A 57671-nucleotide genomic window follows, 5' to 3' on the forward strand; every position below is an offset into this window, starting at 1 on the left:
GCCCCCTAAAGGTCTGTGGTAGACTACCACGTTGATAGGCTGGAGGTGTAAGCGTAGTAATATGTTCAGCTGACCAGTACTAATTGACCGTGTGGCTTGACCCTTATTTCTCTTCCCTCCTGTTGTCAAAAAAACTTCTTGACAAACAACTGTTCTTTGATGTTATAATAGACTTTCTGGAAATTAAAGTTTCCGGTGGTATTGCCGGAGGGGTCACACCCGTTCCCATTCCGAACACGGAAGTTAAGCCCTCCATGGCCGATGATACTTGGATTGCAAGGTCCTGGGAAAGTAGGTAGCTGCCGGATTATTCATGAAAGGCCCCGAATTAAATTCGGGGCCTTTTTTTTTGCTCTGCGACATGGCTGCATGCTTATGGTGAAATGCCAGGGGAGGTTGACCGCATCAACCGTATGATCAGGGAGACCCGAAAGTTCTTTACCGGCTTCGGACAATTTCAAAACGCATCACCGTAAATCCGAAAAACAGATTGACGGATTATGCAGGATTTATCCGTCCTTACGTTGCTGATACAGCTGCGGTAATGATCTGCACTGCACAGACCTTCAGTTCCGGTATCTTTACCTGGGGATCGAGGGCATCGTTGGTGAGTACATTGGCAGCAGCCTCCCGGTAATGCATAGGGATGAAAACTGTTCCTTCCGACACCCTTGGGGTTGTCCGCGCCTTAATGGCAATCTCGCCTCTGCGTGACCGCACCTTGATAATATCTCCGTCGCTGATTCCAAGGTTCCTGCTGTCAAAGGGATTTATTTCCACATATGGTTCACCGGCATGAGACTCTATCGGCTCAACGCGCCGCGTCATGGAGCCGGAATGATACTGAAACAGATTGCGCCCTGTTGTCAGGACAAATGGATATTCTTTATCACAAACCTCTGCAGGCGGCTGATATGAAACAGGCACAAAGGGAACTTTGCCCTTAGGGAATCCCTCTTTATAAAGATAGGGTGTGCCTGGGTGGTCTGTTGCAGGGCAGGGCCAGCAGAGACCGCGCTTTTCAAGTCGTGCATAGGATATGCCGGCGATTGCAGGCCATAGCTTACGGTATTCGTCAAATATTTTTTCGGATGATTTTTCCATGTCAAGGCCGAGCCGTTTCGAAATCTCTGCAATGATCCATAAATCATCCTTTGCCTCGCCAGGCGGATTGACTGCCTTGCGTATCCTCTGGACTCTCCGTTCAGTATTGGTGAAGGTGCCATTTTTTTCGAACGAACAGCCCGCCGGCAGCACTACCTCTGCAAGCTTTGCCGTATCAGTCAAAAAAATGTCCTGGACTACCAGAAAATCGAGGCGTTCCAGCGCGTTGATCGTGTGATGCATGTTCGGGTCCGTGATGATCGGGTTTTCCCCCATGATGTACAGGGCCTTGAGGTTGCCTGCCGCAGCTTCATTCATCATCACGGTCGCCATCATGCCGACGTTGGGAGAAAGAGGAACTCCCCAGGCCTGTTCGAATTTTGTCCTGATCTCAGGATCATCGACTTTCTGATATCCCGGATAGACATTTGGCATGCAGGCTGCATCGGAGGAGCCCTGAACATTATTCTGGCCCCGCAGCGGATTGATGCCGGTGAATTCCCTGCCGATATTGCCGGTAAGGGAAACAAGATTGGCAAGGGCTGTTACATTGTCAGTGCCACAGGTATGCTGCGTGATCCCCATGGTGTAGAAGACCCCTGCTTTGCGCGATGCCCCATACACCCGGGCTGCCCTGATGATGTCATCCTTTGGGACGCCGGTGATCTTTTCGGCATAGTCAGGGGTAAAGGTCTCGATAGACTTTTTCCACGCAGCGAATCCTTCGGTTTTATCTTTTATAAATTCTTCGTTCTGAAGTCCTTCGCTCACGATAACATTTGCCATGCTGTTGAGGAGTGCAATATCAGAGCCCGGCCGTATCTGAAGGTGAATATCAGCGAACTTCACCATCGGGATTTTTCTCGGGTCTGCAACAATAATCTTTGCGCCGTTTCGATAGGCCTTGATCATGCGGTTTGCGATGACAGGGTGCGTTTCCTTGGTATTGGAGCCGATGATAAAGATCACCTCCATGCCTTCGATCTCCAGGATAGAGTTCGTCATTGCCCCTGAACCGAATATTTTGGCCAGACCGGCCACCGTGGGGGAGTGTCAAAGTCGGGCGCAGTGATCTACGTTATTGGTGCCGATGCCTGCCCTGATGAGTTTCTGGAATGCATAGTTCTCCTCATTGGTGCAGCGTGCAGAGGAAAGGCCTGCAATGGCATCAGCGCCGTGCTCTGCCTTTATTTCTGAGAGCCGCTTTGCAACGTGATCAAGGGCCTCGGGCCATGAGGCCTCTTCGAAGACGCCGTGCCTCTTTATCAGCGGCTGGGTCAGACGCTCCGGGCTGTTCACAAACCGGTATCCGAACCTCCCCTTGACGCAGAGCCAGCCTTCGTTCCATGTCGCCGCTTTTGCGGTAATTTTAAGGATCTCGTTATCTTTGACATGTGCCGTGATATTGCAGCCGGTGCCGCAATACGGGCAGACTGTATCCACTTCTGCCTGATGGTCTTTCCTGCCTTTATTCTTCCAGAGCCTGCCGGTGAGCGCCCCGGTAGGGCAGACGCTGACGCACTGGCCGCAGAACTCGCAGTCGAGATCCTGCTCATAGCTCGTACATATCTTGGAATTAAAACCGCGGTACCCAAAGTCGATTGCCTCAACACCCTGAATTTCATCACAGACCTTTACGCACCGGCCGCAGAGGATGCATTTTTCGAGGTCCCTTTCTATGAACGGGTTGCCGTCGCGCTTGGCATACACTCTTCTCTCTCCCTGATAGCGGTTCTCTCTGATGCCGTACTCATAGGCAAGATTCTGAAGTGTGCAGTCGCCTGCTTTTTCGCAGATCATGCAGTCATTGGGGTGGTCAGAGAGGATAAGTTCCAGAACAGTCTTTCTCAATTCCTGCAGGTTTGGACTTGAGGTCGTAATCTCCATGCCATTGTTCACGACAGTGGTGCATGAGGTGACCGGTTTCGGCATGCCTTTTACTTCGACGATGCAGAGCCTGCAGCCGCCAAAGGGCGTAAGCTTGGGATGATGGCAGAGTGTCGGTATGGGAATGTTGAGGAGCTTTGCTGCCTGCAGTATCGTGGCAGAGTCAGCCACTTCAATCGTTTTGCCATCAATCGTGATCCTTGCCATATGCTTAATCCCTTCCTACAGACTTGAACTTGCACGCCTCGAAGCAGGCGCCGCATCTGACGCATTTTGCCGGGTCTATCCTGTGGGGCTGTTTCTTTTCTCCGGTGATCGCTCCTGCAGGGCATGCCCTGAGGCAGGCGCCGCACCCTTTGCATGCAGCTTCAATGACGCAATAGGTTATCAGGTCCTTGCAGTCCTTTGCAGGACATTTTTTATCCCGGATATGGGCTGCGAACTCATCCCTGAAATATTTCAGCGTGCTCAGCACGGGATTGGGGGCAGTCTGTCCGAGGCCGCAGAGCGCGGTGACCTTGATGCTGTTGCTCAGGGTCTCAAGCAGTTCAAGGTCGCTCTCCTTGCCTTGCCCTTTGGTTATCCGCTCCATGATCTCGAGAAGCCGCTTGGTGCCAATCCTGCATGGAACGCACTTGCCGCAGGATTCTTCCTGGGTGAACTGGATAAAGTACTTTGCCATATTCACCATGCAGTTGTCTTCGTCAAGGACTATCATTCCTCCTGAGCCGACGATTGACCCGACCCTGGCGAGCGATTCATAATCGACATTGATATCAAGCATATGAGCAGGAATGCAGCCGCCTGAGGGGCCGCCTGTCTGGACTGCCTTCAGCTTCTTGCCTCCTTCGATGCCTCCGCCGATATCCTCGATGATCTCCCGCAGCGTGATCCCCATCGGCACTTCGATCAGTCCCGGGTTTTTGATCTTGCCGGTCAGGGCAAAGACCTTTGTCCCTCTCGAGCGTTCTGTTCCATGTGACGCGTACCACCGATAGCCCCTTCTCATGATATAGGGAACATTGGCGAGGGTTTCGACGTTATTGATGACCGTAGGACGCTGCCACAATCCCTTGTTGACCGGGAACGGCGGCTTGGCTCTGGGCATGCCGCGCTGGCCTTCGATCGAGGCTATGAGCGCTGTCTCTTCGCCGCAGACAAATGCACCTGCACCGAGTTTGACCTGTATGTCAAAGTCAAAGGTTGTCCCAAAGATGTTCTTGCCGAGGAAGTGGCGTCGTCTTGCCCTGTCTATGGCGAGCCTCAGACGCTCGACTGCCAGGGGATATTCAGCCCGGATATAGACGTACCCGTGATGGGCGCCGATGGCATAGGCCGCAATGATCATCCCCTCAATGACCGCATGGGGATTTCCCTCAATGACCGCGCGGTCCATAAATGCACCGGGGTCGCCCTCATCAGCATTGCAGACGATATATTTAATATCGCCGCGGGCCTTGCGTCCCAGTTCCCACTTGAGCCCGGTAGGGAATCCTGCGCCGCCGCGGCCTCTCAGTCCCGATGCCTTGATCTCCTCGATAACTTCATCCGGCAGCCACTCAGTCAGCACGTCACGGGCAGTCCCGTATCCTCCGACTGCATGATAGTCATCAGGGTCCTCAGGATCAATCTTCCCGCAGTCAGATAGAACGATTTTGACCTGCTTGTGATGAAAGTTCTCGTAGTCTCTGCCGACCCGCCATTCGGCGACAGGGGTTTTGCCGATAAGATGCTCCTGGACAATTCTCGGAACCATGTCGGGCTTGATGAACTGGTAGGTGGTTATTGTGCCGTCTGTCAGAACATCGACAAGCACATCTTTGGCACAGAGCCCACGGCAGCCGACACGATGGGCCAAACAATGCTCTTTGACCACTGCCGGAAGCGCTGCGGCCTCAAGCTCAGTACGAAATGCCTGCAGGACTTCGGCACCCCCGGATGCCATACCGCCCGTACCCATGCAGACATTTATAACGGTCTTATTTTTCGTCATAGGAGGGGGCTTTCAGTGCACGGAGTTCCTTCAGGATCTTGTCTGTGACTGCTTTGCCGTGGACCTTTTTGTCCACAATGAGAACCGGTGCAATACTGCAGGCCCCAACGCAGTTTACCTGCTCGAGGGTGAACTCACTGTCTTGTGTGGTGTCTTCGCCCGGTTCAAGTTTCAGCTCGAGCCTGAGGCTGTTGAGGATGCGGTCTGACCCGCGGACATGACAGGCGGTTCCGCAACAGGCAGTTATCTTATGCCTGCCTGGCGGCCTCATGCGGAACTGGGCATAAAAGGTTACAACTCCGAAGAAGCGGCTTGGCGCAATGCCGAGGGTCTGGGAGAAGTAGTCTATTGCCTCTCTTGGTATGTACCCGAAGACTTCCTGCGTATCCTGCAGAAGAGAGACCACATTCCCCTCGTTCTGCCGGTATTGCTGCGCTATGGTTTTAAATGTTTCTATCATAAGGTTATTTTATAAGCCTATGATAAGTTATCATAAAGTCCCGCTTTTTTTCCATACGAATATATCAGTTGGCAGACCGTGCAGAAAAGATCAAATAAGGCGGCTGGAGTTTTCAACGGAAGAGTATTACAGGCAGGGCCGGGAAATGTTCCGGCCCTGCTCAGTATGACCAGAAGGCTTTTTAATATCCTGCGATATAATCCTTGAGATAGTGGATCTCGGTGGTCATTTTGTGGACCTGGGACAGAACGATATCCCTGATCGAGAGCATGCCGATCACTTTTCCTTTGTCAACAACAGGGAGATGGCGGATGTTCTTTTCGACCATGACAGCCATGACGCTGTTGAGGTCGTCGCTGAGTTCTGCGACCATGAGATTTTTTGTCATGTTTTCGCTTACCGGGATATCGTGGAACCTTCTGTCACGCTTGCCGATGTAGCAGCGGACGACATCGCGCTCCGTGAAGATCCCTGCAGTGCCGTCTTTTTCGGTAATGATGATCGCGCTGATCTTTTTGCTGTCCATAAACCGGATCGCATCCTCCACGCTGCTAGATGCGTCCATCGAAAAGACCTCTTTCCCCTTTGTCTCGAGCAGTTCCTTGACTTTCATTTTCCTATCCTCCTTGGGTTTAATACGGTCGCCCGGGACACCCCCAGGGACTGTGCAGATTTTCTGTCCTAATAATTCACCAGTGCCTTCAGGAATTTCTCATTCATGCGCCGTACATTGAGGGCCGAGACGATCGCAATATTTTTTATGATCTTAAGCATGATCTGAGGCTGTGTTTTTTCCAGTTCTTCATATGCCTCCTTGGGAAACAGGATAAGCTCTGCATGATCGAGAGCCCTCGCGTCCGTAGCGTGGTCTGATTTTTCAAGGGTGGCTATCTCACCGAGGAAGTTCCCGGGGCTCAGGATTACAAGCGGCTGCTTCCATCCGTCTGTTGTGGTCTTGGATATCTCTATCCTTCCGCTCCTGATCATATGTATGCCTTTGCATATGCCCTTCTCCCGGAAGACATGCTCGTCCTTGAGAAGTCTAATCATGGATACCATAGGCCGGAGTATTTCAAGCTCCGAATTATCGAGACCTTCCAGCAATACCTGAGGCATTAACTCCTGCACTGACATCATCTTATTCTCCTTCCCTGACAGGTTCTACCCTGACCGCGGTGATCTTGAATCCGGGTGTTTTTGAAATCGAGTCGATACGGGTATCGCTCGTCAGCATGTTTACGGCAGCCTCGGCATAATGCATGGGAATGAAGACAGTTCCCGGGCTTACCCGGTCCGTGATTCTGGCCTTTATCACAATACTCCCCTGTGAAGATGAGACTTTTGAGCGCCCGTTATCGCCGATCGAGAGCCGTACTGCATCATCGGGATGTATTTCAATATACGCCTCTCCTGCATGGTTTTCAAGAGGCTGAACCCTGCGCGTCATGGAGCCGAAGTGATACTGAAAAAGATTTCTTCCCGTATTGAGGATGAAGGGATACTCCGGGTCAATCCGTTCTTTCTGCGTTTCAAAGGCTGCAGGGGTGAAGATTGCCCTTCCCCGGGGAAATCCGCCTTTATAGAGATACTCGGTTCCCGGATGGTTCTTGGTAGGGCAGGGCCACTGTATGCCCCGCGATTCGATCCTTGTATAGCTAATGCCCTCAAGCGCCGGCCAGAGACTGCCGAGTTCCTCAAACACGCCCTCAGGAGAACTGCAATTCATTTCATATCCCATTCTTCGGGAAAGTTCTGCAATGACCCAGGAATCGTCCCTTGCCTGCCCCGGTGCTGCGAGTGCCTTTCTTACCCGCTGCACCCTTCTTTCCGTATTGATAAAGGTGCCGTATTTTTCAGCAAAACAGGAAGAGGGGAAGACCACGTCTGCGAGCCTGCCTGTCTCTGTCAGAAAGATGTCCTGAACAATAAGCAGTTCGAGCGCCTCAAACCCTTTCTTTGTATGGCTGACATTGGCATCGCCAAGCACAGGGTTTTCACCCATCACATACGCAGCCCTGATGCTGCCTTCGATGGCCCTGTGCGGGATTTCGGAAGCGGCAATACCAGGTGCGGCTGAAAGCGGCCTTCCCCATGTTTCCTCAAACTTCTCCTGAATTTCGGAGATGCCGACCCTCTGATACCCGGGAAATACATTCGGCAGACAGCCTGCATCGCAGGCGCCCTGCACGTTGTTCTGGCCGCGCAGTGCATTAATACCCGTGAACTCCCTGCCGATATTTCCTGTCAGAAGTGCAAGGTTTGCGATCGCGTTTACATTTGCTGTCCCGTTTACATGCTGTGTAATACCCATCCCGTAATAGATTGCAGCCTTCCTTGATCCGCCATAGAGCCGTGCTGCCTCTATGATCTTTTCTCTGGGCACTCCGGTGATCTTTTCTCCGGCCTCAGGCGTGAACTCCTCTACGCTCTTCTTCCAGACGTCAAATTGACGGGTCTGGGCCTCGATGAAGTCGCTGTTGTGCAGCCCCTCTGCAAGAATAACATGGCTGATACTGTTGAGGAGCGCGATGTCAGTTCCGGGCCTCTGCCTGAGCCATATCCCGGCAAAGCGGCACATGGCCAACTTCCGCGGGTCAGCGACAATGATCTTCGCTCCTCTTCTGTGCGCCCTGATCATGGCGTTTGCTATGACCGGGTGGGCTTCCTTGGTGTTTGACCCGATGATGAAGATCACTTCGTTGCCTTCGATTTCGCGGATCGAATTGGTCATTGCCCCAGAACCGAAGATGGTGGCCAGACTGGCCACCGTGGCGGCGTGTCAAAGCCGGGCGCAGTGGTCGACATTGTTCGTGCCGACTGCCGCGCGCATGAACTTCTGAAAAAGGTAATTCTCTTCAGTCGTGCAGCGCGCAGAAGAAAGCCCGGTAATGGCATCAGGACCATGCGCTTCTTTGATCTTTTTTAATCTATCTGCAGCATAATCCAGGGCCTCTTCCCATGACGCAGTCTGAAGCCTGCCGTCTTTTCTGATGAGCGGCTGCTTAAGTCTGTCAGGGCTTGATACAAAACTGTACCCGAACCTGCCTTTTACGCAGAGCAGCCCCTTGTTCACAACACTGTCCGGCCGTGAAGAGACCCTGATGATCTCATTGTTCTTCACGTGAAGCGTAATGCTGCAGCCGACGCCGCAGTACGAGCAGGTGGTGTCTACCTCCCGTATCTTCCAGTATCTTCCTTTGCCGATCCAGTCCCTGCCGACAAGGGCGCCGGTCGGACATGCCATAACGCACTGGCCGCAGAACTCGCAGTCGAGGTCCCGCTCAAACGGAGGGCATACCTTGGTGCCGAAGCCCTTGTATGCGAAATCGATCGCTCCTACGCCCTGGACCTCATCGCAGATCTTTACACACCGTCCGCAGAGGATGCACTTTTCCATGTCGCGCTCTATGAAACGGTTGCCGTCCTTCTTGTCATATATTCTTCGCTCCCCGCTGAAGAGGGGCTTCCTGATATTGTATGAATAGGCAAGCTCCTGCAGTTCACACTCGCCGGTCTTCTGACAGACCATGCAGTCGTAGGGGTGGTCGCTCAGGATCAGGTCAATGGTGTCCCTCCTGAGGTCTTCAATGTAGGGAGAATTCGTGATGACTTCCATATCCTTTTCGACCAGGGTGGTGCAGGACGTTACCGGGGTCCCATTCACCTCAACGATGCAGACCCTGCATGCGCCAGACTGGCTGATCATCGGGTGGTTGCAGAGCGCCGGGATATAGATGCCGATCTCCTTTGCTGCCTCGAGAATCGTTCTGCCTTTGGTGACATCAACGACCTGGCTGTTGATCCTGAGCCTGACGGTTTTCTCTATTTTTCTGTTCATACTCATTGTTTTCTGATCGCCTTGAACTTGCAGGCCTTATAACAGGCCCCGCACTTTATGCAGGCAGCCGCATCGATCCGGTGCGACTTCTTCACCTCTCCGGAGACAGCCCCTGCAGGGCAGACCTTTTTGCAGAGCGTGCAGCCCTTGCATTTGTCTTCAAGAATAGAAAACGTTATCAGCGCGGTGCAGACGCCGGCAGGACATCTCTTCTCTTTAATATGCGCCAGGTACTCGTCGCGGAAATGGTTCAGCCCGGTGATGAACGGGTTCGAAGCGCTCCTGCCGAGGCCGCAGAGAGATGAGGTCTTCATCAGGCCGCTTAACCGTTCCAGTGTTGCAAGATCGTTATATTCAGCCATGCCTTCGGTGATCTTTGTGAGCAGTTCAAGCATTCTTTTTGTGCCGATCCTGCAGGGTGGACATTTGCCACAGGATTCCCTTTGCAGAAATTCCATAAAGAACTTTGTGATCGAGACGATGCAGTCGTCTTCGTTGAAGACAACCATGCCGCCCGAGCCGACGATGCTTCCGATCTTCGAGAGATTTTCGTAGTCAAGTCCAATGTCGAGCATCGCGGCAGGGATAAGGCCGCCTGAAGGGCCGCCGACCTGTACTGCCTTCAGTGCCCGCTCACCTTCCATGCCGCCGCCGATGCCATACACAATATCCCGGAACGGCATGCCCATTGGGATCTCGACCAGTCCGACATTCTTCACCTTGCCCGACAGGGTAAAGACCTTCGTGCCGGTGCTCTCTTTTGTCCCGATGGACGAGAACCAGCGCGCACCTTTGCCGATGATAAGCGGAATGTTCGAAAAGGTCTCGGCATTATTGATAACCGTCGGTTTTCCCCAGAGCCCTTTCTGCACAGGGAAGGGCGGTCTGACCCTCGGCATGGCCCTCTTGCCCTCGATCGATTCCATCAGCGCGGTCTCCTCGCCGCAGATGAAGGCCTCTGTCCCGAAACTGAACTCAATATCAAAACTGAAATCCGTGCCGAAGATGTTCCTGCCGATGAACCCCTTATCCTTTGCCTGGGCAATCGCACGCCTGAGCCGTTCAACAGACAGATGGTACCGCTCCCGTATATAGATGAACCCTTTTTCCGACCCGATCGCGTAGCCGCCGATCAGGAGGCCTTCAATAATGGCGTGCGGGTTGCCTTCAGCCAGCGGCCTGTTCACCTCGCCCACATTGCAGATGATGTATTTCGTCTGATCAGGCTGGGCCTTGCAGATCTCCCATTTTGTGCCTGTCGAGAAGCCGCTTCCGCCTCTTCCCCTGAGCCCTGACTGGATGACCTTCTTTATCACTTCATCACGCCTCATCTTCGAGATCGCCTTTTGTGCGGCCCGGTAACCCTTCATGCCGAGGTAGTCATCAATGCTCTCCGGGTCTATCTCGCCGCACGGACCGAGTACAATCTTATGCTGTCTGCTCTGAAAGGATTCGTAATCTTCTTTGGTGAGCCATTCGGCAACAGGTGTCCCTTCAAGGATATGTTCGGTTACAATCCGCTCGACCATGGTCGGCTTGACAGACTGATAGGTAACCTTCTGGTTGTTCATGATGACGTCGACGAGCACGTCCTTGGAACAGAAGCCTCTGCAGCCGACTCCCGTATAGCTGCACTTCTTATTGATCTGCGCTTCAATGCCGTTCAGTTGAATAAGCTTCTGAAAAATACTCAGAACGTCTGCGCCCCCGGATGCTTTTCCTGAAGTGCCGAGACAGACCTTTATCGCAATTGTTTGTGGTTCAGTCATATTCAAAGCCTGTATATTCGCCTTCCTGTTCGAAGCCTTTCACCAGTTTCACCACCTGTTCCGCATCCATGTTGCCATATACCTGATTATTCAGGATAGCAACAGGAGCAATGCTGCAGGCCCCGATACAGGTGGCATTCTGGACGGTAAAGGAGAGGTCCCCGGTGGTGTCTTCTCCTTTGCCGAGACTGAGCGCTGATCTGACTTTTTCAAGGATTTTATCCGCGCCTTTTATGTGGCAGGCAGCACCGCAACATACGGTTATGGTGTTTTTGCCGGTCGGTTTAAGATGGAACTGGGAATAGAAGGTGGCTATGCCGAAGAATCTGCTTTCCGGGATATCGAGCTTTTTGGAAAACCAGCCGACTGCTTCCTCGGGAAGATAGCCGAATGCCGCCTCTGTCTGCTGAAGCAGCGTAATAAGGGTACCCTTCGACTTCATATGAGTGTCGAGAATGGCTTTGAGTTTATGTTCCATGATCATGATTAACTTGATATTTCGGCCTTCCGGCGTCAGAAGGTCCTGTAAGCGCACGAATTATTATACCTGCTGCAGTTCCCCGTCAGTTATTTAAAATTGCAATACGATTATTTGCATTGCAGGCAGAGGCCTGCGGTGCCGTTTATTCCAAAATGCTCCCGCAATATTTTATACTGGTACCCGGACATGAAAAAAATAGGCGGCGACATCAGTCTCATGCCCCTGCCGGACCTGCTGCAATGGGCAGAGACAAGCAAAAAATCAGGCACGCTCTCTGTCACATTCCAGGGTGCGAGCAAGGCCTTCTATCTTCAGGACGGGAAAATGATCTTCATTTCGTCCCAGAAAGAAGGGGAGCGCCTTGGGGAATTCTTTATGAAAAGCGGCCGTCTTGCGCCGGGACAGATTGAACAGGGTCTCCGGGAGAGCCAGCGTCTCGGGTGTCCGTTTACCGGGTATCTGATCGATCAGGGGATCATTGATAAGCAAACACTGGAACAGACTCTCCAGAACCTTGCTGAAACAGCTTTTTCGGATACCCTGACCTGGGAGGGCGGTTTGTTTGAGTTTTCGGATACCATTCCACCGCTTATTCTTGACGGTCCGATTAAGCTCAATACTTCATTTGTCGTCTTTCAGTCGGTCAAAATATTTGATGAGACTCGCAGGGATAAGGTCGGAGAAGGACCGACGGTTGGCGATATCATAAAGCAGATCGCAAATAATATCGCGCAGGGAAACATTGAGCTCCCCCCCGTGCCTGATATCATGACGAAGCTTAACGCTGCCATGACAAAGGACGATATCTCTGTCCATGACATTGTAAAAATTCTGATGGCCGACCAGATACTCACATCAAAAATCCTCCGGGTGGTAAATTCGGCCTTTTACAGCCCTTCACGCGAGATAACATCGCTTCAGCAGGCCATTATTTTTATGGGCCTTAAGTCGGTTCTGAGCATTGTGACGGTGCATACCCTCAGCAGCATCAGCCCCGCCGCTGCAGACGAGGTGAAGGAGATCCTGCGGCATAGTCTGCTCTGCGCATTTGTTGCCAAAAAGATAGCCATTGCCCTGCGGCTGGATCCTGAGGAGGCGTTTGTCTGCGGCCTGCTCCATGACATCGGCAAGACCGTTATCCTTAACCTGCTAACAGACAAGAAAGTGACTGACGAGGTTAAGCGGGAGCTTCTCAGGGGATATCATCCGCATGTGGGATATATACTCGGCAGCAGATGGCATTTCTCGGAAGTGATCAAAAACACCATCAAATATCACCATGCCCCGCAGGAAGCTCCTGCAAACAAGAAGCTGATCGAAACGGTCTATGTGGCCAATGTCATTGCCAACGGGCAGGATGTTATGGATACGGTGCATAACTGCAGCAACCTTGATTTTGACAAGATCAACGAGATCCTGAGCGACATTGACAATATCAAAGATTCAGTCATCGCGATCATCTGAATGGACGCCGCTATCGCCGCTCTATAGCGGGAGACCCTTGTGCCTATGCGCATAGAAGCCGCAGACACCCCGATGCAGCCTCAAGCAAAAGCAGCCGGTGGAAGATGAAATCCGGAGAATAAGTTATGGCTTGTGAATTACGGTAAAATCGCTGACCCACCGATGGAACGGTACCACCATATAAAGGAAAAACAACTATGACAAGAAGTAAATCTGCAGTTTCATCAACCACCACGTCGAATCCCGGGAAGGGCGACTGCCAGTCCCACCGCAGCGGGCTGACCCCCCGGGCGTTGCTGGATTGGATGGGGCGGCTTCGCTGGTGGATGCTGCTCGGCGTTTTTGCGGTACTCGCCGAGATTGCGACCGCAGCCATAAGTGCCATCCAGATCTGGATCTGGTGGAGGGCGCCGTTGTTCGACTTGTTCCTCCTCGGCTTTGTGGACGCCGGGCTGGTCTCCCTGATCGTGGGCGGCGCGTTCGTGATCGTCCTCGATGAACTGCGCATAAATGAACGCCGCGCCCGCGAGCGGCAGGAAGAATTGGTGAACGAACTGCGCACTGCGTCCGTGACAATCAAGACTCTGCGGGGCATTATTCCGATCTGCGCATCGTGCAAGAAAATCCGGGACGATGCCGGCTACTGGCATATGGTGGAGAAATATATCCAAGACCACTCTGATGCCCAGTTCAGCCATGGAATTTGCCCTGCCTGTGTAAAAAAAATTTATCCTGAATATTACGATAAGATTCCCAATAATGAAGAAAAAGAATAACATGGCAAAAGAGGGATGCGGCAAACTATGCTGCTGTACGGCAGCGCAGCGCTCAGAACTTCCTGAAGAGCGGGACGTGTTCCTTTTTCTTTTTTGTTTTCTTTGCGGAAGGACAGGTTAACGACTTGCATAGGCTGCACCGGGTCTCGCTGCAGCCCTGGCAGAAATCGCAGTCAGGACAGGGGTTCTTCTTCTGCAGCAGCACGATCTTCTTCTCCATATCCTTATTATAAGCCGCGCCGGACCTGTGGTAAAGAAACCCGGACCTATCTGCGTTCTGTATCCACCTGTTCGGTCAAAAGCCGCCTGTAGTAGAAGTTTTGGCCATACAGTACGCTGACAGGATTATGACCGGTGACGCGGTCCTTGGTGATCAGGGTAGTGACCGGTGCATCAGAGTATTTGGTGAAGAGCATGTCATGGCCGACGCAGAGGCCGACGATGATATTCATATCTGTCCCTGCCTCGTTCAGGAGCCGTGCCTGGGCAATGGGGTTACAGGCAGGTTCGAAGGTCGATGGCCGCACTTTGTCCTCTTCCGTAATGCCGAGTTCGAGTTTGTCAATGCTCCCGCTTTTGCAGCAGACTGAAAGCGGCGTAAAGCCCTGGGCGGAAAGGATGCGGCTGAGGCGCTCAGTTTCATCGAGCAGACCGATGCAGGTGGCGATGCCTATTTTCTTGTATCCCATGAGTTTTGCGAAGGCAATGGTATCTTCGACCCGGGTCCAGCGGGCGCGTATCGCGGTGCTTCCTGGCTGATGTTCGTAGCAGAGGCCTTCGACCCGGGTAGCGATCTGGGCCATCTTTGCATCGGTGCTGTCCCCTTTGTAACGATTGAAGCTCTCCTGAATGAGGTCCATATGTTCCTGCGAGGGACAGTACCCCGGCTTCGATGGTTTTTCGTCGGGATTGGCGCTCCAACAGTTCGTCTTCCCGTTTTTCTGCCAGACAGCGCCGCAGCTGCTGCAACTGAATTTTGTCATCCTGAGTATCTCCTTTTTTTGTCTGCCATTTCTGAACAGTGCTTATGCCAAGGGCCTACGTTTTTGCGGACCGCTGCTTAATGACTTCAACCCCTTCGTTTGCTCTTTTATGGGCAGGGTAAATCCGCAGCGCTTTATCGAAGAGTCCCTTTGCACGAACAGGACAGTTAAGTGCGAGGTATATATGGCCTGTCTCCGCAAGGATGTCGGGGATATTCGGGGAGATCTCAAGCGCCCTGTTCAGCGACTGCAGCGCTTCTTTTTGTCTGCCGGTTTTTGCAAAACATAATCCGTAATAATAATGGTATTCAGAGGGGGCACTGTCGAAATAAATAGCAGTTGCAAAGAGGTGAGCAGCCTCCTGAAATTTTCCCTTCCTGAATTCTGACTTCCCCTCGTCGAAGTTGCCGCGGGCAATATCCGACTTTGCAGTCTCTCCGGTTCCGGTATCTGCAGCCGGCCTGAAGCGTTCTCCCTGCGGTGTCTCCTCTGCCGCAGATACGGGTGTCCTTTCAGGGGGCGTTACAACATCGGGGACTCTTATCGGGATGGCCGAATCATACTTCCTTCTCTTTTCATTATCCTTCAGCGTCAGGTATGCCCTGGTGACACTGTTAAAAATAGTAAGCAGTTTCCCTTTGACGTCCTCGGGCAGGCTGAAATGCCGGTCAGGATGATATTCCCTGGCAGCCCTGTAATAGGCCTTCTTTATCTCTTCTGCCGAAGCGCTTGTATCTATGCCGAGAATTTCATAATGATTCAACTGCCGGAATTTCAAATCCGTTTCATCGATCTTGTCGATAAGGCCTCCGAAGCTGTCGTCGACAGGGCTGCAGACTTCATCGGGCGCTACGTCCTGGGGAGGGTCTTCCGTGTCTTTTATCTCGAGAATCCTTGCCTCGACAAGGGCATAGAGGCTCTTCATGGCCTGTATTTTATCCATCGAAGAGAGCTTGATAATATCCTTTACTGTTGTCCTGCCGTTGACAAAGGAAAGAAGCATTCTGTCGCTGCTCTCCAGCCGAATCTCCTGGAAAAGATTGAGTGGCGTAGGCGAAAAATCGACCGTTCTGTCAAGAAGATACCTGGCCACCAGCTCCTCATCAGCCGTTTTTTTCAGCTCCCGGTATATTATGTCCGCAGCAGATATCCTCAGGGTCACGGCCATTCCGGACGGAAGCGGTCCTTCCCGGAATTCAATATCAGCCTGCTTTAATGCAAAGAGGCTTTCGATGATATTGTTTGCCTGAATCGCGAGCACGGTGGTCAGGTCGGCAGGCTTCAGGAAGCCGGAATCAACGAGAATGAATACATAGCGCTCGTTCGTCTTTTTCCTGCGTTCGTCTGCCTGGTCATACTGCGTTTGTGTAATGTTACCCTCTTTGAGAAGGATATCACCTAATCGGTGCTCATCGAGATTAGAAGTAGCAAATATCATATTGCCATTTTTTATATGGATCTCTCTGATTGCCCTGCCATGCCGGATCTGAAGGACGCCGGTCTTCAGCGTCCTCTGGAGACCGATGAGAATGTCCGAGAGTCTGTAAAGCGAGAGATTGCCGTTAAGCGGTCCCAGTCTGTCGATGCCTGCCCTGACTGTCTGTGCATGCTGAGATGCCCATATCACCTCCCCCTGCTGTCTGATGCCGAGTTCAGGGATATCGAGGTCTAGTATGTCCCCGCGGTTCAGAAGAGGGGAGTTTTCGATGATTACGCCGACACTGTTGAGCGAGTAGTCTACCGTCCTTGCAGCATAGGAGATCCCTCCATGTCTGAGCGTGAAAGCAGCGCCTGAAGAGTATCTTCTGAAAACTCTTATATCTATGTCTGTATTTTTCATTACCCGGTCTGCGCTAAACGTATTTGTCTTAAATATGTTACACAATTATCAAGTCAACGTAACAGGTTTTTGCGCTATGACGTCCCAATCCGGCTTCGGCCTTTCCCGCCATGTTACAATTATCCATGCATAATAAACGAAGTGATTCCTGATCATGCAGATCCCTCCTTATCTGCTGAATGAACATTATGACGACCGCTACTTTGATGTGGTCAATGCCATCGAAGAAGCGAAGCATATTTTTTTTCTTGGCTGCGGCCTCATGGATATCTTTTCTGGCATGGGACCGGGGAGGAAAGAGTTCGTCATCGGTGAAACAGGGTTCGGCGCCGGCCGCCTGGTTATTGCGCTTCTGGATTTTCTGGACAGATGCACTATCACCGATCTTTCAATAACCTATAATTCCGTCGAACTGCATCCGATCAGTTCTGAGAGGATGGTGTCAATTCTCAGCGGGTTCAGGCCACAGACAGGCCCGCTTATTGACCAGTTCGTTGAGGCCTATGACCATATCGATATTTCCAGACCGGGGTGGCACCAGATTCAGCTCCCCCGGCCGTTTGGCCGCCTGACCCTGAATCTCTGGATCGGGGAGGCCCTCGAAATGGTCCATGCACTCACCGCGCCCTGTGACGCATGGTTTTTGGATGGTCACGGTCCGAAGAAAAACCCGTCTATCTGGCGGCCCGAGCTTCTTCTGGCTATTGGAGAAAAGACATTGGCTGGCGGGACCTGTGCAACCTATACGGTTGCCGGAGCGGTGAGAAGGGGCCTCGGCGAGGCAGGCTTTTCGATCGAACAGCGCCCCGGATTTGGCGGCAAAAAATCAGTGCTCAAGGGGATAAAGCTGATCACTCAAAATCCGCGTAGATTTCACCAAAGTTGATGCCTGCGATGGTTGCTTTTTCGAACTTGCTGCGGATCGAGAGTTTTGCCTCCACAAGCCCCTGGCTGGGACTGCCGTTATGGATGGCTACTGAGGCCTCGATGAATGCGGCCAAAGAGTCTGCAGCCTTTACCAGCTCTCCGTCACGGGGATTGAACTGGTTGTCATTATAGCAATTATTGATATCGTCACTGGAGACCTTAAGCGTTTCACCATTTACGGTTACGATACTGTTAAATTCATCTTCCGTAAAGTTTCTGATGTCTGTATGCCACGCCTTTGGAATAAGGCTGTACACCTCCTGCTCCATCTGCTCTTTCTCATACTCCTTGATCAGATCGGAAAGTCCCTCAATCGACCGCTTTACCGGAGAGATAATGTCCCTGGTAAGCACTTCGGGCAGGTCATGAAACAGGCCGGTGAAATAATTGTTTACACATCGTTTTGAGCAGGCCCTATTCTCGAGCGAGAAGAAATACGAGAGGATAGCGACAAAGAGCGAGTGGCCCATGACCGAGGTTTTTGGCACACGGTGAAGGTTTGCCCAGCGTATCTGAAACCGCAGCTGTCCGCACATATCGAGAAAGTGCCTGTACCGCTCACTGCGGAAAAGCTGTCCCATGCCTTTGAGGTCGCCGTATTCGTTCTGTTTATCCTGGAGACGCTTTTTGATCGCCTCCATCTCAAAGCTCTGCGGATGGATCTTCTCAATGATGTCAAACTCCCACTTTGTCGCATAGTAATGCGCGGCATTCAGGATTCTTCGATTAATATTTTCGGCCTTGTCAGAGAAGTAATCCTGGAAGAGTAAGCAGAAATCTTTGCCGAGCGGGGAAAGCACCGGCTCAAGCTCCTGATATACCCACTCGTTCAGTTTACGGTATTTGAGCTTGTCTTCCTTGATCCGGTAGAAGATCGGAGGTTTCAGATCGGTAAGAACTATGCGCTGCAGGAGTTCGAATATCCCGCCTTCGATAATTTCGATCCAGCTGAAGTCAGGGTTGTTTTCTTCAAATTTCCCCAAGAAATAGGCTATAACCATTTTGTGTGCCTGCTTGTCGAGCTCAACGAATTCAACCGGCCGTACGCGGTCATTCCAGCGCTGAATGTAAGCGGCATCAAACAGTTTCAAAAGAAGTGATTTTCTGATCATGGAAAGAGCCCCCGTTGTTCTGATTGCTATTATACCTTATCAAAAAGGCTTTGGTGCCTGAAAAAGAGGGGAAAACGAGCAATAAAAAGGGCCCGATAAAGGGCCCTTTTTATTGCTCTGATTTTGGGTTGTCTTACTTCTTAGGAGCCTCAGCAGGAGCTGCAGGAGCAGCCGGTGCTGCAGCAGGAGCTGCAGGAGCCTCAGCAGGCTTCGGAGCTTCAGCCTTCGGAGCCTCGGGCTTCGGAGCCTCAGGCTTCTTCTGCTCACAGCCGATTGTGAGAGCAAGAGCAAGAACCATGAGAACTGAAAGTGCAAGTGCGAAGATCTTCTTCATAATGTAAAACACCTCCTTTCGTTAAAGAATGTTGTTCAAAATACCATAATTAAGGATATTTTTTACTAACGAAAATTTTATACGTTATCTGGATTTCTGTCAATATAAAATTGACATTTACATATGGAAGGATTTATAAACCATCTTGGATATCAGGATCCGGCAACCCTTCCTTGAGAATAACCCTATGACGGTATATAATCCAATTTATGAAAAAAGCCCTTACTATCGCCGGGTTTGACCCTTCGGGAGGCGCCGGCCTGCAGGCTGATCTGAAGGTTTTTCAGGTACTCGGGGTCTATGGTCTGTCTGCTGTGGCTGCTCTAACCGCCCAGAATACCCGGGGGGTGGATGGTGTGGAGCCGGTCAGCAGACAGTTCCTGAAAAAACAGCTCGAGCTGCTCCTGTCTGACCTTGTTCCTGATGCTGCGAAGATGGGTATGCTTTTGACGGAAGATAATGTGAGGGTTGTGGCACGCATTATCCGCAAATATTCTTTGAGAAATCTGGTGCTCGATCCGGTCATAATCTCATCTTCCGGCAAGAAACTTGCGCAGAGAAACGTGCCGGAGTTGCTGAGGGATGAGATATTGCCTCTATGTCAGGTAATTACGCCGAATCTCCATGAGGCCTCTGTGCTGATCGGACTGAAGATCAGATCACAGGAGGAGATGAAGGAGGCCGCAGTCATCCTGAAAGACAGAGGTCCTGACATGGTCGTCATCACGGGAGGCCATCTGGAGAATCTTGCGGTCGACGTCATATATGATGGTTCATTTCACTATCTCACGGCAGAAAAGAGGCCGGGAGAATTTCATGGAACAGGCTGCACCTTCTCCGCAGCGATAACGGCTTATTTGGCACAGGGAAGCTCCAGGCTTGATGCGGTAAAAAAGGCCAAACGGTTTATGGGAAAGGCATTTCAGAAGACGATCGGAACAGGCAGAGGCATGAAACTCTTTGTGCTCTGATCTACATTCGGAGGAACTATGACGATGAAATTTCACCGGACTTTTTTTCTGTCTCTTCTGTTCTTATCGGCCTTATTGTGCATTTCGCATGCCGAAGACAGTAAACAGGCTGAACCGCCTCCACCTGTCGCAGCATTGAGAGAAACGGTCGAGCTATTTTCCCCGCAGGGAGAGGTGAAAAATATCAGACAGGTCTCTGTGCGCTTCTCTGAACAGATGGTGCCGTTTGGGGACCCGCTTAATAGGGAGCCCTTTGATATCCAGTGCACGGAAAAAGGGAAGGGCCGCTGGGCTGATGCAAGGAATTGGGTCTATGATTTTGAGAGAGATCTGCCTGCAGGTGTTGTCTGTGAATTTTCTCTCAAGTCTGATCTCAGGTCTCTCTCAGGCAAGACAGCCGCAGGCCGGCAGAAATATTCCTTCTCTACCGGAGGGCCGGCGATCCGTGAGGCTGTTCCCGGTGAAGGAAGTGAAAATATCAGCGAAGACCAGATCTTCATTGTAATGCTCGATGCCGAGGCCGTCGAAGAATCCATCGCCGCAAACGTCTTCTGTTCCATCGAAGGCATACAGGAAAAGGTCGGCGTACGGTTAATCCGGGGAGAAGAAAAAGAGAATATAGCAAAAGAACATTACCGGCTCAGGAAAGTGCCGCATGCTATGGTCCAGTGCATACAGAACTTCCCCAACCATGCGGTGGTAAAACTGATCTGGGGCAGGGGGGTTATGTCCCTTAGCGGGGTGAAGACAAGCGCTGAACAGGTGTTGACTTTCAGGACGCGTGATCCCTTTAAGGCTACTTTCAGGTGCAAAAGAGAAAATGCAAAAGCAAACTGCATACCCATACTGCCGTTGCAGCTTAACTTCTCCGCTCCAGTTTCCTGGGAAAGCGCAAAGAAGATCGTGCTGAAGGGGAAGGGTAAAACGTACAAGCCAGACAAAGCATCTTCGTATGGATATGGAGATGAAGATGCGGAAGAGGGGGGTGAGGGCCCGGCGCCGGAGCCGGTTGATGAGAATACCGTGTATGGTGTTGCCTTCAGGGGGCCATTTCCGGAGAACAGCTCTTTTTCTCTTGAACTGCCAAAGGATCTGAAGGACGATGCAGGCAGAAGGCTGGAGAATAAAGACCGTTTTCCTCTTGCCGTGAAGACCGATGCCTTTCCGCCTCTTGCAAAGTTCTCTGCCCGCTTCGGTATCATCGAACTCAATGGAGATGCAACCCTGCCTGTTACCCTGAGAAACCTCGAAAAAGAGGTTATGACGCGTATGGCGGCTGTTGACAAGCAGACCGAAAGCCCGGCCGAAGGCGATAAGAAGGGCGATACGGTCAAGGGCGTAAAAGGAAGGCTTCAGAAGCTCGCTGCGCTGAGGGAAGAAAAGATCATTGCGTGGCTTCGGAAAGTAGCGGCAGGCCGCAGGGAAGTGTCGATCCTGAAGTCAGAGCCTGGTGTCAGGGAATTTTCCCTGCCCAAGCCTGAGGGCGCAAAGGCATATGAAGTTGTCGGTATCCCTCTTAAGGACCCCGGTTTCTATGTCGTCGAGATGGAGAGCCGGATTCTCGGAGCGTCGCTGCTTGGACATCAGGCTCCTCTGTATGTCCCCACGATAGCGCTTGTAACGAATCTGTCTGCACATTTCAAATGGGGCAGGGAATCGTCCCTGGTATGGGTCACAACACTTGACAAGGCCATGCCGGTCAAGGGTGCGGATATTTCGATACGGGACTGCACCGGCAAAGAGCTCTGGAAGGGCAAGACTGACCCTAACGGGATTGCCGCAGTGAAGATGCAGCTGCCGTCGGAAAGCGAACTGCCGCGGTGCAACGGCAATATCAACCATAGTGAAGCCGCCTCAGCAATGCAGGGTATCGACAGCGGCCTCTTTGTATTTGCGAAGAACAAAGCTGATATGACCTTTGTTCACTCAAACTGGGATGAGGGTATTGAACACTGGCGGTTCAGCCTCCCTGCAGAGGATTATCGCGGTCCGGTAAAGGCTCATACGATATTTGACCGAAGTCTGCTCAGGGCAGGCGAGACGGTTCATATGAAGCATCTCATCCGCAAGCATGTCATGACCGGTTTTTCCCAGGTCGACGAACTGCCCAAGGCCCTGTTGATCCAGCACGACGGCAGCTCACAGCGGTATGAATTCCCGCTGAAGTGGGACACCCAGGGCATTGCCGAGACCGAATGGGAAATCCCGAAGGATGCGAAGCTCGGTGTGTATGAGGTCTATTTCCTGAAAAAGCTTTCTGAAAAGAAGAGCGAGAGGACAGCGGTCGGCGCGTATGAGGCGGGCGATGAGTCCTATTATGTTCCTGACGGTTGGGTCTCGGGTTCTTTCAGGGTTGAGGAATTCAGAGTGCCGCTGATGAGGGCGATCATACAACCGCCCAAGGAACCGCTCATCAGGGCAAAGCAGGCTGAACTCGACCTGTTCGTTTTCTATCTTTCTGGCGGAGGCGCCGGGGCCATGTCTGTCAAACTGCGCAGCCAGGTGCAGCGCAAATCCCTGAGCTTCCCTGACTATGAGGATTTTATCTTTGCCAACGGAGAGGTAAGGGAAGAGGTCCTGAGGAGAGGGCGTTACGAGGGTGCGGAAGAAGAAGCGCAGCGCAGCAGACCGAAGATTCAGACCAAAGAGCTTGTCCTTGAGAAGACCGGTAGTCTGAGGACAACGCTATCGGATCTGCCTGCCGTAACACAGCCCCACGACGTGCAGACAGAGCTTGAGTTCAGGGATCCCAACGGCGAGGTCCAGACCGTTTCGCAGAGGATACCACTCTGGCCGTCAGGGCTGAATATCGGGATCAAGCCCGATTCATGGGCAGCCTCAAAGGAGGCCTTCAAGTTCCACGTTGCCGTCCTAGACCTTGCAGGCAAGCCTCTGGCTGACCGCGTTGTGCAGGTCGATCTCTTTCAGAAGAAGTTCTTCTCCCACAGAAAGAGGCTGGTTGGAGGGTTCTATTCCTATGAGCATGTTTCAGAAACGAAAAAACTCAGACAGATTTGCGAGGGCAGGACAGATGCAAAGGGGCTTCTGATCTGCGAAGTGCAGTCGCCGGTGACCGGCAATGTCATCCTTCAGGCAAAGACCGCGGACGATGCGGGCAATGTTTCGGCTGCAAATAGAGAGGTCTGGATCGCGGGAAAGGGGCAATGGTGGTTCGATGTTTCTGACAACGACAGGATCGACCTGCTGCCCGAAAAGAAGCGGTATGAGCCGGGTGACACGGCAAAGTTCCAGGTGCGCATGCCGTTCAGGGAGGCGACCGCATTGGTTACGGTCGAGCGTGAAGGGGTTATCGATACGTATGTGAAGAAGCTTTCCGGCGCTTCCCCCGTGATCGAGGTGCCAATCAGGGACAACTATGCGCCGAATGTATTTGTTTCTGCACTCATCGTCAGGGGCAGGGTCTCCGGGCTGCAGCCCACTGCCATGGTAGATCTCGGCAAGCCTGCCTTTAAACTCGGCATAGCAGAGATTAACGTTGGCTGGAAGGCCCATGAGCTGAACGTTGCGGTTGTACCCGAGCGGGAGGTATATAAGGTAAGGGAAAAGGCGAGGGTTCGGATCAGGGTGAAGCGGGCAGACGGGAAGGCCATGCCGAAGAACAGTGAGGTCGCAATTGCAGCTGTTGATGAAGGGCTCCTTGAACTGATGCCGAACCAGAGCTGGAAGCTGCTCGACGCCATGATGGGCAGGCGCGGGTATGAGATACGCACAGCCACTGCTCAGATGCAGGTTGTGGGCAAGCGGCATTACGGCCTCAAGGCCCTGCCTCAGGGCGGCGGCGGAGGACGGCAGTCAACGCGGGAACTCTTTGAAACGCTGCTGCTCTGGAAGGGAAGGGTGAAGCTCAATGATAAGGGCGAGGCCTCAGTGGAGATACCGCTTAATGACTCGCTTAGCGGCTTCAGGATCGTTGCTGTTGCAAACAGCGGTAACGGACTTTTTGGGACCGGCCAGGCAGCCATTCGAACTACACAGGAAATCATGCTCCTCTCTGGTATCCCGCAGGTTGTCAGAGAAGGGGACCTCTTTAAGGCAGGGTTTACGGTCAGGAATGCCTCTGAGCGGAAGATGGAAATTGAGGTCAGCGGCATAATAAAGGGTCCTGAAGACAAGGCCCTGGAACCCATAACCGAGGGTCTCGCTGCAGGTGAGGCAAAGGATCTGGCCTGGGAGATCAAGGTCCCCATGGGTATTTCAGGTCTGAGCTATGCAGTATCGGCAAAAGAGAAGGGCGGGACTGCTGAAGACCGCATTAAGGTCAAACAAAAGGTTGCCGAGGCAGTTCCTGTCAGGATATTTCAGTCAACGCTTGCACAAATCGATACATCTCTTGATATGGATGTGCAGCGTCCAAAGGATGCAGTGGCCGGCAAGGGCGGGGTCACGGTTTCGCTCAAGCCTACCCTATCGAACGGCCTCGGCGGTGTTGCCTGGTACATGAAGCAATACCCATACACCTGCATGGAGCAGAAGACGTCAAAGGCTATTGCGCTCAGGGATGAGGAGCTCTGGAAAAAAGTCCTGGCCGAACTTCCGGCCCATCTTGATGGCGACGGCCTTGTGAAATATTTCCCAATCATGAGCCGCGGAAGCGACAGTCTTACCGCATACATGCTTGCCATATCCGATGAGGCAGGCTGGCCCATTCCGCAGGATGTGAGAGAAAGGATGGAGGAGGGGCTCAAGGGTTTTGTCGAAGGCCGCGTGATCAGATACTCGTCGCTGCCGACTGCTGACCTGTCAATACGCAAGCTTTCAGCGATCGAGGCCCTCTCAAGAGGAGGAAAAGCGGAACCGAAGATGCTCGGTTCGATCATGCTTGAACCTAACCTCTGGCCGACTTCGGCGGTGCTTGACTGGACGAACCTGCTTTTCAGGGTAAAGGATATTCCGGACCGTGAAAAGAGGCTGAAGGAGGCTGAGCAGATCATCAGGTCACGGCTGAATTTCCAGGGAACTGTCATGGGTTTTTCAACCGAGAACACGGACAACCTCTGGTGGCTTATGCTCTCTGCAGATGTCAATGCGGTGAAGAGCGTGCTTACGTTCCTTAACAGGGAGTCCTGGAAAGAGGATATGCCTAGGATGGTACGCGGCGCGTTGGGAAGACAGCACAGGGGATACTGGGGTCTGACAACTGCAAATGCCTGGGGTGTGCTTGCGATGGAGAAGTTCTCGAAGAAGTTCGAGGCAGTGGCGCCCACAGGTTCAACGTCAGCCATACTCGATCAGATTACGAAAAGGATCGACTGGACAGGTAATGACTCCGGTCAGAGCCTAAGGTTCAACTGGCCAAAGGATAAAGAGCTGTTGAGCGTGCGTCACGAGGGCAGGGGCAAGCCATGGGTCATGCTCCAGAGCCTTGCTGCCATCCCCCTTAAGGAGCCGGTGTCGAGCGGTTATAAGATCAAAAAATCGCTTCTGCCAATCGAGCAGAAGAATAAAGGAAAATGGTCAAAGGGCGATGTGATAAGGGTGCGGCTCGAGATTGAGGCCCAGGCAGACATGACCTGGGTCGTGGTTCAGGACCCGATCCCCTCAGGATCGAACATCCTCGGCACAGGGCTTGGAAGGGATTCGCAGATCATGACATCGGGAGAGAAGCGTGAGGGCTGGGTATGGCCTGCGTTTGAAGAGCGTTCGTTCGAGGCATTCAGGGCGTATTACGAGTTTGTGCCGAAAGGGTCATGGACTGTGGAATACACCGTGCGCTTGAACAACAGCGGTACATTCTCGCAGCCTGTAACACGCGCTGAAGCGCTGTATGCACCTGAGATGTTCGGCGAACTGCCGAATAAGAAGATCGAGGTGGGAGAGTAAGGATAAGATAGTTGTATTCGTCGGAGGGGGGGAACGGATGAAAAGCCCTGCAATGCGACATTATTTTACTATGAGAGCGATGAACGATAATTTTGTCAGAAAAGAAGTGCTGACACACACTGTTTTTTGTTATGTGAAGACTGCTTCGGTGTCGCAGGTAGTGCATTTTCGCCGTCTCTACCCCTCCTTATGAGGAAGATTGCTGTCATAATGATTCTTCTTGTCACAGGGGGCTACGCCTACGCCCTGCCGTCGTTTGAGGATGTAAAGAAGTCTTACAAGAAATCTGATGCAGTGCTGCTGGACAGGCACGGCGTTGTGATCCATGAGCTCAGGGTCGATGCAAAGGGCAGGAGGTTGCAGTGGACAGCCCTGAAAGAGATCTCTCCTTCGTTGATCAGGGCAGTGCTCCATACCGAAGACAAGCGCTTCTACGAGCATAGTGGCGTTGACTGGAAGGCTGCAGGCGCAGCAGCAATAAAGAACGTTTTCTCAACCGAGAAGCGCGGCGCAAGTACGATCACCATGCAGGTCGCTGCAATGCTCGACAAAGAGCTCAGGCCAAAGACAAAGAAGCGGAGCATGGCCCAGAAATGGGACCAGATGCAGGCTGCACGAGAGCTTGAAGCTGCATGGAAAAAGGACGAGATCCTCGATGCCTATCTTAATCTCGTCACCTTCAGGGGAGAACTCCAGGGCATTGCCTCTGCCTCAAGAGGGCTCTTTGAAAAAGATGCCAGCGGCCTTGATGAGCAGGAATCAGTGATCCTTGCTTCATTGATCAGGAGCCCGAATGCACCCCCGGATGTTGTTGCCAAACGTGCCTGCATTCTCTCTGAGTCCATGGATCAGAAAACGCAATGTGCTGATCTGAAGGCCTTTGCATCGAGGAGCCTTGCCGGCCCCTATGGCGTGAAGCAGAGGACCGGCCTTGCCCCGCAGGTTGCGCAGAAACTTTTGAAGACCGGCATGACTTCGGCCGCAACGACCCTTGATGCTGGTCTTCAGCGTTTTGCCTCGGACACGCTCAAGTATCATCTTGCTGCCGTAAAAAAGCAGAATGTGCATGACGGTGCCGTGCTTGTCGTCGATAACAAAACCGGAGATATACTCGCCTATGTTGCCAACAGCGGCGACCTTTCGAGCGCACGTCATGTGGACGGCATTGTCGCACGCAGACAGGCAGGTTCAACGCTCAAGCCTTTCTTGTATGGGCTTGCCTTTGACCGCCGCCTGCTGAACCCCTCGTCAGTGCTTGTTGACAGCCCGCTTGATGTCCCTACTGCCTTTGGCGTGTACAGACCTGAAAACTACGATAATGACTTTAAAGGGCCTGTTCAGGCACGTGATGCCCTTGCTTCGTCACTGAACGTGCCTGCGGTAAAGACGCTTACGCTGGTCGGGGTCGGGGCCTTTGTCTCCAAACTGGGGGAAGTTGGATTCGGCCGGCTCGAGTCTGAAGAGCATTACGGATTTTCGATCGCGCTCGGCACTGCCGATGTCACCCTGCATGAACTGGTGAATGCATACAGAACGCTTGCCAACCGCGGCGTATGGTCAGAACTGAAAATAACACCGGTTATGACCACGGTTAAGAAGCGGAGGGTCTATTCTGAAGAGGCTGCCTTTATTGTCTCTGATATTCTGTCTGACAGGGGGGCGCGCAGCATCACCTTTGGCCTTGAAAATCCACTTGCCACGAAATTCTGGACTGCGGTAAAGACCGGCACGTCCAAGGACATGCGTGACAATTGGTGTATCGGTTATTCTGAGAGATATACCGTTGGTGTGTGGGTCGGCAACTTTAATGGAGAACCGATGTGGAATGTCTCCGGCGTGACCGGCGCAGCACCTGTCTGGCGTGAGGTGATGGGGTACCTGCATGCAAAGGTCCCGAGCAGGCCCATGAAACTGCCGAAAGATATGGTCCTGCAGGCAAAAGATGGGATGATGCCTGATCTGCTGAAAAGGGAACTCGCTGTCAAAGACCCTGAACCATCTGCTCATGCAGGGACGTCTTCGTCCATGCAGAGGATCACCTATCCAGCCCAGGGCATGATCATTGCCCTTGACCCTGATATACCGGGAGACCGGCAGCGGGTCTTTTTTGAAGCAGATGCAGCCAGCCATCTTCTGCGCTGGAGACTGAACAGCACTGAGATCGGCAGGGCATCGGAAAGTATATCGTGGAAACCTCTGCCAGGAACATATACAATATCACTGATCGACGCGAATGATGCGGTGATCGATTCTGTCAAATTTTATGTAAAAGGCAACTAAGGCATGTCCAGGACCAAAACCTTCTATCAGTGCCAATCCTGCGGGTATGGCAGCCCCAAGTGGCTCGGCAAATGCCCTGACTGCAGTGCATGGAACAGCTTCGTGGAAGAACGGGAAGCCCCGTCCGGCCGTAAGGGTTCTCTGCAGCCTTCGATGAAGACCGAGCCGGTTTTGTTGCAGGAAATAGAGGGCATATCCGAGAAGAGGACCTCTACCGGCATACTGGAGTTCGACAGGGTATTGGGCGGCGGCGTTGTAGCAGGCTCCGTGATCCTCGTGGGCGGCGACCCCGGCATCGGCAAATCAACGCTCCTGCTTCAGGCATTTTCCGGTCTTTCCAGAAAGACCGGAAAGCTCCTCTACGTCTCGGGCGAGGAATCACCGCAGCAGATTAAGATGCGCGCCGAGAGGCTCTCGGTGGATGCGGAGAATATCATATTGCTGCCCGAGACATCGCTTGAAGGTATTCTGGATGCGGCAAAGAAGATAAAACCTGATGCCATGGTGGTGGATTCCATCCAGACCGTCTTTACGCAGGAACTCATGTCTGCGCCCGGTTCGGTAGGGCAGGTGAGGGAATGCGCTGCAAAGCTTATGCTCCATGCAAAACGATCCCATCTGCCGGTCTTCCTTGTCGGTCATGTCACGAAAGAAGGCACGATTGCAGGACCGCGTGTGCTTGAGCATATTGTGGACACGGTGCTTTATTTCGAAGGTGACCGCGGCCACTCCTATCGCGTTTTGCGCACCATGAAGAACCGTTTCGGCTCGACCAATGAGATCGGCATATTCGAGATGTCTGATGCAGGCCTCAGGGAAGTGGCTAACCCTTCAGAGCTCTTCCTTTCGGAGAGGCCTCAAAACGTGTCGGGCTCGACCGTCGTCGCCTGCCTTGAAGGCACACGGCCGCTTATGGTCGAGATACAGGCGCTTGTTTCCCAGACAAATTTCGGCATGCCGAGGAGGACATCGATCGGCGTTGATTTTAACAGGGTGAACCTCCTGGTCGCAGTCCTTGAGAAGCGGGCCGGCCTGCATCTGGGCGGCATGGACATCTTTATCAATATTGTCGGCGGACTGAAGATCATAGAACCGGCAGTCGATCTTGGCATTATCGCAACCATAGCGTCATCTGGCAGAGAAAAACCGGTCGAGCCCGGAACCTGCGTATTTGGCGAGGTCGGGCTTTCAGGGGAGATCCGGGCGGTTGCCCAGGCAGAAGTACGGCTGAAAGAGGCGGCAAAGATCGGCTTTGAGCGGGCTGTCATACCTGCAGGAAATGCGGATAAGATAAAAGCAAAACAGGATATCGAGATCATAGGAGTAAGAAACTGTGATGAATTTCTTAAAGCTGTTCTTCGTTAGCGTCCTCATAATGGTATCAGCATGTGCGCCCAAAAAGGCTGAAATGCCTGTCGTTGAACAGCGGAGCATTGCGGTTGTCCTTGCAGAGCGCAGATTAATTGAACGGATTCATGCAGCCATGTCAGTGGTCTTCGAAAAGACCGACTCTGAGACGCATGGCGATGCAGTGATCGACATTGCGCAGGACGGCGACCTGCATATGAAGGTCTACACGCTCGGCATACTTGTCATGGACCTCACCGCTAAGAATGGTCTGGTAAGGAGCACGCCAAAGCTCGACAAAAATAAGACCGCTATCCTTACCCAGGGGTTGAGGGACAGCCTCTTCTGGTGGGATAGCAAAGACTTTGCGATTCAGGAGGAGAATGATCATCTCATCCTGCAGAATGCAGCCAGAGAGGTCGTTCTTGACCGAAAGACCTTGCTTCCCCAAAAGCAGAGGATTTTTTTTGATGACGGCAAACAGTTGACGGTTTTCTATAGCAATCCTGCGCAGACAAAGGGTGTCTGGTACCAATCGAAGATGAGGATAGAACTGTCCCGTTATGCGGTTACGCTGAGCGTCCGGGAGATCTCTTTTGACGGGAGGAGTTAGCTCTCGAGGCCGAGGTCGATTGCTACGGTTTTTATGATCGAATCGTCTACGGCCGTATTTTTAAACAGAAACCCTTCCAGAAGCGCATTATCGCAGATCGTGTTAATCAGTCTGGGAGTACCGTTAGAATACTTGTAGATCATGGAGATGGCCCTGTCAGTGAAGATCTCACGGTCAGCTCCTGCCACTTTCATCCTGTGCTGGATATAATCCTTCGTGTCAGACTCTGAATAGGCGTTCAGCCTTATCCTGATGGCTACCCTCTGTTTGAGGGGTTCATCGAGGGAGAGAACCTGGTCCAGGTCAGGCAGGCCGAAGAAAACAAAGTTCACCATCTTGCCTTCAGCGGTCTCCATATTCAGGAGGCCCCTGAACTCTTCCATGATCTCGGTGGAGTTGAGCATCTGCACTTCATCCATAAGCACGACTGCCCTTTTGCCCTGCTCGTTGATTTCGTGCAGCCTGCGGTATATTGCGCTCAATAGTTCGATTTTGCTGTCAGGCACATTTTTGACGCCAAGCTGAATGGCGAACTTCTTGAACAGCCACTCCGAACTGACTGACGAGTGAATAATTACGAGAAGCGCAGCCTCATAGTGTTCCTCATCCAGTTCCTCAAGGATTTTGCGTGCCAGGGTGGTCTTGCCTGCGCCGATGTTGCCGATGACGACAGCGAGACCTTTTCTCGTGTCAATGGCGTATTTCAGCTTAATCAGAGCCTCTGCCTGCTGAGGGCTGTTATAGTAGAACCTGCTGTCTACCACATTTGAAAACGGATGCTCCGAGAGCTTAAAATATTCAAGATAGTCCATGTATTAGAGGTAAGATACCCTGTCCTTTCTTCCTTTCGGTTTTTCCATCGTCTGTTCTTTTTCTTTTTCAACAAGCTCCGGGTCTTGCGCCCTCAGCTGACTCATTTTATCAGAAACATTACGGAATTTTGCACTCCATCCGTAGACTCCCGTGTACAGGCTAAAGGCCTCCTTCAGATTCCGGTTCTTTTCGTAAGCCTCAGCAAGCTCATAGGTGAGCGCCCAGTAGGAATCATCCCGCTCCTGCATCTGCTGTATTGCCTTGTTTAATACATCGATCGCAAGGGAATACAGACCTTTCTCCATATAACAGACGCCCAGCATGGTAGATGACTGGATGAACCGCGCGGGGTCACTCCGCGATGTCTGGAATTCCTTGATCGCATCGTCAACAAGCCCCATCTCCTTGTAAGCGATGCCGAGGTTGTAATGGGTTTCGGAATCCTCGTCGCCAAGCTCCTTCTCAAGGCCTTTTTTAAACTCCTGAAATATATCGAGCACGTCATTATCAAGTGCAGGCTCGGGCATTTCCTGGGCATCCATGAGGTCATCGTCGGAAAGACTGAACGATTCGAATTCGGTCTCCCCGGAAGGTTCGGCAGCCCTTGGCGCGGACTCCTGTGCCGGTATTTCCGTAACCTGTGAAGTCTCCTTAAAGATTGCGTCATCTGAAGATGCTGCCGCAGGCTCCCCCATAAAAGGCTTTTCAGCAACGACTTCATCAAGAGGCTGAGTTGCCTTTTCGGCCCTCTCAAAGTCATCGAACATTTCATGCCTGTCCGGTAACCCCTTTTCCCCGGCCAACCCGCCTGAGTGCGCGGGCGGCTCGTCTGTGGCCGGAAGCTCAAATGCCTCCTGCCGTTCGATTCTGTCAGCCAGCTCTTCTGAATCCTCAGCTGCTCCATATATCCCTGCCTGTTCGAACTCGGACGGCGCTTCAACGGTTTCAGGGATCTCAAAGGCATCATGCATATCCATGCTGTCCGATAGTTCTCCGTCTTCGAGGTCAGGGGAGGTTTGGCCCAGGGCCTGCAAACGCTCATTGACATCGCGGTTTTCCGGGAAGAGCTTCTGGAGTTTTTCGAGAATTTTGACTGCCTCGGTTGTGAGTCCCTGACGGGAGTAGAAATCAGCCTCGGCTATCTCTTCCTCGAAGTCCTCGATATCGAGTTTCTTTGAGGAGATGGTTTCAGCGTAGGTCGGCTGAGAGGCGGCGAATGAAGTCTGCTCGATAAGCTGGGCAAAGCCGCGGTCGGCAAGACGCGGGTCTTCCGGACTGATTGCAACAGCATCCTTCAGTATCTGCTCGGCATTTTCCGTGTCGTCATTGCGTCGGTAGAGTTCACTCAGGATAAGGCACTGGGTAACGGCGGCTTCTATGTCGTGCGTATCAACGTAAATCGACTTCAGCCGCAGATGCAGGTCGATATTTTCCGGGAACCGCAGCTTCAGGCCCTCAAGCAGCCGCTGGGCTTCACTCATAAGTCCATACCGGGAGAAAATATCGGCCTCGGTTATCACCTCGTCGAATGTCTTTTCCGCTCTGACGGTAATACTCTGGGGTTCTTCCTCTTGCGCGCTTTCAGCGGTCTTGAAATCTTCGGTGATCGTCTCTGCCGGAGTCGTAAAAAGAGACGGTTCAATCTCTTCCGTCACCGCGCGATGGCCGGGCTCTGCGAATATACTGCTGTCGGAAATCGGCAACGATTCCCGTTCGATATCCGGTTCCTGTACGGTCGGCTCCGGTATAATCGGTTCCGGTTCAGGAGGAGCAAGTCTTTTCCTTACCTCCGCATGTGACGGATTTATCTGCTCTGCCTCGGTATAATATGCCCTGGCACTGTCTTCGTTCCCCTTGTCTGAGAACAGGTCGCCCAGGGTGATTAATTCCATTACGGCACGGTCATCTTCATTCAATTGCCTGTATAGGGAAACAAGCCTCTTGCCCGTTTCAACCGGGTCAACGCTCTTGAAGGTATTGAGAAAACTGATGGCGTCATCAAACTTCTGGTCAAGGATAACCTGATCAAGGATCGGCAGGTATTGTGCCCAGGCCAACTCCAGTTCTCTGGTTTTTAGAAGATACAGCTCGCCTAACATCATGCGTGCCTTGATATTCTGTGGTTCTTTTTCCTCTATTCGTTGAAGACATTTTATGGCGAAGTTTGTGCTTTCAGAGATAACCGCAAGATCCGCGCAACGGAAGAGGATCTCCGGATCCTCGGGGAAAAGCACCACGGCATCTTTCATATGCTCAAAAGCCTGCCGGAGTTCACCGCCTTTCTCAAAGATAACGCTGAGACCCAGCGTGGCGTCCTTGTTCAGAGGCTGAATGTCGAGGGTCTTTTGAAAAAATTCCCTCGCCTTCTGCATATCCCCTTTTTCTTCATGGATTCGTGCGATATGTACAAATTCGCGCGCTGCATCTGATTTAAGGCCTTCTTTGAGATAGATATCGGCGACTTTTACCCTGAGCGGAATGTTTGCAGGTGAAAGGGACAGGACCTTTGCATAGACATCGAGGATCTTTTCTTTTTTGCCTTCTTTTGCGAGGAGGTCCGCAACGACAAGGTAATATTTAATGGCCTCTGCGACCATACCCTTTTCTTCACAAATCTCGCCAAAGGCGATAAGCGCATCGGTATCAGCAGGGTTGATGTTCAGGACTTTTTTGTAGAGTGCCTGCGCCTTTTGGGCAAATCCTTCCTGCCTGAAAAACATGGCGGACTTTTGGTAATACTCGATTGCAGATTTCTGTACGCCCTTTCTCAGATAGATGTCACCGATCATATTGTAGATGTTGCCGTCAGGGCTGTCTTTGACAAGTCTCTCCAATTCGGCAATGGCTTTGTCAACCGCACCTTTGGCTAAATACTTCTGGACTTCCTTCAATATGGCAGTTTTATCTAACATGTAGGTAACTCTAATATTATCGCACGGAAATTAAAAGTGTCAATGAAAACAACAAGTTATTTGTTATTCCCGGGCGTTGTTCAGGGCTGTGGAGAGCTTTGTCGATATGGCCTCGAAATCGTTCATCATTGTTGTGCGTTTTTCCGTTATATTCCGAAGCATTTCTATGAATGTTTTGTACCAGGCAGCCGAAGCCTGTCTCGAAATCCGATCCAGCAGAGGCGAACAGAAGAACCATGTGCAGCGGTACGGTCTTTCGGAGCGTTTCCTGCCGCAGCCCCTGCTGCCAAGAAACCTGCAGGCATCGGTGTCAGCGACGGCTGGATCTTTTTCGGGGATTTTCTTTCCAAGTGCTGTCATGAAGATGACATCACTGCGGTCAAAGCGGGAATGCCTGTCGATGCAACAGACCGACGTGCAGTCAGGGCATACTGCCGAGGTATGTTCTTCAATGAGCGGGCTGATTGCCTCGATGAGGACTTCTGCCTGCCGGGCAGCGCAGATGACCCCGGCAAGATCATCTCCATGGGCAGAGAAAAGGCTGCGCATGACGCTTTCTTCATCAATAGCGAAATGATGGTTCGTGTTTCGTTGCCCCACGGCGACAGGCTCGATCTGCATGTTTCATTATACGTAAAGGCGCAAGGTTTCAAAAAGCCCCCGCTATTGGATAAAATAAGTGGATGAAAGATACGAACCTCAAATGCAGAACCTGCAACGGCCGCATCATTATCCAATTTGGCTGAAGGGCGATTACCCTGCGCTGCATGGACTGCGGCAAACGATACGGCATAGCGGACTACGTGGATGAACTTGACGAGAAAACCTGGGACATGATTTCATCACGGTCCTGCAACAGGGCATGAGCATCTTCTCTCCTCTGCTTAAGGCTGACAAGGGCATCATCGACAGGGCTGAAGGCAAGATGAGGGATCTGTATGGCCGCATGGGCAAGGCCTATGACCGGTCTGCTTTATGTTATGATTTTTCCTGCAGCGGCTTTGACGAAAATTGCTGTGAGGAGCGTTTTTATCATCATACCCTCTCGGAGTTTCTTTACCTGCGGCAAGGGATACAGACTCTGGAGGGCGGCAAGAGAAAAGAGATATTTGACAGGGCTAAAGAGGTGGCTGAACTCTGCCGGATGCATGACAGGGAGGGGCAGGCCAGACGTATAATGTGCCCGCTCAATAGTGACAACCTCTGCAGTCTCTATGAATACCGGCTTATGATCTGCAGGCTTCATGGCGTGCCGTATAAAATGCGCAGGCCTGATGGCACGGAGGCGCAGGGCATCGGCTGCCACAGAATAGACTGGGACATGTCCTCTGAAAAGAGTACAGAATGCATGTTTGATAGGACAGACCTTTACCGCGAACTGTCAGGGATCGAGATAGAGCTGAGGCAGAAACTCGGTTTTAGCCAGCGCATCAAGATGACCATCGCAGAGATGATAACCGAGATAGAAAAACTGTTAATAAAATCAGAGGGGGGTATATGAGCATCAGAGAAAATATCCATCAGGTCATGGACCTTATTAAACCGGCGCATATCCTTGTCAGTGTCTTTGACAAGGCCGAGCTTGAAGAGCTGATAAAGGGCATCCTTGCCGTGAATCCTGAGGCCAGGTTTTACTCGACCGGCGGCACCGGCAAGAAGATAGCTGATATCCTCGGTGCAGACTCATCAAAGAACTATATCCCGGTCGAAGAGTATACCGGTGCGCCCGAGATGGAGGGTGGGCTGGTCAAGACGCTCCATCCCAAGATCCATGCGGGCCTGCTTGCAGAGCGGGGCAATCCGGCGCATGAAGAATACCTGTATAAGACACTTGCAGCAGGCAGCACGTATGCCGGAGTATATTTTGATATCTTTGTCGGCAACCTCTATCCTTTTACCTCTGTTATAGAAAAAGAGGGCACGACTTCTGAGACGGCCCGGGTGAATATCGATATCGGCGGCCCTGCCATGACTATGGCCTCGGCAAAGAACTGGCACAGCATAGCTGCGCTTACGTCTCCGTCTCAATATGCTGATTTTCTCTCCTTGCTGAAGAACAACGGCGGCAGGATCAGTCTTGAGCAGAGGTTCAATCTTGCAACAGAGGCGATGAAGTCCATCGGCGCATACCGTTCAGCAATCGGCTCTTATTTTGGCAGGCTTGATTTTAGTAAAGACGTAAAGCCCTTTCTGGATGTGAACTGATTTTGTCATGAGGCCTTGAAATTGAAGATCGCATATTTTGACTGCTTTTCCGGGATCAGCGGGGACATGTGCCTTGGCGCCCTTGTTGATGCCGGCGTTCCGCTCAAGGAGATCGAACGAGGGCTGAAGAAGCTTAAGCTGAAGGGCTATGCCCTAAGCGAAAAGAAGGTTCTGAGAACAGGGATTGCGGCGACTAAGGTGGATGTTACGCTGAAGAAAGCGGTCAGCGGTCGGCAGTCAGCAGTCAGAAAGTGGAAGGACATTCAAACTATCATCAAAGAATCTGACCTGCCCGAAAGAATAAAGAAGCAGGGACTTGCTGTATTTAAGAATCTTTTTGAGGCAGAGGCGAAGGTGCATGGAAGCACGATCGAAAAGACTCATCTGCATGAGCTTGGCTGCGTTGACTGTCTGGTGGATATCTTCGGTACGCTTATCGGTCTTTCGTATCTCGGCATAGAAAAGGTCTACGCATCTCCTGTCAACCTCGGAAGCGGCTCAACAAAAACCTCCCACGGAATCATGCCGGTGCCTGCACCTGCAACCGCAGAATTATTGAAAGGGGTCCCCTGTTATTCTTCTGGACCTGCATTTGAGATGACAACGCCGACAGGTGCTGTGTTCCTGAGGACACTCGCATCCGGATTTGGCAGCATGCCTTTATTTTCTCTCGAGAAGATTGGCATCGGCGCAGGGAACAAGGACCCGGAAGAACGGTCGAATATCGTCCGGATCATGGTCGGTCAGGTCGATGAGACTGCCCGTCATGAAGCCATCACGGTTATCGAGACGAATATCGATGACATGAATCCCCAGGTCTATGAATATGTGATGGAGCGCCTCTTTGGGGCAGGAGCGCTTGATGCCTTCATCGCACAGGTGATCATGAAAAAATCTCGGCCGGGAGTTCTGCTGACTGTGCTCTGCAGCGCCGAAAAGAAAGACGGGATCATCAATATCATCCTGCAGGAGACCACCACAATTGGTATCCGTTTTTACGAAGCAGGACGGGTTGTCATGGCAAGACAGTTGAAGGGGGTAAGGACGCAATACGGAACAGTGCGGGTGAAAGAATCAACATACGGCGAACATCTCCGGATCACTCCTGAATATGAGGACTGCAGAAAAGCGGCTGAAGACTATAGTGTCCCTCTTCTCGATGTAATGGAAGAGGTGCGCAGGAAAGTACAGAAATAAATGGCACGTAAGGGCGACATGAACCTGCTGCCGGAAGCCGACTGAACTAAACGAAGATATCGATGCCGCCGCGGGCTGCGGCCTGCTGTGAGAGCGCTTCGATCTGCTTTGCATTATCGAGAAGCATCTGGGCCATCTTCTGCTGGGCCTCCATCTGCATCTTGACCGCACTCATCGACAGCTGCTCATAGAGTTGAGCCTGTTTCATCGCAATGGCTGATGCTGCCATCTCTACCATACTTATAGTATACCTCAAACATAACGGAATGAGGACATTTTTGTTGAGTCAAAGTATTGACACGTGAAACATTTTCGCGTATCATCACCTCATGCATCGCATTTTAGTGATCGATGATGACTCTATCGTAAGGGATGTTCTCGAAAGCTTTTTTACGGGAAAAGGCTTTAGTGTTACTCTTGCAGAGAATGGCGAAAGAGGTGTTGAACTCCTCGATCATGATAAATTTGATATTTTGTTTGTTGACCTTGTCATGCCTGGCCTTGGTGGGCTCGATGTTCTGCAGAATGCCTCGGAACGCAAAATAAGCACTCCTTCTATTGTTATGACAGCCTTTGCAGAGGTCAAGACTGCGGTTGAGGCTATGAGACTTGGCGCCTTCGACTATATTACGAAGCCCTTTATTCTCGAGGAACTGCTCATTACGGTGAACAGGGCGCTTAAACTTTCGAAGCTGAAGCAGGAAAACCTGATGCTCAAGAAGCAGCTCAAGCAGAAATACAACTTCCATGGACTGATTGGCGCTTCTCCCCGGATGCAGAAGGTCTATGACATGATCGAGAAAGTTGCCGACACGGAAAGCACCGTACTCATTACCGGAGAAAGCGGCACCGGCAAGGAAGTTGTCGCCAAGACGATCCATTTTAACAGCTCCCGCGCGCAGAATTCTTTTATACCCCTGAACTGCTCTGCTATTCCGAAGGACCTGCTTGAATCTGAGCTTTTTGGTCATGAGAAGGGCGCGTTTACCGGTGCCGTAAATACAAGGATCGGCAGGTTTGAGCTTGCAAACGGGGGCACTATTTTTCTTGATGAGATCGGAGAGCTCCATCCGTCACTTCAGGTGAAACTGCTCAGGGTGCTGCAGGAAAGGGAATTTGAGCGGGTGGGTGGCACAAAGACGGTGAAGGTGGATGTAAGAATTCTTGCGGCAACGAACAAAGACCTTGAGAAGGCTACCCAGGATGGCACATTCAGGGAAGACCTTTTCTACCGGCTGAACGTTATCCCCCTTCATCTGCCGCCGCTCAGAAAGAGGAAAGAGGACATTCCCCTTCTGATCGATCATTTTATGCAGATATACTGCAAAAAGAAAAAGAAGGAGCTGATCAAGATTTCTCAGCCGATCATGGATTGTTTTCTGTCATACCGCTGGCACGGTAATGTGCGGGAACTTGAGAACCTGATCGAGCGCGTTGTTATACTCAATGACACGGGATCGGTTACGCTGGACGATCTGCCGGAGCGATTTCATTGTGGCAGATGCGAACCGCTCCAGACAGAAGCGTTTCCCGCATCTGCAGAGTCCCGGGCTTCTCTGTCGATAACCGCAGGCGGTATGGTCCTTCCTGCCGAGGGAATAGATCTTAACAGCGTTCTCAATACCATGGAAAACGGTCTTATCCTTCAGGCGCTTGAACGTTCCGCAGGCGTCAAGAAGAAGGCTGCCGAACTGCTCGGACTGAATCGGACAACCCTTCTTGAAAAGCTCAAAAAAAAGGGGATCGAACTCCCTTCTCAGGAAAAGATCAGTTCCTGAACGCATCTGTCTTGTCAGTAAATTGACAGATTCCCTCGATTAGAATTCAATAAATTCAAAGAGTTATGATGGCATGCTTGTTGCAAAAATAACTGCTATGAACGTATTGCGTCTTTTTCTTGTTCTTGCCGCAACACTGCTGCCTCTGTCGGCATATGCCCTTGATCCTGCCGAAGAGCAGATAAGCTCTGTGCCACTGAAAAAGGCACTTGAGAGTCTGAAGGACAATAAGCCAGCAGAGGCTCTCAAGGCACTTTCTGAATTCAGGCATGACAGCACTACCGTAGCCCAATATCATTTTGTGTCGGGCCGTCTCAAGCTTGCAGAGAAGAAGCCCCTTGAGGCGGTTGAACACTTTGGCAAGGCGTATCAGTATGCCTCCAAAGGTGAGTTGAAAGAGGCTGCGCTTATTGAGAGGGCAGAGACGTATGTCAAAATGCGCTATTTCTATGAGGCACGCTCAAGCTTCAATCTCTTTATAAAGAATTATCCCGCTTCCATAATCCTTGGCAGGGCTTACCATGGTCTAGCAAAAAGCCTGGCAGAGACCGGCTCGCTTAAGGAGGCCCTTGCGTATTATGAAAAGTCGGGTACTGCCCCGGATGTGCTGCTTGCAAAGGCAAACACCCTTCATCGCCTTGGCATGACGGCAGAGGCGGCAAAAGTGTATGCTTCAGTCCTCGAATCGGGCGACTCTCTTGTCAGGGAGTCGGAGGAGTCCCTCTTCTATCTCGGAGAGAATTTCCGTCTGTCCGGCAAAACGGCTGACGCACAAAAATATCTCGCTCTGGTAAAAGATCCTCTCTATAAGCCCAGGGCAGATCTCAGCCTCGGTATTGTGGCGCTCCAGCAGGGCAAAAGCGATGCCGCGGTGACCGCCTTTTCTGCCGTTGCCACTACTCAGGACAGAGAGTCTGCGCGGCAAGCCCTGCTAATGATGGCCGACATGGAGTTCAAAGCAGGAAAGACGGTTGAAGCAAAGGCGAAGCTCGAGGAGATACGGACAAAATATCCCTATGGTAAAACATATGAAGAGGCTATGTTAAAGCTGGCCCGTCTGTTAAGGCAGGAGGGCAGTTTTGAAAAAGCTGTTCATGTCCTTAATGAGCTGGTCTTTAAATCGTCGGTAAAAAAAGAGGCGCTTGAGGAATTTGAAAAACTCCTCAGCGAGGTGAGGGTAAAGGATAAGGACCTCTTTCCGAAGCTCTGGAAAACAGCCGGGCCAATGCTCCTTGACGCTTCGCGGGAAAAATTCCTGCTCGATGTTGCGGGGGACCTCAAAGATTCAGGCAAGCCCTTTCTTGATCTGATGCAGTATCTTGCGAAATATGGCACTGAAGCGGGAAAAACGAAGAGTACGGCAGCCCTTGTTGAGTTTTATACTGAAAAGAAGGACCGCGGCCGGGCCGACGAATACCTGAAAAAACTGAAGTCCATGAAGAATACCGCCGAAGAGCTGAACAGACTTGAGGGAAGACTTGCCTTTCTGGGCAGGGATTATAAGACCGCATCCGAAAAGCTGGTTCAACTGAAAAAACTGCAGGCTGCTGATATCGCGATGCTCGGCGAGATCGCAGCGGCAACGCGCGATTATCCAAGGGCGATTGCGCGGTATGAAAAGGCTGTCAGGGAATCAGGCGGAGATGCACGGGACTATGCGCGGCTCGGCGATATCATGTATGAGCTTAACAGGCATAATGACGCCCTGGTGTATTACCGCCTTGCGGTTGGCAAAGAACCAAACCATGACTGGGCACTCTATCGGATAGGTTCTCTTACGGAAGGGCCCGAGGCGGAAGAGGCACTCAAGAAACTGAGCGGTCAGGACCCGATGCTTGCGCGGCTGGCAGAGGCGAGGCTTATGGAGCTTGATTTGACCAAGAAGGGGGTCAGCAGTTACTGATGAGCGACATCGGCAAGCTCAAAGAAGCCTTTCTTAATTTTACCGAGGCATCTAAAAGCCTGGAGGCCTATTATGGGAGACTCCAGGAGCAGGTGAAATATCTGACGCTTGAAGTAGAGGAAAAGAACAGGCAGCTTAAGGATGCGCTCAGCAGCACGGAGGAAGCAAAGGACTATCTGAAGGGTATCCTTGAAAACCTCAAAGACGCAATCATTGTCCTTGACACGGACAAAAATGTCAGCATGATGAACAGGGCCTCAGAAGATCTCCTTATGCTGAATGCTGAAGCTGTTATCGGCAGACCGTTTGAAGGTCTGCCTTTTTCACTGGAGCGTGACGGCGACGAGGGTGTCCTGACAATCGGTTCAAGAAAACATAGCATGATCGTTTCTCATTCGGAGGTCCTTGACAGGCAGGGACTTTTACGTGGGCATGTGATTCTCTTCAAGGATATTACAAGGATTAAGGAGCTTGAGGCCCAGAACGAACGGAATTACCGGTTGATAGCCATGGGCGAGATGGCGGCAAAGATCGTGCATGAGATCCGCAGTCCGCTCTGCAGTATCGAACTCTATGCGAGCATGCTCGCAAAAGACCTCGAAGGAACAGAGCATCTGAACATGGCAAAGGGCATATCTACCGGCATCAGCAGCCTTAACAATATCCTGACGAATATGCTGTTTTTCGCAAAGCCCCAGAAGCCGATCCTGAGGCCGGTCGATATCTGCAGACTTCTCGAAGAGACGGTCTTTATGCTCCTGCCGATGATCGAGTCGAGGGGGCTCACGTTTCACCGGGAGATCGAGCAGGGTGTCAATGTCTGCGGCGATTCTGATCTGCTCAAACAGGTCTTTCTCAATATCCTGCTGAATGCAATACAGTCGACGCCGGAAGGCATGGCGATAACAGCGAGCTGCAGGAACGAGGGGCCGTCTGCGCTTGTCGAGATCAGGGACGAAGGGCCGGGCATCGAACCGGAAAATATCGAGAAGATCTTCGATCCTTTTTTCAGTACAAAGGAAAAAGGCACAGGGCTTGGTCTTGCCATATCAGCGAAGATCGTGCAGGCCCATGGAGGCACCATTAAAGTGATCAGCAGCCCCGGCCATGGCGCCGCGTTCCGCCTCTGGTTTCCCGAGAATGCGGATACATCGCAGGGTGATACCCTGATGAAAGAGGGAATATTTTCGTGAAACCGATCCTTGTTGTTGATGACGATCCCCAGATGCGTGCAGCACTTCATGAGGCGATCCAGAGATTGGGCCACCGGGCGGTGCTTGCAGAAAACGGACAAGAGGCACTGACAAAGCTCGGCAGCAGTTCTTTTGCCCTGGTGATTACGGACATGAAGATGCCGAAGATGGACGGACTGGCATTTCTGAAGGAGGCGAGGCTCCGGGGTGCGAACCTTCCGGTACTCGTCATTACCGGCCACGGGACCATTGAAAATGCGGTCGAGACCATGAGAGAAGGCGCAACAGATTACCTGCTCAAGCCCTTCTCTTTTGATACCCTCAGCCGAAAGATTGACGCTATCATGCAACGCATGTCCGGCAGCAGAGAGATCGTCTCTGCCTGTCCGAAGATGAAAAAACTCCTTCAGATAGCGGATGCGGTAGCTCCAAGCGATACCACGGTGCTTATCTGCGGCGAGAGCGGGACCGGCAAAGAGCTGCTGGCGCGCCATATATACAGCACGAGCCTCAGAAAGGACAAGCCGTTTGTTGCCGTAAACTGCGCCGCCATTCCCGATAACCTTATGGAGTCTGAGCTCTTCGGATTTGAGAAGGGGTCTTTTACCGGAGCAACAGAAAAGAAGATTGGGAAGTTCGAGCTTGCCAATGGCGGCACACTTCTTCTGGACGAGATCGGTGAAATGTCCATAACCCTTCAGGCAAAACTCCTGAGAGTGCTGCAGGAAAAAGAGGTTGACCGTATCGGCGGAAGGCAGCCGGTCCCCATTGATGTGCGCATCATCGCAACAACGAACAGGGATCTGTACAAAGAGGCCATGGAAGGGAAATTCCGAGAAGACCTCTATTACCGTCTCAGCGTTTTTCCGATCGATGTCCCGCCGCTTCGGCAGCGTCAGGAGGACATTCCGATCCTGGCAGAGCATTTTCTGAAGAAATTCTCGGCACTGCAGGACCGGCAGATCAGGGGGATAACAAAGGATGCGATGGACCAGCTCCTGAGCCGTCCGTGGCGGGGGAATATCAGGGAACTCGAAAACACCCTGCATAGGGCGGTATTGCTCTGCCGGGACGAAATGATAGGGCTGGAGCATTTCATGTTCTACGGTGATCCGCCTGCTCAGACCACACCGGTTCAGGGCAATATACACGATATGGAGAAGGAACTGATCCTGAAGACCCTGAAGGAGACGGGCGGCAATAAGACGCAGGCTGCCAGGGCGCTGGGCGTGAGCGTCAGGACGATCAGAAACAAGCTCAACGAATACGGGAAAAATTTGCCTACCTGAAAAGACCGTAATGGGTGATGTGTGACAAGTGATCTGTAAAAAAAGCTTTCATTACAAACTCATAACTCATCACCGCTTACTCATCACAACTTTTCAGGGCTGGCACAATAATTGTATCTCTATAATTAAATTGCGCTTTACTGACAGTTTTATGACACTGGTGACAGGAGGTTGAGGGATGGACAGCGGCTTTAGCATACTTGAGAAATTGATCCAGGCTACGCAGGTCAGGCACAAGGTCCTTTCCTCCAACATTGCCAATGTGGATACCCCGAAATACCGGGCAAAGGATGTTGACTTTAAAAGCTTTCTTGAGAGCGAGAACGCGGGAATGAAGACAACCAATCCGGGGCATATTTCGACCAGCCCTGTCAGCACAGGGCAGCCGGCGGACCTTAAGGCCGGCGGGAACCTGTCCTGGGGAGATGACAACAATGTCGAGCTTGATATGGAAGTGGCGAAGATGACGGAAAATGGGCTGCTCTATGAGGCCGCGGCAAGGCTTCTTTCAAAGAAAATGCTTATGATCAAGAGCGCAGCAAACAGGAGGTAAATGTGGATTCATTAGGTATTTTCAAGGTGAGCGCATCCGGGCTTCAGGCACAGAGGACGAGGATGAATCTTATTGCCTCCAATATGGCCAATGCCCATACAACCCGCACAGAAAACGGCGGACCATACCGGCGCAAGGAAGCCATATTTTCATCGGAGCCTGTTGAAGCCGCTGCCGGCGAGGGGCTCGAGGGCGTGAAGGTCTCTGATGTGGTCGAGGACCAGACCCCTCCGCAGATGACCTATGACCCGGGACATCCTGATGCTGACAAGGACGGGTATGTCGCATATCCGAATGTGAGTGTTATCGAGGAGATGGCGAATATGATGATGGCATCCCGCGCGTATGAGGCGAATGTCGCTGCGTTTAATATCTCAAAGACCATGATTATGAAGTCCTTTGAGATTGGGAGGTAATGACTGATGAGTGATATGAAAATAGCCGGAGCCGGCATAGGTCAGAACTCCCTCCCGATCAAGGCAGGACAGAAGACACAGGAGGGCGGCTTTGATTCAGTCCTCAAGGATGCCATGGGCAAGGTCATGGAGATGCAGGGCGAGGCGGAAAAGGGGATCAAGGAACTCGCCTCGGGCGGTGATGTGACGCAGGCGATTATTGCGATGGAAAAAGCAGACATGTCTTTTCAGGTGATGGTCGAGGTGCGCAACAAACTGCTGACTGCCTATGAAGAGATCATGAGAATGCAGATCTGATATGGCCAACATCGTAGAAACCATAAAGAGCCTCCCCCCCAAGAACCTGATAATCATGCTTATTGCGATCGGCATGGCAGTAGCCGGCGTCGTGTTTTTCATGTCATGGATACAGCAGGCTGACTATCAGGTACTGTTTGCCAACCTCGCTGAAAGTGATGCCGGCGGTATCGTGCAGAAGCTGAAGGAACTTAAGGTGCCCTATAAGCTTGAGGCAGGAAGCATCATGGTGCCTGCCGATAAGGTCTATGACCTGAGGCTCCAGCTTGCAGCGCAGGGCCTGCCGCATGGCGGTGGTGTCGGGTTTGAGCTTTTTGACAAGGCGGATTTTGGTTCAACGGACTTTGTGCAGAAGCTTAACTATCGCCGGGCGCTTCAGGGTGAGTTGTCCCGCACGATTATGTCTCTTGCAGAGGTGGAACAGTGCAGAATACATCTGGCGATACCCGAAAAATCACTTTTTGTGCAGGAGGGGAACAACCCGAGCGCCTCAGTGCTGGTGAAGCTCAGGGCAGGCAGGAACCTTACCCAGGGCCAGATCCAGGGCATTGTCCACCTTGTCTCAAGCAGCATCGAGGGTCTAAATCCTAAGGATGTTACGGTTGTTGACAGCCGCGGCGATATGCTGACACGGCCGTCGGGCAATGATGTTGCCGGTCTCAGCAGCAGCCAGCTCGAATATCAGCACAACGTTGAGAAGGACCTTGAATCACGGGTAATTTCCATTTTGGAGCCGGTTGTCGGCAGAAACAAGATCAGGGCAAAGGTTGCTGCTGCCATTGATTTTACCAAGGTCGAAAAGACTGAGGAAAAGTATGATCCGGACGGACAGGTTATACGAAGCGAGCAGAAGAATATTGAAAAAACAACCGCTGCCGGATCGGGCGGCGTCCCTGGCGTAGCATCGAATCTGCCCGGCAGATCGGCAGCACAGACCGGCGGAACACAGGCCGGCTCGCAGAAGCAGAACGAGACGACCAACTACGAAATAAGCAAGGTGACGAGCCATACGGTGAATGCCTCAGGAGACCTGAAAAAAGTGAGTATTGCGGTTATCGTTGACGGGACTTATGCAGAGCAGGAGGGGTCCAAGGAGAAGAAGTATGCTCCCCGCACCGAAGAGGACCTCAAAAAGTATGAGGATATTGTAAAGAAATCGATCGGTTTTACCGCTTCAAGAGGGGATGAGGTCAGGATTGCGAACATGCCGTTTGAAACGATCCCGCAGGAGGATCTGGGACAGGTCTCGAAATCGTATATGCCGATGGTTATGACTGCTGCACGGTATATTGTGCCGATCCTGGCCCTGCTGCTCTTTTTCCTCTTTGTGGTGAAGCCGCTTATGGGTACGGTCACGACGGTGACAACAACGCGCGGCACTGCTGAACTCCCTCTGCCAAGGACCGTTGCAGAGATCGAAAAGTCTATGTCGCCGGCTGCGCTGCCGCCGATGCAGAATGACGTAATTGACTGGGCAAAAAAGAAGCCTGATCAGGCCGCGAGCCTCATCAAGACATGGATTGAGGAGCGGTAAATGGCCTTCAGCGGACATGAAAAGGCGGCCATCTTCCTTAGTTCCATAGGCGAGGAGGCTGCTGCCGAGATTTTGAAGAACCTCGACATTAAGGATGTGGGGAAGCTCAGTACGTACATGAGCCGCCTTAAGACGCTCAGCAAGGCCGATGTCGAACATGTCTTCAGCGAGGTGACGGAAAAGATCTCCAAGGGCGATCTCAGGGTCGGCGGCGATGACTATGTGAAGAAGATCCTCTCAAAAGGGCTGGGCGAGGAAAGCGCCAACAAGATCATAGAGATGGCTTCAAAACAGAGTACGATTGACTCTCTCCGGTGGATCGATTCAAAAACGCTTTCCAATTTCCTGATGACAGAGCATCCCCAGACGATCGCGCTGATCCTCTGTCTTTTGGAGCCCACACAGGCCTCCGAAGTGCTCGGCGGTCTGCCGGATGCACTCAAGGCAGATGTGGCCATGCGTATTGCAACAACGGAGCGCATACCGGGTGATGCCATCGAAGAGCTGGAAGAAGTTCTGAAGGGCCACCTTGACATAAGCAAGAGTTCAGGGAGAAAGCTCGGCGGCATCAAGGCCGTTGCAGAGATCCTGAACCAGTGCGACCGGTCTACCGAGAGCATGATCCTTGACAAGATCGAGGGCTCAAATGCCACGGTCGCTGATTCGATCAGACAGCTCATGTTCGTCTTTGACGACCTTCTGAGCGTTGACGACAAGGGTATTCAGATGGTGCTGAAGGAGATCAGCACCGAAGACCTTTCACTTGCCCTGAAGACGGCGGCAGAGGCGCTCAGGGAGAAAATCTTCAGAAATATGTCGCAGAGAGCGGCCACGATCCTTAAGGAGGATATGGAAGTGAAGGGGCCGGTGAAGGTTTCGGATGTCGAAAAAGCCCAGCAGAATATCGTAAAGGTCGCCAGAAAGCTGGAGGAAGAGGGCAAGCTGATGCTCGGTGGAAGAGGGGGTGAAGAGCTTGTCTAACGCGAGGATCTTTAAAGGCAGGGACTCTGTCCTGTTTGGTATGCCCTCTCTTGAAAGAAAAACCCTGAGGACCGAGAAGGGCATGACCTCTTCAAGGCAGTCTATCGATGAGATGGAACGCGATGCCTATGAAAAAGGTTTTGCGGCAGGAGAGAAGGCAGGGCTCGAGATGGGCTCACAGAAGGCCGAAGTGCTCCTCTCCAGAATCGAGCGCATGGTCAGGGAGATTGAACAATACCGGAGCAGGATTATCGAAGAGATTGAGCCGCAACTGGTGGAGCTCTCTTCAGAGATGGCAATAAAAGTCATACGCGAAGAACTCAGCATCAAGCCTGAGATCATGGTTACGATTGTCAAGGAAGCGATGCGAAAACTCGAAAGGACGGGACCGATTACCATAAAGATGAACCCCGCTGTGCATGAGCTCTTTAAGCGGCTTAAGCCCCAGCTCCTTGAGGTCCATCCTGATATTATTTTTGACCTTGACCCCTCTGTGGTAGCAGATGGACAGGTCGTGATCGGCGCCAGCGAAGAGATTGTGACGGATATAGACTCACAGCTCGGCAACATTATGGAAGATATGGGTGGGGGCAGTGGCCGCCATTGACCTTTCTTTATACCGAAAGTCGCTTGCTGATGCAGAACCGCTGAGGGTGTACGGCAGGATAGACGAGATTACCGGCATTATCATAAAGGCCAGCGGTCTCCGGGTCAGCATCGGCGAGGCATGCAAGATATACCTTGACCAGGGACCGGTGATTGATGCGGAAGTGGTAGGGTTCAGAGACGGCAAGGTGCTGCTCATGGCGATCGGAGAACTTGCCGGCATCAAGCCCGGCAGCAGAGTGCTGTCTGTGGGGAAAAAGGTTTCGGTAAAAGTAGGTCCGGGACTTATCGGCAGGATTATTGATGACACGGGAAATCCGATTGACGGCAAGGGCCCGATTATCGGTGAAGACTATCCGCTTTTTGCAAACTCACCCAATCCTCTTACCAGACAGAGAATTACGAAGCCGATGGATCTGGGCATCAGGGCAATCAACGGACTGCTCACCTGCGGCAGAGGACAGAGGATGGGCATCATGGCAGGCAGCGGCGTCGGCAAAAGCGTACTCCTCGGCATGATAGCGAAATATACGGAAGCTGAGATGAATGTCATCGCCCTGATCGGTGAGCGCGGCAGGGAAGTGCGTGAATTCATAGAACGCGACCTCGGCGAGGGGCTAAAAAAGTCGGTCGTGGTCATCTCCACGGCAGAACAGCCCCCGCTTGCAAAGGTGCGCGGGGCCTTTACCGCAACGGCCATAGCCGAATATTACCGCGAAAAAGGGCAGAACGTTCTTCTCCTTATGGATTCTCTCACGCGGGTTGCCATGGCCCAGAGAGAAATAGGGCTTGCCATCGGCGAGCCTCCTGCATCAAAGGGATATACGCCCTCAGTCTTTACTATGCTCCCGAAGCTCCTTGAACGTGTCGGCACGGCTGAAGGCAGGGGAAGCATTACCGGTTTATATACGGTGCTCGTTGAGGGAGACGACCTGCAGGAGCCGATTGCTGATGCCACGAGGGCGATCCTCGACGGCCATATTGTGCTTTCCCGGGAGCTCGCCATGGAGGGGCACTACCCTTCGATCGATATCCTGAAATCGATCAGCAGGGTAATGCCCGATATCGTCGAGAGGGGGCACCGGGAGTTCGCCGCACGGTTTATTGAGACGCTGGCCACGTATAAAAAGATGGAGGACATGATTAATCTGGGCGCGTACAAGGACGGTTCCAACCCCAAAGTTGATTATGCCATCAAAATGATCGACCGGCTCAGGGGGTATCTCAGGCAGGGCATGGATGACCGGCGCGACATGGGCGACAGTCTGCAGGGGCTTTATATGCTCTTTGAGGAGATGAAGCATGAGTAAGATCAGGACTGTATCACGGGTACTCGAGATCAAGGACCGGAAGAAAGAAGAGATCGAAAGTGAGGTCAAACAGCTCCGCAGCCAGATAAAGCAGCTTGAAGCGCAGCTTGACAGTCTGGAGAATAAATTCTCTGAAACCTCTCTTGAATTTGAAGCTAAGCAGAAAGGCAGCGGCATGGATGTCCATCGGCTTGAACTTTTCTATAATTATTTCATGAAACTCAACGAGGATATGAATACGCAAAAAAAAGAGATCATCCGCCGGCTCACTGAGCTGAGCGGGCGTCAGGAAGCGCTGATAGAGGCATATAAGGAAAAGAAGCTTTTCGAGATACTGAAGGACCGCATTGTGAAGGAAGAGCTGGCCAACAGCGACAGGCTCGAGCAGAAGGAGCAGGATTTCCTGCACCTCGCAAAGAGGCAGAGGGAAAAATGACGGGGAGCAGAAGGCAGAAGGCGGAAGTCAGAAGTCAGTCAGGAGTACTGCAGGCGAAGACCAAAAAGAAACAGGCGAGGGGTTGGAGCACGGCAGGTCTCGTGGTTTTTTTTGTTTTTGTAGGGTTTTTGCTGATCGCGCAAAGCTCATTGCTTATTGCGGCAAATGAACCTGCCAGGCCGGAGGGGAAGAAGGCTGAGGCTAAGGCGGAAGTGAAGACCGAAGAGAAGCGGAAAGGCGAGATAGCCGAAAAAGAAGAGTCCCTCAGGAAAGAGGAAGAACGTCTCAAGCTCCTGAAAAAGGAACTTGATGAAAAGATCGATAAATATACGAAACTCCTTGCACGGATGGAAGAGGTGCTCAAGTCCATGGACACTGCCAGGGGCGAGAGATATGAGCATCTTATCAAAGCGTATGAGGCCATGCCCAACGAGGAGGCTGCTGCACGTCTGTCTGCGCTTGAAGAAATGACGGCCATGAATATTCTGATGCGGATGAAGAGCAAAAAGGCCGGAGCGGTAATGGCAGCTATGGATGCAAAGAAAGCGGCTTCTCTGACAGAGGGCATGATGGGTATGGCGAAAAAATTTCCTACCAAGTGAAATCTTTTCTCGGCAGCACTGTTATTTTGCATGCATCACCCTCCTGTTAATCCTTTAAAATCATAGAGATAGAAAATTCATTCGCCCTCCCTGCAGCTGGCATGCAGCTTGCCATAGATACTGTTATGAATATCTTTCCGTCAATTGAACAGGCTGTCACGGAAGCGCCAAAACCTCAGGCCTCGGATACTCAGGCCAACTTGCCTGAAAAAAACGGTGTTTTTGATCTCATGCTCGCTCAACTGATGCAGGGGATTATGTCACTCCCTGGCGAGGACGCCCTCTCTGCCGGTACTCAGCCAGAGCAGCCCGAAGATGGTATGGCCGGCCCAGCTGCGTCAAAGGATGCAGGGAAGGAGATGGCATCAATGCCGACCCTGACCGCACTCCAAAGGGTTCAGTCAGCGTTTGCCGCAGCGATAGCTGATCTGCCCGAGGTCGTCAAGACGGCAAAAGAGACTCCAGGCAGCGAATCACGAGGAGATGCAGGGACAGTTCCCCAGCCGGTGCCCTCTTCATCTGCTTCAGCTCAGACCGCTTCTGCTGCTGAAGACCAGAGGCCGGAACTGACGGTCAAGCCGGACAGTATGAAGAGTGTCCCTAAAAGTGACGTGTCTGCACAACTGCCGGCTGATGCAGTGCAGAAGGCCCCTGCAGCTGAAGCTCAGCAGCCTGCGATCATTCGGGAAACCATTCTTGCAGAAGTCGGCAGCAGTAAAGATAGTGCTGACCTGCCCGGGGCGCAGAAGCGCCAGGAGAAAAACTCGTTGCCTGAGACCTTGCCTGTAAACAGTGCTGAGCCCCAGGGGGTGAGCCGTTTTCATGCAGCACCTGCAGGCAGTCCGGCCGAGGCACATCATCTTTCAGAGAACATGCATGTGGAGGGAAATCGTTTTGTTATCACCCGTATGGACGGCACATCAATCGAGATATCGCTCCAGCCAGAAGGCTTGGGTAAACTCGATATCGGTCTTGTGCTCGACAAAGGCGTTGTGAATGCCCAGATCCAGGCGTCGAGTGCTGCGGGCAAAGACCTGGTCGAGAAACATATGTCCGAAATTGTTAATGCCCTCGCACAGGAAGGCATTGCTATCGGTGGTTTTTCCGTCTCACTGAGGGATGGCAGAAGTGATTTTTCCTGGAGTCAGGGCCAAAATCAGGGGCATCAGATTCAGGGAGAGACTGTGATGACAAAAGAATATATCAACCAACCCCGACCGCTCATCGGTCAGGGCAAGGTAAGCATCTTCATCTAATAAGGAGAGGACCATGGATATCGCATCAGCAGCAACAGGCAAGACATTAGGCAAAGAGGAGTTCTTAAAGCTCTTTACCAACCAGCTGAAATATCAGGACCCGCTCAAGCCAATGGAAAGTACTGAGTTCACTGCCCAACTGGCCCAGTTCAGCTCACTGGAGCAGCTCTTCAATATCAATAAAGGGATTGAACAGATGCTCTCCTTTCAGGGTTCATTGAACAACGGCATGACAGCCGGGTTCATAGGCAAGACCGTAGTTGCCCAGGATGGTGTGAGCGGCAAGGTCATCGGTGTGGAGTTCGACCAGAACGTCGCAAGCCTAGTCCTTGAAGGGGGCCAGAAATATCCGCTCGGCCAGATAACGCAAATATACGAAACAAAAATCTAAGGAGGACTTATCATGTTAACATCGCTTTTCACCGGAGTCAGCGGCTTAAATGCAAACGGAACTTCACTCTCTGTAATTTCCGACAATATCGCCAATATGAATACAATCGGCTTTAAGTCAAGCCGGGTCTCATTTGGTGACGTGCTGAGTCAGACCCTTGGAGGGGTATCGGGCTCATCGCAGATAGGCCGAGGCGTCATGGTCGGGAGCATTGACCCCATTATGACCCAGGGCTCATTCGAGACCACGTCCAACGGGCTGGATCTGGCTATCGACGGCAACGGGTTTTTTATCGTTAATAATAACGGCACGACTGCCTATACACGCGCAGGACAGTTCTCCCTGGATAAAAACGGCAATGTAATCAACCCTGACGGTATGATGCTTCAGGGCTATATGGCCGACGCCTCAGGAAATATCACAGGCACTCTCGGCAACCTGACCTTCGGTTCTGTTCAGAGTTCTCCTCAGATTACGGCGAACGTGACTCTTGCGTTGAACCTCGATACGACCGAAACAGCGCCTACAGCAGCTTTTACGCTTGATTCAAACGGCGACGGTATCAATAACGACCCTGCCAATTTTAATAAATCTACCACGGTCACAGTCTATGACTCGCAGGGCGGCGCCCATGACGTGACCGCATATTTCGTCAAGACAGCGGACAATGCATGGGATGTCCATTATGTGAATATTGATCCGGCTGACCCTACGCTTTTGGTCGATGCCGGGACACAGTCGCTTTCCTTTGATACCAATGGCGCACTGATCGACGACAACAGCGCCACGGCGATAAACTTCGATTTCGGGGCTGCCGTGACAACGCCGCAGGCGGTAGTATTTAACTTCGGAACAGGCACTGGAGAGACTCCGGCCGGCACCGGACTGGATGGGACAACCCAGTTTGCATCGGATTTTGCCGTGACAAAACTGAGCCAGGACGGCTACGCTTCGGGGTCTTTGCGTAACGTTGTTATCGACGATTCCGGGGTCATGACCGGTATCTTCACCAACGGCCAGTCCCGGGCGATAGGGCAGATAGCCCTGGCGACGTTTGTCTCTCCTGAGGGCCTGGTCAAAATGGGCAGAAATCTCTATGGCGAGTCTTTTGATTCAGGACAGCCCATCGTAGGAGCGGCCTCTACCGGAGGCATGGGAAGAGTGCTTTCAAATTCGCTTGAATTGAGCAATGTGGATCTGGCGGCAGAGTTCGTCAATATGATCACCTCCCAGCGCTCGTTTCAGGCCAATTCGAGGGTCATAACGACTTCTGATGAACTTCTCCAGGAGCTGGTGAATCTGAAGAGGTAAGAATAATCCCAGCAACCGATCAGAATCTTGAGTTGTCCGGATAAGGCAGGAGCAATGCGCTTCTGCCTTATCGTTTTCATATCGGGTATTGTCCGCTTGCTCCCTTCTGCCTTTGGCCTTGTTCCCCTCGGCCTTATTTTCTGGGTGCTTGGCGTTGCAATCGCTGTAGGGCCTGCCGCAAAGCTCGCTGCACCAGATGGCATTAAGTTTTCTGCTGAACCCCAATCGTTTTTCGCTCCAGGAAGCTGGCTTCCTTTGGTTCCCCTCCTTGGTAAGGAGGGGATCTTGAATCTGTCCGCACTTCACTGAATGGTTGCCTGCTCAGCAGTGGTAAGATTTACTAATCCTGAAAAGCCTGTGATACAATGCAGACAGCGTATGAACCTGGCTCATGATAAAAGAAGGGATTGTAATGTCTGAGGGGATCACCGTCAGAGTACTCGGTGACTATGGCCCTTTCTCCCGCATGGGCAAGAGCATCGGATATCTGGTCACCCTCGGCAACTCGCAGTATCTGCTTGACTGCGGCACTCCTCTTTTTCAACAGATAGGCGGCCACGGACTTAAAAATATCAAGGGGCTGATCATTACCCATAGCCATGATGACCATAAACGGTGGTTTTCCGACCTCGCGCTTTTTAATTTATACGCCCCTGATTTTGGCTCGAAGCTCTTTCTCCTGACTACGGAACAGATAAACGAGGAGCTGAAGCGGGCCTCAGGACCTGCTCTTGAGCGAAGTCTCTCCCCTGATTCAAAGAAGGTTATCGACATGCCCTATGAGACCTACATCGATCATCGAGTTCTCGGTCCGAAGCCGAAATACCGCATTGTCGGAACAGAAAGCGGGTCAGGCCAGACTGCGCTCAGCATTGTCGGCCCGGACAGCAGGCCGGTCGGCCCTGAACGCGCCAAGGTCATTATCAGCCGGGCTACCGGCCTTGCCCGAATGCTTTTCAGGGACCCCGAGTATGATGAATGGGTGGAGCCGGAATCGTTTTACTCTTTTTCCTCTGCTATCTTTTATGAGTCCGATAAAAATATTTTTACCGCTCCTGAGGGCTGCACGATCGAGGCCTTTAACGCCCCGGTCTGGCATGGCCTTCCGAACATCGGCCTGAGGTTCAGCAACGGGAATGAATCACTCGTATTCAGTTCCGACACAGTGCATGACGTTACCATATGGAAAGCGCTTGCTGAAGAAAAGAGGCTCCAGACACATGGTCTGCCAAAGGAAACGTTCGAAGCTGCATCTGTCCTTTCCGGTGACATCAATGATTTTATTGAGCGCACCTGGAGCAGAGAGCGCTATGAAGAAGCGATCAATACCTTTGCCGCCGGAATAGTGATCCATGACATTGCAGCCAGAGGGAGCGTTGTTCATACGGATTACGTGCGTCTTTCCGATACGGTTTTGAAGAAGGACAAGGTGATCCTTACCCACAGCCCCGACAGAATGACATCTGAATGGGTTTTAAGCAGGACCGATAAATTTTTCAGGGTGATCGGCGATGAGTTTTTCGAGGTTGTCGGTGATACCCTTTATCCGCTGAATGCCGATATTTATCATAAGGAATCGGGTCACTACTACGTCGGATACAAAAATCCGAAAGGTGCCTTTGCGGTCTGTGAGCAGGAGGGATTGCTTACGCTGTCCGGGGATGAGAGCCAGGGCAGAGTGCTGTTTCACGTTGACCTGTACGAAGATATTGGCGGAAGATATTTCCCGAAACTGGACCGTGACGAGGATATCTATTTCGAGCGCAAAGACGGACAGGTCGAGCGCATCACATTTTCGGGCAACGGAAGCATCGGAGAAGTCGTCAGCTGCCAGCGGGACAGGCTGTCAAAAAAATCCCTCAGGTGAAGAGCAAAAAAGACTGACAGCTCCGGCGGTGTCTGCGGGACATCAGCGTTGAAATGACCCTATGAACAGTCCAGTTCTCTTCTTAGCAGGCTTACCAATTCTTTGAGGTTAAAGGGTTTTCGTATAACGTGGTCTATGCCGTTTTTTTTCATTTCAGCGAGTTCGTCGTCTGAAGAATAACTGCCGGTTGCCATCATTACTTTCTGTGCGGGATTGATCTCCCGCATCTCCCTGCAGACCTCTAGGCCATCCATGCCCGGCATTGACATATCGACCATGACAAGATCGAATCGGCAGTCAGGCTGTCTGAAATAATCGAGACCTTTAAGTCCGTTTTCAGCAGTAATGACCTGAAAACCTGATTCAGAAAGCACTTCGGCAAGCAGTTCCCGCACGATTTCTTCATCGTCAATCACCAGAATCTTTTTTTCGGTATCCATGCCGCATCTCCCCAATAAAGTGATAGACGTCGCAACAGGCTCATCGCACCGTACTATTTTAGCATAGTTGCCTCAGCGACAGGCTGCTGTCAAAAAACAATATGATACGGCTTAATTGGTCAATTAGTTGACACGATCTGTTTTCAGCTTAAGAAAATATGCTTATATTTCAATAAGATAATCTTGGCATAGTCCTTGATTAAGGATGTGCGGTACCAAAAGCCGCAGTTAGTGCCGCTGGCATAGGTGCTGTCAGGAAAAGGAGGTCTATATTCATGGCAGAAGAGAAGCATGACGAAGAGGGAGCCGACGCCCACGCCAAACCCGAGGCAAAAGGCGGCAAGAAAAAGCTCATGATCATTGTCCTGGCGGCAATACTGGTTTTGGGCGGAGCCGGAGGTTTTGTTGGATACCGTATGCTGTCTCACAAGGGTGAAAAGGCCGCTGAAGAAGGCGGCCACAAAAAAGATGCGCAGGCAAAGACCGCTCTTATTGCCGTTGATCCCTTTGTCGTGAACCTTACCGAGCATGGCAGGTACCTGAAGGTTACTCTTCAGCTCGAACTGTCAGATGCAACACAACAGCCCGCTGTCACGGAAAAAATGCCGAATATCAGGGACTCGATCATAACCCTTCTGAGCAGCAAGTCTGCCGAGGCCATATCAGGCCCCGAGGGCAAGCTCCAGCTTAAGGACGAGCTGCTGCTCAGGACGAATCAGGCGGTGGGCAAGGACCTTTTCAAAAATCTGTATTTCACTGAATTCGTAATGCAATGAACAAGGTACTGTCACAGGACGAAGTCGATGCCCTGCTGCGGGGAGTCTCAACAGGGGACATCGAGACCGAAACCAGAAAGGATTCTGAAGGCGGCATAAAGTCCTTTGACCTGGCGAGCCAGGAGAGGATTATCCGCGGCAGGATGCCGGGGCTTGAGATGGCGAACGAGCGGTTTGTCCGCTTCTTCAGAAACTCCATATCCTCGGCGATCATGAAGTTCGTCGATATCAATATCCAGGGCATCGAGATGATGAAGTTCAGCGAGTTCATGAAGACCATACCCATGCCCTCAAGCATCAACATGTTCAAGATGGAGCCGCTCAAGGGATACGCGCTTTTTGTGCTTGAGGCCCCCCTGGTCTTTGCCTTTATCGAGTATTTCTTCGGCTCCAGTTCAGCCCGGTATGTGAAGTCGGAGGGTCGGTATTTTACGCTTATCGAGCAGAGGATTATCAGAAAGGTTGTCAATATGGCGCTTGCAGATCTCGCTGAGGCCTGGAAGGTGATTCTCCCGATAGTGCCCGAATATACCGGCTCGGAGATGAACCCCCAGTTTGTGACCATCGTAACGCCGACCGAGGTCGTGGTGAAGATAGAGGTGCATATCGAGGTTGAGGAGTTTACCGGAAAATGTTTCTTCTGCATTCCCTATTCGATGATCGAGCCGATCAAGGAGAAACTCTCTTCCGGCCTTACCGGCGAGAAGCTGGAGGCTGATCAGCGGTGGGTAGATCGTCTCACCGAAATCCTTCTGTCTTCGCCCGTGCATCTCACGGCAGAAATCGGCAGGGTTGAGCTTTCGGTCAGGGACCTTATGGAGTTGGAGGTCGGCAACGTTATCGGCCTTGGTAAAGCTGTCAGCGACGAACTCGTCTTAAAGGTCGAGGATATACCGAAATATATGGGGACGCCTGGGGTAAGCAGAGGTGCGCAAGCCATCAAGATAACCCGGACCATAGAGAAATGAACGGAAAGGAGAAGATACATGGCTGACAAACAGACAGAAGCCCAGACCGCCCAATTCAGTGAAGTGAGCAGCGATAGCAGGGCCGCAGGAGGAAAGGATATCGATTTCCTGCTTGATATACCGCTTGATGTTACGGTGGAGCTCGGAAGGACAAGGATGCTGATCAAGGACCTGCTGCAGCTTGGACAGGGCTCCGTTGTGGAGCTCGAAAAGCTGGCCGGAGAACCGATGGAGATCCTCGTCAACAACAAGCTGATCGCGCGGGGCGAGGTCGTTGTGGTGAACGAAAAGTTCGGAGTCAGACTGACCGATATCATCAGTCCTGTCGAAAGGATCAGGCAGCTGAAATGACGGAACTGGCGATGCAGATGGCGCTTGCCCTCGGTCTGGTGATCTGCCTGATCTATGCGCTCTCCTTTGTGTATAAGAAGAAGCAGAAGGCTGCGAATCTGCTTAACCTTGTGGCCTACCAGTCGTTTGGACAGAAGATGGGCATTGCAGCAGTCAGGGTGGGTAATGAGATCCTTGTTCTGGGCGTTACGCCTACGGACATGAAGCTCCTGAAGAAGATCCAGGACCGGCCCGGCGCAAGCCAGGAAGTGGCAAGCATTGCCGAT

51 protein-coding genes and 2 rRNA genes (1 of these 53 running past the window's edge) are annotated in these 57671 nt (G+C 51.9%); 35 read left to right on the top strand and 18 right to left on the bottom strand.

Going from position 1 to position 57671, the window contains the following annotated elements; all coding sequences use genetic code 11:
• Together HZB31_14785 and rrf are read left to right on the top strand one after the other, a co-directional pair.
• Window positions 1-104 (top strand): 23S ribosomal RNA (locus tag HZB31_14785); the annotation flags it as partial.
• An 87-nt stretch (window positions 105-191) separates the two neighbouring features.
• A 5S ribosomal RNA gene (rrf, locus tag HZB31_14790) occupies window positions 192-308 on the top strand.
• Between the two features lie 211 nt (window positions 309-519).
• On the opposite strand, the gene fdhF (HZB31_14795) is transcribed toward rrf, so the two are convergent.
• From fdhF (HZB31_14795) to HZB31_14830, 8 genes are all read right to left on the bottom strand, one after another.
• Window positions 520-3198, bottom strand: a complete 2679-nt coding sequence (gene fdhF, locus HZB31_14795) for a formate dehydrogenase subunit alpha (protein ID MBI5849188.1) — start codon at window positions 3196-3198, stop codon at window positions 520-522.
• A gap of 4 nt (window positions 3199-3202) precedes the next feature.
• Window positions 3203-4984 carry an NADH-quinone oxidoreductase subunit NuoF gene (gene nuoF, locus HZB31_14800; protein ID MBI5849189.1) on the bottom strand — a complete coding sequence of 594 codons (1782 nt, stop codon included), beginning with the start codon at window positions 4982-4984 and terminating at the stop codon, window positions 3203-3205.
• Window positions 4971-5444 (bottom strand): NAD(P)H-dependent oxidoreductase subunit E, encoded by a 474-nt coding sequence (locus HZB31_14805; GenBank protein MBI5849190.1) that lies wholly within the window; start codon window positions 5442-5444, stop codon window positions 4971-4973. Before HZB31_14805 ends, nuoF begins: the two co-directional genes overlap by 14 nt.
• Before the next feature lie 181 nt (window positions 5445-5625).
• Window positions 5626-6057, bottom strand: a complete 432-nt coding sequence (locus tag HZB31_14810; protein MBI5849191.1) for a CBS domain-containing protein — start codon at window positions 6055-6057, stop codon at window positions 5626-5628.
• A 68-nt stretch (window positions 6058-6125) separates the two neighbouring features.
• Window positions 6126-6581: a cyclic nucleotide-binding domain-containing protein gene (locus tag HZB31_14815; GenBank protein MBI5849192.1), complete on the bottom strand. Its 456-nt coding sequence runs from the start codon at window positions 6579-6581 to the stop codon at window positions 6126-6128.
• 1 nt (window position 6582) lies between these two features.
• The gene (gene fdhF, locus HZB31_14820) at window positions 6583-9282 is read right to left on the bottom strand and encodes a formate dehydrogenase subunit alpha (protein MBI5849193.1); all 2700 of its coding nucleotides are present in this window, start codon (window positions 9280-9282) and stop codon (window positions 6583-6585) included.
• Between the two features lie 2 nt (window positions 9283-9284).
• Complete coding sequence (locus HZB31_14825; protein ID MBI5849194.1) at window positions 9285-11051, bottom strand: 4Fe-4S binding protein; 1767 nt, start codon at window positions 11049-11051, stop codon at window positions 9285-9287.
• Window positions 11044-11586, bottom strand: coding sequence for an NAD(P)H-dependent oxidoreductase subunit E (locus HZB31_14830; GenBank protein ID MBI5849195.1), 543 nt, complete (start codon window positions 11584-11586; stop codon window positions 11044-11046). Before HZB31_14830 ends, HZB31_14825 begins: the two co-directional genes overlap by 8 nt.
• Before the next feature lie 132 nt (window positions 11587-11718).
• On the opposite strand from HZB31_14830, the gene HZB31_14835 reads away from it, so the two are divergent.
• Window positions 11719-12996, top strand: a complete 1278-nt coding sequence (locus tag HZB31_14835; GenBank protein ID MBI5849196.1) for an HDOD domain-containing protein — start codon at window positions 11719-11721, stop codon at window positions 12994-12996.
• 197 nt (window positions 12997-13193) lie between these two features.
• Window positions 13194-13772: a hypothetical protein gene (locus HZB31_14840; protein ID MBI5849197.1), complete on the top strand. Its 579-nt coding sequence runs from the start codon at window positions 13194-13196 to the stop codon at window positions 13770-13772.
• Window positions 13773-13824: 52 nt separating this feature from the next.
• On the opposite strand, the gene HZB31_14845 is transcribed toward HZB31_14840, so the two are convergent.
• From HZB31_14845 to HZB31_14855, 3 genes are read right to left on the bottom strand one after another with little or no spacing between them, the layout of a single operon-like run.
• Window positions 13825-13992 carry a hypothetical protein gene (locus tag HZB31_14845; protein ID MBI5849198.1) on the bottom strand — a complete coding sequence of 56 codons (168 nt, stop codon included), beginning with the start codon at window positions 13990-13992 and terminating at the stop codon, window positions 13825-13827.
• Between the two features lie 46 nt (window positions 13993-14038).
• Complete coding sequence (locus HZB31_14850; GenBank protein MBI5849199.1) at window positions 14039-14755, bottom strand: DUF1847 domain-containing protein; 717 nt, start codon at window positions 14753-14755, stop codon at window positions 14039-14041.
• 55 nt (window positions 14756-14810) lie between these two features.
• Window positions 14811-16595 (bottom strand): DnaJ domain-containing protein, encoded by a 1785-nt coding sequence (locus HZB31_14855; protein MBI5849200.1) that lies wholly within the window; start codon window positions 16593-16595, stop codon window positions 14811-14813.
• A 154-nt stretch (window positions 16596-16749) separates the two neighbouring features.
• Here HZB31_14855 and mnmD point away from each other — a divergent pair, with 154 nt between their 5' ends.
• Window positions 16750-17481 carry a tRNA (5-methylaminomethyl-2-thiouridine)(34)-methyltransferase MnmD gene (gene mnmD / locus HZB31_14860; GenBank protein ID MBI5849201.1) on the top strand — a complete coding sequence of 244 codons (732 nt, stop codon included), beginning with the start codon at window positions 16750-16752 and terminating at the stop codon, window positions 17479-17481.
• Here mnmD and HZB31_14865 read toward each other — a convergent pair.
• Both HZB31_14865 and HZB31_14870 read right to left on the bottom strand, forming a co-directional pair.
• Window positions 17447-18634: an HD domain-containing protein gene (locus tag HZB31_14865; GenBank protein ID MBI5849202.1), complete on the bottom strand. Its 1188-nt coding sequence runs from the start codon at window positions 18632-18634 to the stop codon at window positions 17447-17449. The two genes, mnmD and HZB31_14865, sit on opposite strands and share 35 nt — an antisense overlap.
• Window positions 18635-18767: 133 nt before the next feature.
• Window positions 18768-18968: a hypothetical protein gene (locus HZB31_14870; GenBank protein MBI5849203.1), complete on the bottom strand. Its 201-nt coding sequence runs from the start codon at window positions 18966-18968 to the stop codon at window positions 18768-18770.
• 209 nt (window positions 18969-19177) lie between these two features.
• Here HZB31_14870 and thiD point away from each other — a divergent pair, with 209 nt between their 5' ends.
• The 5 genes from thiD (at window position 19178) to HZB31_14895 (ending at window position 30020) form a co-directional block, all read left to right on the top strand.
• Window positions 19178-19939 carry a bifunctional hydroxymethylpyrimidine kinase/phosphomethylpyrimidine kinase gene (gene thiD / locus HZB31_14875; GenBank protein MBI5849204.1) on the top strand — a complete coding sequence of 254 codons (762 nt, stop codon included), beginning with the start codon at window positions 19178-19180 and terminating at the stop codon, window positions 19937-19939.
• A gap of 24 nt (window positions 19940-19963) precedes the next feature.
• Window positions 19964-25780, top strand: a complete 5817-nt coding sequence (locus tag HZB31_14880; GenBank protein ID MBI5849205.1) for an alpha-2-macroglobulin — start codon at window positions 19964-19966, stop codon at window positions 25778-25780.
• A 189-nt stretch (window positions 25781-25969) separates the two neighbouring features.
• A complete protein-coding gene (gene pbpC / locus HZB31_14885; GenBank protein MBI5849206.1) occupies window positions 25970-28060 on the top strand; it encodes a penicillin-binding protein 1C in 2091 nt (696 codons plus the stop codon).
• Between the two features lie 3 nt (window positions 28061-28063).
• The gene (gene radA, locus HZB31_14890) at window positions 28064-29425 is read left to right on the top strand and encodes a DNA repair protein RadA (protein MBI5849207.1); all 1362 of its coding nucleotides are present in this window, start codon (window positions 28064-28066) and stop codon (window positions 29423-29425) included.
• A gap of 43 nt (window positions 29426-29468) precedes the next feature.
• A complete protein-coding gene (locus HZB31_14895; GenBank protein ID MBI5849208.1) occupies window positions 29469-30020 on the top strand; it encodes a hypothetical protein in 552 nt (183 codons plus the stop codon).
• Here the strand turns inward: HZB31_14895 and HZB31_14900 are convergent.
• The 3 genes from HZB31_14900 to HZB31_14910 all read right to left on the bottom strand — a co-directional run bounded on the left by HZB31_14900 (window position 30017) and on the right by HZB31_14910 (window position 34366).
• Entirely contained in the window at window positions 30017-30832 is an 816-nt protein-coding gene (locus HZB31_14900) for an AAA family ATPase (protein MBI5849209.1), read from the bottom strand. The genes HZB31_14895 and HZB31_14900 overlap by 4 nt on opposite strands.
• Before the next feature lie 3 nt (window positions 30833-30835).
• A complete protein-coding gene (locus HZB31_14905) occupies window positions 30836-33745 on the bottom strand; it encodes a tetratricopeptide repeat protein (GenBank protein ID MBI5849210.1) in 2910 nt (969 codons plus the stop codon).
• A gap of 63 nt (window positions 33746-33808) precedes the next feature.
• Window positions 33809-34366 (bottom strand): hypothetical protein, encoded by a 558-nt coding sequence (locus tag HZB31_14910; protein ID MBI5849211.1) that lies wholly within the window; start codon window positions 34364-34366, stop codon window positions 33809-33811.
• Window positions 34367-34607: 241 nt separating this feature from the next.
• Between HZB31_14910 and HZB31_14915 the strand changes: the two genes are divergently transcribed.
• The 3 genes from HZB31_14915 to larC are packed head-to-tail and all read left to right on the top strand — an operon-like array spanning window position 34608 to window position 37147.
• Window positions 34608-35246, top strand: coding sequence for a hypothetical protein (locus HZB31_14915; protein MBI5849212.1), 639 nt, complete (start codon window positions 34608-34610; stop codon window positions 35244-35246).
• On the top strand, window positions 35243-35950 hold the full coding sequence (locus HZB31_14920; protein MBI5849213.1) for a hypothetical protein: 708 nt from the start codon (window positions 35243-35245) through the stop codon (window positions 35948-35950). The genes HZB31_14915 and HZB31_14920 overlap by 4 nt, the downstream gene beginning before the upstream one ends.
• A 21-nt stretch (window positions 35951-35971) precedes the next feature.
• A complete protein-coding gene (gene larC / locus HZB31_14925; GenBank protein MBI5849214.1) occupies window positions 35972-37147 on the top strand; it encodes a nickel pincer cofactor biosynthesis protein LarC in 1176 nt (391 codons plus the stop codon).
• Between the two features lie 46 nt (window positions 37148-37193).
• Here the strand turns inward: larC and HZB31_14930 are convergent, their stop codons facing one another.
• Entirely contained in the window at window positions 37194-37385 is a 192-nt protein-coding gene (locus tag HZB31_14930; protein ID MBI5849215.1) for a hypothetical protein, read from the bottom strand.
• 91 nt (window positions 37386-37476) lie between these two features.
• Here HZB31_14930 and HZB31_14935 point away from each other — a divergent pair, with 91 nt between their 5' ends.
• From HZB31_14935 to HZB31_15020, 18 genes are all read left to right on the top strand, one after another.
• Window positions 37477-38925: a sigma-54-dependent Fis family transcriptional regulator gene (locus tag HZB31_14935; protein ID MBI5849216.1), complete on the top strand. Its 1449-nt coding sequence runs from the start codon at window positions 37477-37479 to the stop codon at window positions 38923-38925.
• Between the two features lie 73 nt (window positions 38926-38998).
• The gene (locus HZB31_14940) at window positions 38999-40828 is read left to right on the top strand and encodes a tetratricopeptide repeat protein (GenBank protein MBI5849217.1); all 1830 of its coding nucleotides are present in this window, start codon (window positions 38999-39001) and stop codon (window positions 40826-40828) included.
• On the top strand, window positions 40828-42021 hold the full coding sequence (locus tag HZB31_14945; protein MBI5849218.1) for a PAS domain-containing protein: 1194 nt from the start codon (window positions 40828-40830) through the stop codon (window positions 42019-42021). Before HZB31_14940 ends, HZB31_14945 begins: the two co-directional genes overlap by 1 nt.
• Window positions 42018-43310, top strand: coding sequence for a sigma-54-dependent Fis family transcriptional regulator (locus HZB31_14950; protein ID MBI5849219.1), 1293 nt, complete (start codon window positions 42018-42020; stop codon window positions 43308-43310). Before HZB31_14945 ends, HZB31_14950 begins: the two co-directional genes overlap by 4 nt.
• 178 nt (window positions 43311-43488) lie before the next feature.
• Complete coding sequence (gene flgB / locus HZB31_14955) at window positions 43489-43863, top strand: flagellar basal body rod protein FlgB (GenBank protein ID MBI5849220.1); 375 nt, start codon at window positions 43489-43491, stop codon at window positions 43861-43863.
• Window positions 43864-43865: 2 nt separating this feature from the next.
• The gene (flgC, locus tag HZB31_14960) at window positions 43866-44279 is read left to right on the top strand and encodes a flagellar basal body rod protein FlgC (protein MBI5849221.1); all 414 of its coding nucleotides are present in this window, start codon (window positions 43866-43868) and stop codon (window positions 44277-44279) included.
• A gap of 6 nt (window positions 44280-44285) precedes the next feature.
• Window positions 44286-44576 carry a flagellar hook-basal body complex protein FliE gene (fliE, locus tag HZB31_14965; protein ID MBI5849222.1) on the top strand — a complete coding sequence of 97 codons (291 nt, stop codon included), beginning with the start codon at window positions 44286-44288 and terminating at the stop codon, window positions 44574-44576.
• Between the two features lies 1 nt (window position 44577).
• Complete coding sequence (gene fliF, locus HZB31_14970; protein MBI5849223.1) at window positions 44578-46110, top strand: flagellar M-ring protein FliF; 1533 nt, start codon at window positions 44578-44580, stop codon at window positions 46108-46110.
• On the top strand, window positions 46111-47091 hold the full coding sequence (gene fliG, locus HZB31_14975; GenBank protein ID MBI5849224.1) for a flagellar motor switch protein FliG: 981 nt from the start codon (window positions 46111-46113) through the stop codon (window positions 47089-47091). It begins immediately after the preceding gene.
• Complete coding sequence (locus HZB31_14980; protein MBI5849225.1) at window positions 47084-47698, top strand: hypothetical protein; 615 nt, start codon at window positions 47084-47086, stop codon at window positions 47696-47698. The genes fliG and HZB31_14980 overlap by 8 nt, the downstream gene beginning before the upstream one ends.
• Entirely contained in the window at window positions 47685-49007 is a 1323-nt protein-coding gene (locus HZB31_14985; protein ID MBI5849226.1) for a FliI/YscN family ATPase, read from the top strand. The genes HZB31_14980 and HZB31_14985 overlap by 14 nt, the downstream gene beginning before the upstream one ends.
• Complete coding sequence (fliJ, locus tag HZB31_14990) at window positions 49000-49443, top strand: flagellar export protein FliJ (protein ID MBI5849227.1); 444 nt, start codon at window positions 49000-49002, stop codon at window positions 49441-49443. Before HZB31_14985 ends, fliJ begins: the two co-directional genes overlap by 8 nt.
• On the top strand, window positions 49440-50045 hold the full coding sequence (locus tag HZB31_14995; GenBank protein MBI5849228.1) for a hypothetical protein: 606 nt from the start codon (window positions 49440-49442) through the stop codon (window positions 50043-50045). The genes fliJ and HZB31_14995 overlap by 4 nt, the downstream gene beginning before the upstream one ends.
• 125 nt (window positions 50046-50170) lie before the next feature.
• A complete protein-coding gene (locus HZB31_15000) occupies window positions 50171-51301 on the top strand; it encodes a flagellar hook-length control protein FliK (GenBank protein ID MBI5849229.1) in 1131 nt (376 codons plus the stop codon).
• Window positions 51302-51314: 13 nt separating this feature from the next.
• The gene (locus HZB31_15005) at window positions 51315-51692 is read left to right on the top strand and encodes a hypothetical protein (protein MBI5849230.1); all 378 of its coding nucleotides are present in this window, start codon (window positions 51315-51317) and stop codon (window positions 51690-51692) included.
• A gap of 12 nt (window positions 51693-51704) precedes the next feature.
• Entirely contained in the window at window positions 51705-53003 is a 1299-nt protein-coding gene (locus HZB31_15010; GenBank protein ID MBI5849231.1) for a flagellar hook protein FlgE, read from the top strand.
• Window positions 53004-53057: 54 nt separating this feature from the next.
• A complete protein-coding gene (locus HZB31_15015; GenBank protein MBI5849232.1) occupies window positions 53058-53312 on the top strand; it encodes a hypothetical protein in 255 nt (84 codons plus the stop codon).
• Window positions 53313-53415: 103 nt separating this feature from the next.
• Window positions 53416-54870: a hypothetical protein gene (locus tag HZB31_15020; protein MBI5849233.1), complete on the top strand. Its 1455-nt coding sequence runs from the start codon at window positions 53416-53418 to the stop codon at window positions 54868-54870.
• 59 nt (window positions 54871-54929) lie between these two features.
• On the opposite strand, the gene HZB31_15025 is transcribed toward HZB31_15020, so the two are convergent.
• Entirely contained in the window at window positions 54930-55310 is a 381-nt protein-coding gene (locus tag HZB31_15025) for a response regulator (GenBank protein ID MBI5849234.1), read from the bottom strand.
• Between the two features lie 275 nt (window positions 55311-55585).
• On the opposite strand from HZB31_15025, the gene HZB31_15030 reads away from it, so the two are divergent.
• The 4 genes in view from HZB31_15030 to HZB31_15045 are tightly spaced (at most 18 nt apart) and all read left to right on the top strand, a layout consistent with a single transcriptional unit that may run on beyond the window.
• Window positions 55586-56086 carry a flagellar basal body-associated FliL family protein gene (locus HZB31_15030; GenBank protein ID MBI5849235.1) on the top strand — a complete coding sequence of 167 codons (501 nt, stop codon included), beginning with the start codon at window positions 55586-55588 and terminating at the stop codon, window positions 56084-56086.
• Window positions 56083-57054, top strand: coding sequence for a flagellar motor switch protein FliM (gene fliM / locus HZB31_15035; protein ID MBI5849236.1), 972 nt, complete (start codon window positions 56083-56085; stop codon window positions 57052-57054). The genes HZB31_15030 and fliM overlap by 4 nt, the downstream gene beginning before the upstream one ends.
• Window positions 57055-57072: 18 nt before the next feature.
• Window positions 57073-57405 carry a flagellar motor switch protein FliN gene (gene fliN / locus HZB31_15040; GenBank protein ID MBI5849237.1) on the top strand — a complete coding sequence of 111 codons (333 nt, stop codon included), beginning with the start codon at window positions 57073-57075 and terminating at the stop codon, window positions 57403-57405.
• A protein-coding gene (locus HZB31_15045; GenBank protein MBI5849238.1) for a flagellar biosynthetic protein FliO crosses the window boundary here: on the top strand, window positions 57402-57671 show its 5' portion. The gene runs 42 nt beyond the window's last position; 270 of the gene's 312 nt are visible here — the first part of the coding sequence; it begins with the start codon at window positions 57402-57404; the stop codon falls past the right edge of the window. Before fliN ends, HZB31_15045 begins: the two co-directional genes overlap by 4 nt.

Source organism: Nitrospirota bacterium, assembly GCA_016235245.1.
In the GTDB taxonomy this organism is placed as follows: Bacteria; Nitrospirota; Thermodesulfovibrionia; order Thermodesulfovibrionales; family UBA6898; genus UBA6898.

Bases quoted from the DNA above. Each gene is read 5' to 3' on its own strand.
- HZB31_14915 (MBI5849212.1), top strand. From the start codon at position 34,608: ATGAGCATCTTCTCTCCTCTGCTTAAGGCTGACAAGGGCATCATCGAC.
- fliF (MBI5849223.1), top strand. From the start codon at position 44,578: ATGGCCAACATCGTAGAAACCATAAAGAGCCTCCCCCCCAAGAACCTG.
- HZB31_14995 (MBI5849228.1), top strand. From the start codon at position 49,440: ATGACGGGGAGCAGAAGGCAGAAGGCGGAAGTCAGAAGTCAGTCAGGA.
- HZB31_15000 (MBI5849229.1), top strand. From the start codon at position 50,171: ATGAATATCTTTCCGTCAATTGAACAGGCTGTCACGGAAGCGCCAAAA.
- HZB31_14845 (MBI5849198.1), bottom strand. From the start codon at position 13,992: ATGGAGAAGAAGATCGTGCTGCTGCAGAAGAAGAACCCCTGTCCTGAC.
- HZB31_14835 (MBI5849196.1), top strand. From the start codon at position 11,719: ATGAAAAAAATAGGCGGCGACATCAGTCTCATGCCCCTGCCGGACCTG.
- fliM (MBI5849236.1), top strand. From the start codon at position 56,083: ATGAACAAGGTACTGTCACAGGACGAAGTCGATGCCCTGCTGCGGGGA.
- HZB31_14895 (MBI5849208.1), top strand. From the start codon at position 29,469: ATGCCTGTCGTTGAACAGCGGAGCATTGCGGTTGTCCTTGCAGAGCGC.
- fliN (MBI5849237.1), top strand. From the start codon at position 57,073: ATGGCTGACAAACAGACAGAAGCCCAGACCGCCCAATTCAGTGAAGTG.
- HZB31_15005 (MBI5849230.1), top strand. From the start codon at position 51,315: ATGGATATCGCATCAGCAGCAACAGGCAAGACATTAGGCAAAGAGGAG.
- HZB31_15010 (MBI5849231.1), top strand. From the start codon at position 51,705: ATGTTAACATCGCTTTTCACCGGAGTCAGCGGCTTAAATGCAAACGGA.
- HZB31_14850 (MBI5849199.1), bottom strand. From the start codon at position 14,755: ATGACAAAATTCAGTTGCAGCAGCTGCGGCGCTGTCTGGCAGAAAAAC.
- HZB31_14855 (MBI5849200.1), bottom strand. From the start codon at position 16,595: ATGAAAAATACAGACATAGATATAAGAGTTTTCAGAAGATACTCTTCA.
- flgB (MBI5849220.1), top strand. From the start codon at position 43,489: ATGGACAGCGGCTTTAGCATACTTGAGAAATTGATCCAGGCTACGCAG.
- fliJ (MBI5849227.1), top strand. From the start codon at position 49,000: ATGAGTAAGATCAGGACTGTATCACGGGTACTCGAGATCAAGGACCGG.
- HZB31_15030 (MBI5849235.1), top strand. From the start codon at position 55,586: ATGGCAGAAGAGAAGCATGACGAAGAGGGAGCCGACGCCCACGCCAAA.
- HZB31_15025 (MBI5849234.1), bottom strand. From the start codon at position 55,310: ATGGATACCGAAAAAAAGATTCTGGTGATTGACGATGAAGAAATCGTG.
- HZB31_14805 (MBI5849190.1), bottom strand. From the start codon at position 5,444: ATGATAGAAACATTTAAAACCATAGCGCAGCAATACCGGCAGAACGAG.
- mnmD (MBI5849201.1), top strand. From the start codon at position 16,750: ATGCAGATCCCTCCTTATCTGCTGAATGAACATTATGACGACCGCTAC.
- HZB31_14905 (MBI5849210.1), bottom strand. From the start codon at position 33,745: ATGTTAGATAAAACTGCCATATTGAAGGAAGTCCAGAAGTATTTAGCC.
- HZB31_15020 (MBI5849233.1), top strand. From the start codon at position 53,416: ATGTCTGAGGGGATCACCGTCAGAGTACTCGGTGACTATGGCCCTTTC.
- HZB31_15015 (MBI5849232.1), top strand. From the start codon at position 53,058: ATGCGCTTCTGCCTTATCGTTTTCATATCGGGTATTGTCCGCTTGCTC.
- HZB31_14945 (MBI5849218.1), top strand. From the start codon at position 40,828: ATGAGCGACATCGGCAAGCTCAAAGAAGCCTTTCTTAATTTTACCGAG.
- HZB31_14935 (MBI5849216.1), top strand. From the start codon at position 37,477: ATGCATCGCATTTTAGTGATCGATGATGACTCTATCGTAAGGGATGTT.
- fliG (MBI5849224.1), top strand. From the start codon at position 46,111: ATGGCCTTCAGCGGACATGAAAAGGCGGCCATCTTCCTTAGTTCCATA.
- HZB31_14865 (MBI5849202.1), bottom strand. From the start codon at position 18,634: ATGATCAGAAAATCACTTCTTTTGAAACTGTTTGATGCCGCTTACATT.
- fliE (MBI5849222.1), top strand. From the start codon at position 44,286: ATGAGTGATATGAAAATAGCCGGAGCCGGCATAGGTCAGAACTCCCTC.
- HZB31_14920 (MBI5849213.1), top strand. From the start codon at position 35,243: ATGAGCATCAGAGAAAATATCCATCAGGTCATGGACCTTATTAAACCG.
- thiD (MBI5849204.1), top strand. From the start codon at position 19,178: ATGAAAAAAGCCCTTACTATCGCCGGGTTTGACCCTTCGGGAGGCGCC.
- HZB31_14810 (MBI5849191.1), bottom strand. From the start codon at position 6,057: ATGAAAGTCAAGGAACTGCTCGAGACAAAGGGGAAAGAGGTCTTTTCG.
- HZB31_14930 (MBI5849215.1), bottom strand. From the start codon at position 37,385: ATGGTAGAGATGGCAGCATCAGCCATTGCGATGAAACAGGCTCAACTC.
- nuoF (MBI5849189.1), bottom strand. From the start codon at position 4,984: ATGACGAAAAATAAGACCGTTATAAATGTCTGCATGGGTACGGGCGGT.
- HZB31_14840 (MBI5849197.1), top strand. From the start codon at position 13,194: ATGACAAGAAGTAAATCTGCAGTTTCATCAACCACCACGTCGAATCCC.
- HZB31_14900 (MBI5849209.1), bottom strand. From the start codon at position 30,832: ATGGACTATCTTGAATATTTTAAGCTCTCGGAGCATCCGTTTTCAAAT.
- HZB31_14880 (MBI5849205.1), top strand. From the start codon at position 19,964: ATGAAATTTCACCGGACTTTTTTTCTGTCTCTTCTGTTCTTATCGGCC.
- HZB31_14815 (MBI5849192.1), bottom strand. From the start codon at position 6,581: ATGATGTCAGTGCAGGAGTTAATGCCTCAGGTATTGCTGGAAGGTCTC.
- HZB31_14940 (MBI5849217.1), top strand. From the start codon at position 38,999: ATGCTTGTTGCAAAAATAACTGCTATGAACGTATTGCGTCTTTTTCTT.
- pbpC (MBI5849206.1), top strand. From the start codon at position 25,970: ATGAGGAAGATTGCTGTCATAATGATTCTTCTTGTCACAGGGGGCTAC.
- radA (MBI5849207.1), top strand. From the start codon at position 28,064: ATGTCCAGGACCAAAACCTTCTATCAGTGCCAATCCTGCGGGTATGGC.
- HZB31_14870 (MBI5849203.1), bottom strand. From the start codon at position 18,968: ATGAAGAAGATCTTCGCACTTGCACTTTCAGTTCTCATGGTTCTTGCT.
- HZB31_14910 (MBI5849211.1), bottom strand. From the start codon at position 34,366: ATGCAGATCGAGCCTGTCGCCGTGGGGCAACGAAACACGAACCATCAT.
- HZB31_14825 (MBI5849194.1), bottom strand. From the start codon at position 11,051: ATGACTGAACCACAAACAATTGCGATAAAGGTCTGTCTCGGCACTTCA.